Origin of the sequence: uncultured Brachyspira sp. (genome assembly GCF_934747485.1) — a bacterium.
GTDB lineage: Bacteria > Spirochaetota > Brachyspiria > Brachyspirales > Brachyspiraceae > Brachyspira.
Window position 1 is genome coordinate 1 of record NZ_CAKVGN010000014.1, and the last position, 49,144, is coordinate 49,144.

Annotated in this window: 40 protein-coding genes, 1 tRNA gene, 2 pseudogenes and 1 riboswitch; of the genes and pseudogenes, 22 read left to right on the plus strand and 21 right to left on the minus strand. The window is 29.1% G+C overall.

Features of this window, described 5'->3' with window-relative positions:
* The first annotated feature begins 195 nt into the window (after nucleotides 1-195).
* The 14 genes from Q0H31_RS03990 (at nucleotide 196) to pdxA (ending at nucleotide 15,638) form a co-directional block, all read left to right on the plus strand.
* The gene (locus Q0H31_RS03990; protein ID WP_295295942.1) at nucleotides 196-735 is read left to right on the plus strand and encodes a ferritin family protein; all 540 of its coding nucleotides are present in this window, start codon (nucleotides 196-198) and stop codon (nucleotides 733-735) included.
* Between the two features lie 6 nt (nucleotides 736-741).
* A riboswitch (TPP riboswitch) is annotated at nucleotides 742-846 on the plus strand.
* Between the two features lie 119 nt (nucleotides 847-965).
* Nucleotides 966-2,312, plus strand: coding sequence for a YjiH family protein (locus Q0H31_RS03995; RefSeq protein WP_295295943.1), 1,347 nt, complete (start codon nucleotides 966-968; stop codon nucleotides 2,310-2,312).
* Nucleotides 2,313-2,655: 343 nt separating this feature from the next.
* Nucleotides 2,656-3,450, plus strand: a complete 795-nt coding sequence (gene thiM, locus Q0H31_RS04000) for a hydroxyethylthiazole kinase (protein ID WP_295295944.1) — start codon at nucleotides 2,656-2,658, stop codon at nucleotides 3,448-3,450.
* A gap of 101 nt (nucleotides 3,451-3,551) precedes the next feature.
* Nucleotides 3,552-5,315, plus strand: a complete 1,764-nt coding sequence (locus Q0H31_RS04005) for a hypothetical protein (protein ID WP_295295945.1) — start codon at nucleotides 3,552-3,554, stop codon at nucleotides 5,313-5,315.
* A gap of 15 nt (nucleotides 5,316-5,330) precedes the next feature.
* The gene (locus tag Q0H31_RS04010; RefSeq protein ID WP_295295946.1) at nucleotides 5,331-6,590 is read left to right on the plus strand and encodes a hypothetical protein; all 1,260 of its coding nucleotides are present in this window, start codon (nucleotides 5,331-5,333) and stop codon (nucleotides 6,588-6,590) included.
* 17 nt (nucleotides 6,591-6,607) lie between these two features.
* Nucleotides 6,608-7,207 carry an OmpA family protein gene (locus Q0H31_RS04015; RefSeq protein WP_295295947.1) on the plus strand — a complete coding sequence of 200 codons (600 nt, stop codon included), beginning with the start codon at nucleotides 6,608-6,610 and terminating at the stop codon, nucleotides 7,205-7,207.
* A gap of 360 nt (nucleotides 7,208-7,567) precedes the next feature.
* Nucleotides 7,568-8,344, plus strand: a complete 777-nt coding sequence (locus Q0H31_RS04020) for a DeoR/GlpR family DNA-binding transcription regulator (protein WP_295295948.1) — start codon at nucleotides 7,568-7,570, stop codon at nucleotides 8,342-8,344.
* Complete coding sequence (locus Q0H31_RS04025; RefSeq protein WP_295295949.1) at nucleotides 8,334-9,467, plus strand: iron-containing alcohol dehydrogenase; 1,134 nt, start codon at nucleotides 8,334-8,336, stop codon at nucleotides 9,465-9,467. Before Q0H31_RS04020 ends, Q0H31_RS04025 begins: the two co-directional genes overlap by 11 nt.
* Before the next feature lie 15 nt (nucleotides 9,468-9,482).
* Complete coding sequence (locus tag Q0H31_RS04030) at nucleotides 9,483-10,376, plus strand: dihydrodipicolinate synthase family protein (RefSeq protein WP_295295950.1); 894 nt, start codon at nucleotides 9,483-9,485, stop codon at nucleotides 10,374-10,376.
* 15 nt (nucleotides 10,377-10,391) lie between these two features.
* Nucleotides 10,392-10,856, plus strand: a complete 465-nt coding sequence (locus Q0H31_RS04035) for a TRAP transporter small permease (RefSeq protein WP_295295951.1) — start codon at nucleotides 10,392-10,394, stop codon at nucleotides 10,854-10,856.
* A 31-nt stretch (nucleotides 10,857-10,887) separates the two neighbouring features.
* Nucleotides 10,888-12,168 (plus strand): TRAP transporter large permease subunit, encoded by a 1,281-nt coding sequence (locus Q0H31_RS04040; protein WP_295295953.1) that lies wholly within the window; start codon nucleotides 10,888-10,890, stop codon nucleotides 12,166-12,168.
* Nucleotides 12,169-12,185: 17 nt separating this feature from the next.
* On the plus strand, nucleotides 12,186-13,343 hold the full coding sequence (locus tag Q0H31_RS04045) for an exo-alpha-sialidase (protein ID WP_295295954.1): 1,158 nt from the start codon (nucleotides 12,186-12,188) through the stop codon (nucleotides 13,341-13,343).
* A gap of 23 nt (nucleotides 13,344-13,366) precedes the next feature.
* Nucleotides 13,367-14,611, plus strand: a complete 1,245-nt coding sequence (locus Q0H31_RS04050) for a four-carbon acid sugar kinase family protein (RefSeq protein ID WP_295295956.1) — start codon at nucleotides 13,367-13,369, stop codon at nucleotides 14,609-14,611.
* 28 nt (nucleotides 14,612-14,639) lie between these two features.
* On the plus strand, nucleotides 14,640-15,638 hold the full coding sequence (pdxA, locus tag Q0H31_RS04055; RefSeq protein ID WP_295295958.1) for a 4-hydroxythreonine-4-phosphate dehydrogenase PdxA: 999 nt from the start codon (nucleotides 14,640-14,642) through the stop codon (nucleotides 15,636-15,638).
* Nucleotides 15,639-15,708: 70 nt separating this feature from the next.
* Here pdxA and clpB read toward each other — a convergent pair whose 3' ends face one another.
* Nucleotides 15,709-18,288, minus strand: coding sequence for an ATP-dependent chaperone ClpB (gene clpB / locus Q0H31_RS04060; RefSeq protein ID WP_295295959.1), 2,580 nt, complete (start codon nucleotides 18,286-18,288; stop codon nucleotides 15,709-15,711).
* 374 nt (nucleotides 18,289-18,662) lie between these two features.
* Between clpB and Q0H31_RS04065 the strand changes: the two genes are divergently transcribed.
* A complete protein-coding gene (locus Q0H31_RS04065; RefSeq protein ID WP_295295961.1) occupies nucleotides 18,663-19,520 on the plus strand; it encodes an aldo/keto reductase in 858 nt (285 codons plus the stop codon).
* 33 nt (nucleotides 19,521-19,553) lie between these two features.
* On the opposite strand, the gene Q0H31_RS04070 is transcribed toward Q0H31_RS04065, so the two are convergent.
* From Q0H31_RS04070 to Q0H31_RS04085, 4 genes and pseudogenes are all read right to left on the minus strand, one after another.
* Nucleotides 19,554-20,243 (minus strand): flavodoxin family protein, encoded by a 690-nt coding sequence (locus Q0H31_RS04070; protein ID WP_295295962.1) that lies wholly within the window; start codon nucleotides 20,241-20,243, stop codon nucleotides 19,554-19,556.
* 122 nt (nucleotides 20,244-20,365) lie between these two features.
* Nucleotides 20,366-20,521, minus strand: a complete 156-nt coding sequence (locus Q0H31_RS04075; RefSeq protein WP_295295964.1) for a hypothetical protein — start codon at nucleotides 20,519-20,521, stop codon at nucleotides 20,366-20,368.
* An 18-nt stretch (nucleotides 20,522-20,539) separates the two neighbouring features.
* Nucleotides 20,540-20,803, minus strand: a pseudogene (locus Q0H31_RS13215) (MarR family winged helix-turn-helix transcriptional regulator); the annotation flags it as partial.
* Nucleotides 20,804-20,884: 81 nt separating this feature from the next.
* Complete coding sequence (locus Q0H31_RS04085; RefSeq protein WP_295295965.1) at nucleotides 20,885-21,715, minus strand: MBL fold metallo-hydrolase; 831 nt, start codon at nucleotides 21,713-21,715, stop codon at nucleotides 20,885-20,887.
* 303 nt (nucleotides 21,716-22,018) lie between these two features.
* On the opposite strand from Q0H31_RS04085, the pseudogene Q0H31_RS04090 reads away from it, so the two are divergent.
* The 6 genes and pseudogenes from Q0H31_RS04090 to Q0H31_RS04115 all read left to right on the plus strand — a co-directional run bounded on the left by Q0H31_RS04090 (nucleotide 22,019) and on the right by Q0H31_RS04115 (nucleotide 29,154).
* Nucleotides 22,019-23,874, plus strand: a pseudogene (locus tag Q0H31_RS04090) (ribonuclease J).
* The gene (gene sppA, locus Q0H31_RS04095; protein ID WP_295295969.1) at nucleotides 23,757-24,857 is read left to right on the plus strand and encodes a signal peptide peptidase SppA; all 1,101 of its coding nucleotides are present in this window, start codon (nucleotides 23,757-23,759) and stop codon (nucleotides 24,855-24,857) included. Before Q0H31_RS04090 ends, sppA begins: the two are co-directional and overlap by 118 nt.
* 1 nt (nucleotide 24,858) lies before the next feature.
* Complete coding sequence (locus Q0H31_RS04100) at nucleotides 24,859-25,422, plus strand: hypothetical protein (RefSeq protein WP_295295970.1); 564 nt, start codon at nucleotides 24,859-24,861, stop codon at nucleotides 25,420-25,422.
* A gap of 9 nt (nucleotides 25,423-25,431) precedes the next feature.
* Entirely contained in the window at nucleotides 25,432-26,727 is a 1,296-nt protein-coding gene (locus tag Q0H31_RS04105; RefSeq protein WP_295295972.1) for an LptF/LptG family permease, read from the plus strand.
* Nucleotides 26,728-27,217: 490 nt separating this feature from the next.
* The gene (locus tag Q0H31_RS04110) at nucleotides 27,218-27,919 is read left to right on the plus strand and encodes a type II restriction endonuclease (RefSeq protein WP_295295974.1); all 702 of its coding nucleotides are present in this window, start codon (nucleotides 27,218-27,220) and stop codon (nucleotides 27,917-27,919) included.
* Between the two features lie 17 nt (nucleotides 27,920-27,936).
* Nucleotides 27,937-29,154 carry an N-6 DNA methylase gene (locus Q0H31_RS04115; protein ID WP_295295976.1) on the plus strand — a complete coding sequence of 406 codons (1,218 nt, stop codon included), beginning with the start codon at nucleotides 27,937-27,939 and terminating at the stop codon, nucleotides 29,152-29,154.
* A 225-nt stretch (nucleotides 29,155-29,379) separates the two neighbouring features.
* Here Q0H31_RS04115 and Q0H31_RS04120 read toward each other — a convergent pair whose 3' ends face one another.
* From Q0H31_RS04120 to Q0H31_RS04175, 12 genes are all read right to left on the minus strand, one after another.
* Complete coding sequence (locus tag Q0H31_RS04120) at nucleotides 29,380-31,482, minus strand: 6-bladed beta-propeller (protein WP_295295977.1); 2,103 nt, start codon at nucleotides 31,480-31,482, stop codon at nucleotides 29,380-29,382.
* Nucleotides 31,483-31,569: 87 nt separating this feature from the next.
* Nucleotides 31,570-31,642: transfer RNA gene (locus tag Q0H31_RS04125), tRNA-Thr, on the minus strand.
* 58 nt (nucleotides 31,643-31,700) lie between these two features.
* A complete protein-coding gene (locus Q0H31_RS04130) occupies nucleotides 31,701-32,411 on the minus strand; it encodes a lytic transglycosylase domain-containing protein (RefSeq protein WP_295295979.1) in 711 nt (236 codons plus the stop codon).
* 20 nt (nucleotides 32,412-32,431) lie between these two features.
* On the minus strand, nucleotides 32,432-32,869 hold the full coding sequence (locus Q0H31_RS04135; RefSeq protein WP_295295980.1) for a flagellar export protein FliJ: 438 nt from the start codon (nucleotides 32,867-32,869) through the stop codon (nucleotides 32,432-32,434).
* A gap of 17 nt (nucleotides 32,870-32,886) precedes the next feature.
* Nucleotides 32,887-34,356: a FliI/YscN family ATPase gene (locus Q0H31_RS04140; RefSeq protein WP_295295982.1), complete on the minus strand. Its 1,470-nt coding sequence runs from the start codon at nucleotides 34,354-34,356 to the stop codon at nucleotides 32,887-32,889.
* 52 nt (nucleotides 34,357-34,408) lie between these two features.
* Nucleotides 34,409-35,308 carry a flagellar assembly protein FliH gene (fliH, locus tag Q0H31_RS04145; protein WP_295295984.1) on the minus strand — a complete coding sequence of 300 codons (900 nt, stop codon included), beginning with the start codon at nucleotides 35,306-35,308 and terminating at the stop codon, nucleotides 34,409-34,411.
* A gap of 38 nt (nucleotides 35,309-35,346) precedes the next feature.
* On the minus strand, nucleotides 35,347-36,381 hold the full coding sequence (gene fliG / locus Q0H31_RS04150; RefSeq protein WP_295295985.1) for a flagellar motor switch protein FliG: 1,035 nt from the start codon (nucleotides 36,379-36,381) through the stop codon (nucleotides 35,347-35,349).
* Between the two features lie 50 nt (nucleotides 36,382-36,431).
* Nucleotides 36,432-38,129 (minus strand): flagellar basal-body MS-ring/collar protein FliF, encoded by a 1,698-nt coding sequence (fliF, locus tag Q0H31_RS04155; RefSeq protein WP_295295986.1) that lies wholly within the window; start codon nucleotides 38,127-38,129, stop codon nucleotides 36,432-36,434.
* A 216-nt stretch (nucleotides 38,130-38,345) separates the two neighbouring features.
* Nucleotides 38,346-38,831, minus strand: a complete 486-nt coding sequence (locus Q0H31_RS04160; RefSeq protein ID WP_295295988.1) for a CinA family protein — start codon at nucleotides 38,829-38,831, stop codon at nucleotides 38,346-38,348.
* 9 nt (nucleotides 38,832-38,840) lie between these two features.
* Nucleotides 38,841-39,170, minus strand: coding sequence for a branched-chain amino acid transporter permease (locus Q0H31_RS04165; protein ID WP_295295989.1), 330 nt, complete (start codon nucleotides 39,168-39,170; stop codon nucleotides 38,841-38,843).
* Nucleotides 39,163-39,885, minus strand: a complete 723-nt coding sequence (locus Q0H31_RS04170) for an AzlC family ABC transporter permease (protein WP_295295991.1) — start codon at nucleotides 39,883-39,885, stop codon at nucleotides 39,163-39,165. The genes Q0H31_RS04165 and Q0H31_RS04170 overlap by 8 nt, the downstream gene beginning before the upstream one ends.
* 32 nt (nucleotides 39,886-39,917) lie before the next feature.
* Nucleotides 39,918-40,661: a copper homeostasis protein CutC gene (locus Q0H31_RS04175; protein ID WP_295295993.1), complete on the minus strand. Its 744-nt coding sequence runs from the start codon at nucleotides 40,659-40,661 to the stop codon at nucleotides 39,918-39,920.
* Between the two features lie 195 nt (nucleotides 40,662-40,856).
* Here Q0H31_RS04175 and Q0H31_RS04180 point away from each other — a divergent pair, with 195 nt between their 5' ends.
* Nucleotides 40,857-41,252 carry a hypothetical protein gene (locus tag Q0H31_RS04180; protein ID WP_295295995.1) on the plus strand — a complete coding sequence of 132 codons (396 nt, stop codon included), beginning with the start codon at nucleotides 40,857-40,859 and terminating at the stop codon, nucleotides 41,250-41,252.
* Between the two features lie 25 nt (nucleotides 41,253-41,277).
* Here the strand turns inward: Q0H31_RS04180 and carB are convergent, their stop codons facing one another.
* The 4 genes from carB to Q0H31_RS04200 form a co-directional block, all read right to left on the minus strand.
* Nucleotides 41,278-44,469 (minus strand): carbamoyl-phosphate synthase large subunit, encoded by a 3,192-nt coding sequence (gene carB / locus Q0H31_RS04185; protein WP_295295996.1) that lies wholly within the window; start codon nucleotides 44,467-44,469, stop codon nucleotides 41,278-41,280.
* A complete protein-coding gene (gene carA / locus Q0H31_RS04190) occupies nucleotides 44,462-45,547 on the minus strand; it encodes a glutamine-hydrolyzing carbamoyl-phosphate synthase small subunit (RefSeq protein ID WP_295295997.1) in 1,086 nt (361 codons plus the stop codon). The genes carB and carA overlap by 8 nt, the downstream gene beginning before the upstream one ends.
* A 264-nt stretch (nucleotides 45,548-45,811) precedes the next feature.
* Nucleotides 45,812-46,582 (minus strand): hypothetical protein, encoded by a 771-nt coding sequence (locus Q0H31_RS04195; protein ID WP_295295998.1) that lies wholly within the window; start codon nucleotides 46,580-46,582, stop codon nucleotides 45,812-45,814.
* 113 nt (nucleotides 46,583-46,695) lie between these two features.
* Entirely contained in the window at nucleotides 46,696-48,306 is a 1,611-nt protein-coding gene (locus tag Q0H31_RS04200; protein ID WP_295295999.1) for a gamma-glutamyltransferase family protein, read from the minus strand.
* Between the last annotated feature and the right edge of the window lie 838 nt (nucleotides 48,307-49,144).

The window sequence follows — 49,144 nt, forward strand, 5'->3', positions numbered from 1 at the left end:
ATTTAGCTATTTATATTATAAGGAATACCTACTTTATTTTAACTAAAAAACGTGCAATATCTATGGCTCCTAAACACTATTATAATTATAATCTACTTGATATTTTTTACTATTAAATGTAATATATCTATAAAGAAATATTTTTTTATGAACACATTAAAAAATATTAAATACTATTTTGAAGGAGTTATTTATATGGCTGTAAAATCTCTTGAAGAAGTTTTATTTTCTATTTTTCAAGGGGAATCTAATGCTGCTAATAAATATTCTCAATTTTCTAAGGCATCTAAAAATCCGGCTGTTCAAAAAGTATTTTCAACTACAGCATTAGCAGAAAGAATACATGCTGAAAAAATGAGAAAGTTAGCATTAAGAAGTTCCTTAGATATGACTAAGTTTGTTTCTCAATTACTTGATGTTGAAATTGCAGATGACAAAAGCAATTTAGAAGTAGCTATTAAAGGTGAAGTATATGAATCTACTATTTTATACCCGCAATTAGCTGAGGTTATGATAGAGCAGCAAAATAAATTAGTAAGCTCTACTGTTACTTCACTCGGTAAAGTTGAGGTAGAACATGCTAAATTATTCGAGTTAATTAAAGATAAATTCTTAAATACAAACACAGATATCTCTTTATATTTATGTCCTAACTGCGGAAATATCTATCTTGAGAAATTCCCAGAAACATGTGAAACTTGCGGAGGTTCATCTAAGATGTTCCAAAAATATTAATATAAAGATTATATTTAGGGGAGCTTGAAAAGGCTGAGAGTAAGTTTATATAACTTAGACCCTTATAACCTGTTGGATAATGCCAGTGTAGGGAAATAATTTTGTATGAAAAATGCGAGATCAATTTTCTTAAATTGGTCTCGTTTTTTTATTTTTATAATTTTTATGCACTCATTATTTTTCATTAAGGTTTCTATAAAAAATTATTAATTTATTTAAAGGAAATTTTTATGAATAATGTTTCAAAAACTATTTTACAAAACAATGATTTATCTAATGTTAAATACAAGAGAGCATCATATTTAAAATTTATTATTTTTAGTTCTATAGGTGTTTTTATGTTTTTTATAAGCATAAATATTAATGGTGTAAAATCAATACCTATAGACCATTTAGTTAGTTTTATAAGAAAGATTCCATTTGTTGAACCATATTACGGAATAATAATTACAATGCTTGGAGGAGTGTATCCATTTATAAGTAAGACTTGGAATAAAAATAAAACAGAAATAGTATTTTCATTTATTAAACTTTTAGCAATACCTTTTGTTATAATGGCTTATTTCAAATTAGGACCTGCTGATTTTCACAAACCAAATATGCTTCCTTTTTCTTATAGATTATTAACACAGGTTGCAATTCTTATACCAATAGGTGCTTTATGTTTATCATTTCTTATTGACTATGGGCTTATGGCTTTTGTAGGAATATTTATGCGTTATATAATGCGTCCTATTTGGAAAACTCCAGGTATGTCATCAATAGACGCTTTAGCTTCTTTTATAGGAAGTTATTCTGTTGGGCTTCTCATCACTAATAAAGTTTATAAAGAAGGATTTTATTCTACTAAAGAAGCATGCATAATAGCTACAGGATTTTCTACAGTATCAACTACATTTATGGTTGTTGTGGCGAAAACTCTGGGGGTTATAGATAAATGGAATATATATTTTTGGGGAACTTTAGCTATCACATTTATAGTTACAGCAATTACAGTGAGACTTTATCCTTTAAGAAATAAATCTAATAAAGGCTATTTAAATAGAGATGTAATTGAAGAACCAAAATTTACAGGAGGAAACATTTTTAAAAAGGCATTAGATGAAGGCGTAAAAGCAGCAGACAAACAAGATAATTTTTTAAACGGCATATTAAAAAATCTTAAAGAAGGTTTATTAATATCAATATCTGTAATGCCTAATTTTATGGCTATAACATTTATAGGTTTGCTAATAGTTAATTATACACCTTTATTTGATTTTATTAGTTATATATTTTTACCTTTTACAAAATTATTAGGATTAGGAGAAGAGGCTTATACGGTTGCTAAGGCTTGCTCTATAACAATAGTGGAGATGTTTTCTTCTTCAAGTATTATTATGGATTCAAGTCAATTAGCTAAAAGTGTAATAGCTATAGTATGTGTTTCAGAAATACTTTATTTTGCAGCACCAATTCCTTGTATGCTTGCTACTGACATTCCAATAAGGATAAGAGATATTATAATTATATGGATAGAGAGGATAATATTTTCTTTGATATTGGCAGTGCCTTTTGCATATTTATTTTTGATATAGCCGCGAGCTTAGTGAAAAATAATAAGAAAAATTTGTAGTATATACTAAAACAAATATATTTTGATATTTTTTTAGATGTATTATCAACTTTTTTGACGCACTCGCTGTGCGGACTTCGTCAAAAAGTTGCAAAAAACGCAAGTGCTATAATCTTGTATTATTTAATATGTATTACATGTGTGGTAATACATAAAATTTAGGTTAAAAATAAAGTCTTTTTGGTTCTTTGTGTCAACAAAAGAAATGGGGGTGAGGTGACTAGTGCCCTCAAATAATATAGATTTTTGTAAATTTAAAAAATTATTATTAAAAACATTTATTATAAAAATTAAGGAGTAATAAAATGAATACATTACAAAACGAAATAAGCAAAGCAATCACAGATATGAAAGCTAAATGCCCATTAGTGCATAACATTACTAATTATGTTGTTATGCAAATTACTGCTAATGCATTGCTTGCGGCGGGAGCTTCTCCTGTGATGACATTTGAAAAAGAAGAGTTTGAGGATATGCTTTCTATTGCTTCATCGCTTGTTATTAATATTGGAACTTTAACAAAAACTTCTATTGAGGCTATGCATAGTGCCTGCGAGATAGCTAATAAAAAAAATGTGCCTTTTGTACTTGACCCTGTGGGAACGGGTGCTACAAAATTAAGAACTAAAACTGCTATTGATTTGATTAAAAATTATAGTCCTAAAGTTGTACGTGGAAATGCTTCTGAAATAATGGTGCTTGCTGGAGAGAGTATAAAAACTAAAGGGGTTGACAGCAGTGCTAATGTTAATATGGCATTAGAATCTGGAAAATATTTAGCTAAAGAATATAACACTGTTGTAAGCATAAGCGGAGAGACTGATATTATTACAGACGGAGATAAAGTTTTGTATGTGAGAGGAGGTTCTAATTTGATGCCTTTAAATACTGGTATGGGATGCACTTCAACTGCTATCACTGGTGCTATGCTTGCGGTGTCTGAGCCTTTAATTGCAGCAGCTTCAGCTATGTGCATAATGGCTTCGGCTGGAGAAAAAGCTTCAAAAAAAGCTGATGCTCCTGCAAGTTTTGCGGTTGCTTTTATTGATGAGCTTTATAAACTTGATATAGATGATGCATCTAAAAGAGTGAGTTTATAATTTTTTAATACAATTATAATTTTATATTTAAATAAAAAATTGTTTGAAAATGATATTAATATAGTATAATATATTAGTATCATTTTTATTTTGGGGTGGATATGATAAAAAAAATAGCTTTTATATTTTTTGTTTTGATATTAACAGTATCTTGCAAAAAAATAAATTTGCTGCCACCGTCATATATACCGCCTCCGACAGCATTTCCAAATATTAGTGAAGAAGTGCCAGACTACCCAACACCTACCCCAATCCCACCCCCTCCAGAAATAACAGAAGATATTCACATTGAAATAAAACCTGAAATAGTTCAAAATGGAACAGTATTTGGAGGATATGGAAGAAGATTCAAATATAAAAACGAATGGTATGTTTTAGCTACTAATGAATATGAATACAAGCCTGAAACAAAAACTCTTAACCCTACAGGAAAAGGAGCTTTATTAAAAATAGGCAGTGATGGAACTACAATAACAAAAATACATAGCCTTTCGTTAGATGAAGATGTAGAAGAGTTTGAATATTGGACAAATTTAAATTCAAAAAAGTTGATAATAGAAGAAAATAAACTCAGCATACCATCAAAATCTAAACAAAGAGTAGAATGTTTTGACACTTATCCTCGCAGATTAGAGGTTGGTAATTTTTATTATAATAATCTTTTTATATTTGGCTGTTATCGTCAATTATTTATTTATACTCAAAACAGAGAATCTTCTGATTTAATAAATTGGTTAGACTCTGCAAATGAAATAGAAAAAACAGTTTATGATATTCCACTCCCTGATGATTTTGATTTATCTATACAAGGAGTATATGGTATGGATACTTTAGAATTTTCTGCTTTATTTTATATAAAAGGTAAGTTATTTATTGTGGGACAAAAGTCTTTCTCAGATGATAATATTAATGGCTATAGGGCTCCAGAAGCAGGCCCATATACTGATGATTCAAATGAATATTATGTAGTAGATATAACAAGAGATGTTTCTGATAATGATAATTGGGAAAAACATGAAATTCCTTTTCCTCAAAAAAGACAGCAATTTAAAATATTGTATGATAAAAATAAATTAGATAAAATATATGTATACGGCGGAATATCAGTAAATTATGAATATAAATATGGAGATGGACATAATTTCAAAGCTTGGCTATCTAGTACTAATGCTTTTTATAGTGAAAAAGATGGAATATGGTCTACAGAAGATGGAATAAATTGGAAAGAAGAAAAAAACATAGATATAAGCAAACTCGATAATTATTATTATAATAATAATAAAAATAAAATTGATATAGTTGGAAATTATGAATTTGAAGATGGTACACCTTTAGAGCCTTCTTATACTGAATTAAATGGAAAATATTACAGAACTTTTAACAGCACTTATCCTATTCCTCCGATTAAAGAAATTATGGAAACGGTTGACAGGTTTGAAACTAATTTCACCGTTACAGAAGAGCATATTAAAAAGTCTGGCTATTATCAATTACAAGTCTCTTCAGTGCCCCCTGATAAAGCAGAGGAATCCGACTGGGTTAATGTTGTGCCAAATAATGAAATAACTTATATTATAGGCTGGGAAAGCGGCGGAGCTGATTTATTTACTTTCAATGACAAAATAGTTCGCTTGGCTGATTATGACAGGAAATTTCAACTTGATACTCAATATGAAACGGCTTTGGCTCTTGCCGAGAAATATTATAATTTACTTTTAACATCACCAATATCAGAGTTTAAAAAATATAATTATTATTTTCTATATTATAAAGCTATGGCTGATATGATAAAAATGATTAAAGATAAAGGTAATGATTATTTCCGACCTGAAGAGGCTGTTACGCATTACACTTTTGAGCTTTAGATTATGGACTTATTAATGAAAAGATTATTATTTGTATTTTTATTAGCTGTTTTTAATTCGTTTAATTTATTCTCTCAAGTTTTCCCGCCAATAATACCTAATATTGATTATGGAACTTTTATTAATGCATATGTAGAATCAACTGGAAGATATAATAATATTCCTAAAGAAACTTTAAATGTTTTAATTGAAAGCAAACAGATGAATAAACTTTTTGATGACGGCATAAAAACATTTACATTCGGAGAACTTATGACAATAATCCAAAATCCAGAAAGAGTTCTTGACACTACCACAAATGAATCTGTAATATTATTAGTCGGCACTACAATAGGTTTTTTGGAATTAGCTAATATGCAGCAAGATACAGCAACTGCAGTTATTAATGCTTTAAAAAAGAAAACAGCTTTTAATGCAGCCTCTGGAAATAATACAGGGCTTCTAATCCCTATGCACACACCTATAGGAAGTTTTGGAATTAATTTATATAGTGATGTTCCTTTATCTTCTTCAGACAAAATAAAAAACTCTACAAAAAATGATTATGAATCATTATCCGACTCTTTAGAGCTTCTTCCAATTCCTCATATTAATGCCTATTTGCAAGTTAATCTTGGACCTGTACCTTTAGCTTTAACTATTAGGGGCGGGATTTCTTTAGGCTTTAAAGATGTTTACGGGGTAATTGTTAATGATGTTGAAATAGAATCTTTAGGGTATAATGTAGGAGCTTCTTTAAAGGCTTATCTTTTTAGAACTAAATATTTCTTTGGCGATTTAAGAATGGATTTTAATTATGATGAAGGTCATTTAAAAATGTCTACAGACAATAGAAATGTATATGTTCCTCTTTATTTGGGCTATAATGGCGGAACAGACACTGGAGTTGTATTTAATGGAAATGCATTTTTAGAAACCAAATGGAAAACTTTTGCTTTAAGCCCAAAAATAGTATTTGGTTTTAAGATGAGAGATAAGGTTCCTGTTATACAATATTTATATGCTTATTTTTCTGTTGGGGCTGATATTATATTTGGAAGCTTAAACTCAAGAGTGGGCGTTAATGGCATAGGAAGTTATGCTAATATTGTTGGACATGAAATAACGGTTAATGATTTATATATGCCTAATTCTGAAGATAAAATGTCTTATAAGCTTTATGACATGAGAGTAGGTTTTCATTTTGATATATTTTATCAAGCTTTTTCTATAGAGTATGGTATATTTACGAAACAGCTTGCTATTTCATTTATACCGCTTAATATAAGATTTTAAATATTTAAGGGGTTAATATGAGTTATAAAATATTTTTGTTTGTTTTAATTCCTTTTGTTTTAGTAGCCTGTTTCATACCAGAGAGAAGAATATATTTTCCTTGGGATAAACCTAAAAATATTGAAAGCGAATGCAATTATAATTTTGTTTTAAGCACAAATATGAGTATTATTCAAACTGAAAGAGGATATTTGCTTAACACAGATAGAGAAATATATTATAAAGTTGGAGCAAAAAAGGCATATAATATAAAAGATTATACATATGTAATGAATGAAATGATTAGCTTTATGAGCAACAATAAAAATGCTGTATTAATAGTAGAAGGTCATGCAGATGAAATAAGCAAAGAAAAATTAGATTTAAATATAAGGCTTTCTCTACAAAGGGCAAGCGTTATAAGAGATGTTATAGTTTCTTTTGGTATATCTCATGAAAGGGTAAAGATTTATCCGTATAGTTATTTTGCTCCTAAATACACTACTAATACTTCTAAAAATAGAAGAGTTGATTTTGTGGCATTAAAATGTGCAAATCAATTAAGCAATTATAATTATTATTACAGCAATTATTATAGTAATTATTATTATTTTAGTTCTGCAAATTATAAAAATTAAGTATATTATATTTTGAATCTTCAATATAATTTGAAATACTATTTAGTTTAAAATCAATAATTTTTATAGTATTGACCGTTATTAAATATTATTATAATTAATATAAAAAATTAATTTAAATTTTTATTATATATTTGATATATTTCAATAAAAAACATTTGTTGTTTCATTATAATCTTTATATATATTTTACATTGGTTTTAATATTGATAATATTATTTATAAACATAAAATATGTTGTTTTTTAAACAAAATTTAAATTTATTTTATTTTTTTGTTTAAAAAAACACAAAAAAATATAATTTTTATTGTATTTTAAACATTTTTATATATACTATATTTATATAGAAGAGAGGTCGTATGTCAAAGTCATTTAAAAAAGATGAAATTTTAAAGATGTTAGAAGTAAAAAATTATTTATCAGTAAAAGATATTGCAGCAACTTTTAACATAAGCGATATGACAGTTAGAAGATATCTTGCTAAAATGGATATGGAAAAGAAATTAATAAAAACTCATGGTGGAGCTATTAGAATAGAATTATATAAGGAAAGTCCATATTCTTTAAGAAAAGAGGTTAATTTAGAAAAAAAACTTTTAATAGCTGAAGAGGCAATAAAAGATGTACAAGATAATCAAACCTTAATAATAGATTCAGGAAGCACATGTTATGAATTTTCAAAACTTTTATTAAGCAAGAAAAATTTAAGAATAATAACAAATGATATAAAGATAGCAAATATGCTTTTTACTCATCATGAAGTTTATATATTGGGCGGTCTTATATCAAAAGAATATTGCAGTACATCTTTTAATTTACAAGATGAATTTATAAATTCCATAAATGTGGATCTTTTAATAATGGGTATATCAGCTGTTTCCAATGATGGCATGTTAAGTTCCCCTTATTTTGATAGAAGCAATATAAAAAGGAAATTTATATCTAGAGCACATCATAGAATACTTTTAGTAGACAGCAGTAAATTTATGAAAAGTGGCTTTGCTGAAATTTGTACTTTAAGAGAATTTGATTGTGTATATACAGATGAGGATATAGATAAGTCTTTGTATAAAAACCTTTTAAAACAAGGTATAAAAATAAAAATATGTAAAAAGGATAAAGAAAATGAATTTTAAAGTTAATTTACCAAATGTAGTTGAATATGGAGTTAATTCTATAGAAAAAGCAGTTAATTATGTAAAAGCTCAATCAAAAGTAGCATTAATTTCCACTTCAAATTTATCGTTATATATAGAAAAGTTACAAAGTATTTTAAATACATGTTCTTTTTATATAGTAAGTGATATTAAGGCGGAGCCTAGTGATAAAGATGTTTTGAAATGGCATAATGAGCTTATGTCATTTAATCCTGATATTATAATAGGACTTGGCGGCGGCAGTGTATTAGATTTAGCTAAAATATTATCTTTAACATTAGCAGATAATTCTATTATGAAAGATTTTTGGAATAATGCTCCTAAGGCTGTAAAAAAGATACCTAATATTTTAATACCAACATCAGCTGGTACTGGTGCAGAAGCTACACCAAATGCTATATTTGCTAATACAGAGAAAGAGATAAAAATAGGTATAGTTAATCCATTATTATTAGCAGATAAAGTTATATTAGATCCTGCAATAACATATAATTTACCTGCCAATATAACTGCAACAACAGGTATTGATGCTTTATGTCATGCTGTAGAATGTTTTATATCTAATAAAGCTAATCATTTGAGCGATGATTTATCTTTATGCAGTATCAAGATGATATTTGAATCTTTGCCTATTGTTTATAAAGAGCCTCATAATGAATATCATAGAAGCCAAATGTTGCTTGCTTCATTTTATGCTGGAATTTGTATAGCTGCTTCTGGTACTAATATTGTGCATGCTTTATCATATCCTTTGGGCGGAAAATATCATATAGCACATGGTTTAGCAAATGCAATAATACTAAATGAAGGCATGAAATATAATGAAGATGTTTGTGTAGAAAAATTTGCAGCAATAGCTAAATATACAAATATGGTTCTATCTAATGCATCTTCTAAGGAAGCATCTAAAGTATTTTTAAATAATTTATCCAAACTTTTAGAAGAAATAAACATTCCAAAAAGTTTATTAGATTTGAATATTCCAAAAGAAGATATAGATTCTCTTACAGAATCTGCTTTTGAGGTTCAGAGACTTTTGCAGAATAATCCAAAAACAGTTAGTAAAGAAGATATAAAAAATATATATAAAAAATTATTTTAATATAAGGAGCATTTTATGTCTATACAAACTTATGTAGCCAATATAACACCTTTTAATGAAGATGAATCATTAAATATTGAGGCGTATGAAAAACTTGTTATGAGGCAATTAAAATACGGAAACAGTATTTTTTGCAACGGCACCAATGGAGAATTTTTTTCTTTAACTAAAGAAGAAAAACTTAAAGTTGTATCTATAGCAGCTAAAGCAGTAAACAATTTTAATAACATTATTACTAATATAGGATGCATATCTACATACGAAACTATAGATTTAGGTATGGAAGTAAAGAAATTAGGTGTTGAAAAAGTTGCTGTAATTAGCCCTTGGTTAGTAAAATGTTCACAAGATGTAATATTTGAACATTATAAAAGAATAGCTAATGCTTTAGAAATGCCTGTGTATATATATAATATACCTAATTTAACTGGCAATAGCATAGAAATAGACACAATAGAAAAGCTTATAAATGAAACAAAATATATAGTTGGTATGAAAGATAGCAGCGGAGATAATAACTTTTTCTCTTCATGTGTAAAACTAGCTAATAAATATAATCATTTTACAGTTTATGCGGGTACGGATTCATTTATTTATGAAGGACTTAATTCTGGTGCTAAGGGATGTGTATCTGGTCTTTGCAATTTAGTTCCTAATTTAGTAAAAGAAGTAAGAGAAAATTTTGTTAATAATAATTTAGAAAAAGCAAGCGAGGCTCAAAATAAAATAATAGCTTTGAGAAATGATATAGTAGCAGCTGGAAATTTACCTAATATAGTAAAAACTTTAATGTTTATTATGAATCCTAAAATAGGAAAATTAAGATTGCCTAAAACTTTGGAAGGCGAAGAGATTTATAGTAAATTAAAATCTATAATAGATAAACATAATTTAGAATTAAAAATTTAAATAAAGGGTGCAACAATGAAAAATAATTTTTTTTCTAAGATAGAAGAATATTTAATAGCCATTGGAATTATAATAATGGTTGTAATGGAAAGTCTTAATGTTGTTTTTAACAAAATCTTTCCAGCCAATACAGGTCTACTAGAAGAAGTAGCTATATTTTCATATATATGGGTTTGTTTTTTATGTGCAAGTTTTTGTACAAAAAAATGTGCAAATATAATCGTAGATGTTTTTACTTCAAAATATAATAAAAACATAAGGTATTCATTAAATATATTGGAATATTTGTCAGATGCTTTGTTGAGTATTATGTTTATTTATGGGAGTGTATTATTCATAATGCAAACAAAAATAAGCGGTAAAACTGGTATGACAGGTGTTCCTCTTTGGATAATATATTTGGCTCCACTTATTGGATTTTCATTAAATTTAGTAAGAGATATTCAGCAATTAATTTCTGTGTTAAAAAATAAAAAATAAAGAATAAAAAAAGAATAATGGAGATATATTTATGATAGGTTTTATATTTATTGTGTTTTTTATAATTTTATTAGGTTTTGGCTTTTCAATGGTATTAACTTACCAATTTGCTTTTGTATTGCCAATGATATTTAATAATGGAGCTTATAATATTTCAGATATAGTTAGTTGGCTTGTTAATGCAGCGGGTAAGACTACTTATGTTGCCATAGCATTATTTGTTGTATCTGGAAATATGATGTCAAAAGGTAAACTTACAGATAAGATTTTTGAATTTTTTCAATATTTTTTGGGAGGGTTTAAATCCTGTATACCTGTAGTTGCTGTGCTTACAGCTATATTTTACGGAATGATATCTGGATCTGGTGTGGCAGTTGTTGCTGCTGTTGGTTCTATGGTATTTCCTGTATTAGTAGAGTATAAATATGACAGGGCTTTTTTTGCTGCTATGCTAGCGGCTGCTGGATCATTAGGTCAATTAATTCCGCCTAGTTCTGCTATTTTACAATATTGTGCTATGGCAAATACTAGCGAAACAGATATGTTTAAAGTTGGAGCTGTTATAGGTTTTTCATGTGCGTTAGCATTAATAATAATAACACTTGTACATTGTAAAAAAGATGTAGGGGATCAGGAAAAAATTAAGTGCGGATATAAAGAGTTGAAAAGAAAGGGTTTTATAAAAGTATTTAAAGATAGTATATGGGGCTTATTGTCTCCTGTGATTATATTAGGTGGAATTTTTACTGAGTATTTATCTGTAGTTGAAGCTGCTGCGGTATCTGTTGTATATGCAGTATTTGTATCATTATTTATATATAAAAGTTTAGATTTGAAAGGTATATTTATGACTTTTATTGATTCTGTAAAAAATGTTGCTTCAATAGCCATGATGTTAGCATTTGCAGTTGCATTTACAAGCCTTATGGATGTATTTAATGGAGGTGAAATAATCAGCAGTCAAATAAAAAAAGTTGTTACTTATCCTAGTGTTTTTATTATAGGAAGTATTATCATAATGTCTATAGGTATGATGTTTATGAATCCTATAGGAATAATAGTTCCTATTGTAGCACCTATTGCATTATCTTTTGGAATAGATCCTATAGTTTACGGAGCAGGTATGGCAGGAATAGTTGCTATAGGATCATTGACACCTCCTTTTGGAGTAAGTTTGTATATTATGGCACCAATATCAAATGTTGAACCTATAAAGATAGCAAAAACAGTATTTCCTTTGTGGTTATTGATGACTATAATTATAAGTTTATATATGTTTTTACCAGGGCTTTCTCAATGGGCTTATAAATAAAATTAAAGGAGTATAATATGGAATTAAAAACTATATCATCACTTACATTAGATGGACAATTATATTTTAATAATGATATGCAAGTTATAGAGGGTATTATAAACCCTTTACAATATAAAACTTCACATGCTCCAGCATTAGTTGAACTAGAAAATGGAGATATGTTATGTGCTTGGTTTGCTGGATCTTTTGAAGGCAATTCAGATATTAGTATAATAATGTCTAGACTTAAGAAAGATTCTAGTACTTGGGAGGCACCTGTAAAAATATCTAATGATAATAAAAGAAGTGAACAAAATCCTTCATTTTTTAAACCTAGGGATGGAGAATTATGGTTAATATATACTTCTCAGCTTGAAAGAATGGAAGGAAAAGATAATATGCAATTTACTTCTATTATAAAGTATCAAAAGAGTTTTGATAATGGAATGACTTGGAGCGATCCAGAAGTTCTTTTTGATAAAGAAGGAAGTTTTTGCAGGCAACCTATACAAATATTGAGTAATGGAAGATGGATATTTGGAAATTGGATGTGTACAGATTCTAATACTGGACTTTTATCAGATCCTACTGTACTTCAAATTTCTGATGATAAAGGAAATACATGGAAAGCAGTTAATATGCCTGATAGTAGTGGTAGGGTTCATGCTAATATAATTGAAGTAGATAATGGAAAATTAATAGCTTTTATGAGAAGCAGATATGCTGATAATATATATATAAGTAGATCTGATAATTTTGGGGATACTTGGAGTGTTCCAGAACCTACATTGCTTCCTAATAATAATTCTAGTATAAGTGCATTGAAATTGCAAAGCGGAAGTATAGCTATAGCATATAATCCTACAGCATCTTTAATGGCAGAAAAAGGTAAGATATCATGGCCAGGATTAAGATGTCCTGTTGCGGTGGCTTTGTCAGAAGATGAAGGAAAAACATTTCCAATTATTAGGTATATGGAAAGAGGGGAAGGATTTTATGGAGAAGAAAATAGGATTAATAATAAACAATACGAATATCCGTACCTAATGCAAAGTAAAGATGGTAATTTGCATTTAGCTTTTGCATATAAAAATAGAGTGAGTATAAAATATATGAGATTTACTGAAGAAGATATAATTGGGAAAAAAAGAAAAAAAGAAGATGTTTATAATCCTACTTCTGCAAATATATAAAATTATATTAAGGTTTAAAATTTATGGGAAACAATAAAATAGTTGTAATAGCAGATGATTTCACTGGGGCAAATGATACTGGAGTTCAATTTGCTAAAGCGGGATATAGTACATCTGTTACAAGTAATTTGGAAATAAAACATATTAATACAAATATTATTGTAATAAATACAGAAACTAGATTAATAGATAAAAATAAAGCACAAGAATATATAAATATTCTTTCTCATAATTTAAATATTAAGCCAAAGTTTGTATATAAAAAAATAGATTCCACATTTAGAGGAAATATAGGTATAGAAATAGAAACGCTATTAAATAACTTAAATTATAATATCTGTGTTATTGCGAATGCTTTTCCAAATATGAATAGAACTATAATAAATGGTATTAGTTATGTTAATGGAGTTGAGCTTGATAAAACAGATTTCGCCAAAGACCCAATAAATCCTATAAAAACACCTCATATAGAGAAGATACTAAAAGAACAAACAAATTATAATACAAAATTAGTTAGCATTAGTGATATATCTAATGGGGTGTTTGAAAAGGATATTATTAATAGTATAAATAATAATGAAAAGATAATATATATATGTGATAGTGAAAAGAATGAAGATTTACTTGCAATATCAAATATATTAAAAGATTATTTAGATAAAATAATAATAACTGGATGTGCAGGTTTGGCAAATGCTTTGTTAAGCAGCATTAGTAACTTTGTACCTATGTGTTTTGTATCTGGCTCTCTTTCTAAAATATCTATAAAACAATTAAATAAAATTAGAGAGAAGAATGCTGAATTATTAAATATAGATAAAGAGTTATTTTTCTCTAATAATTTAGAAGCGTTAAAAAATGATTTAAAAATACAGATTGATAAACTTGTAAAATCAAAAAAACATATTATAGTTTCTATTACTACAACAGATAAAGACAGAGAAGAAAATGATTTTTATGCAGAAAAAAATTCAATAAAAAATGATCATATTACAGAATATATATCATCATTGACAGCTAAAATAATAAAGTTTATATTTGAATATATTAAAATAAAAGCATTATTTATAAGCGGAGGAAATACAGCTATTCATATAATAAAAGAATTTGAAGCAAATAATGTATATTTATTTGGAGAAATAGATGAAGGTATACCATACGGAGTTATTAGTGATGGTTTATATCCGTTTACACAAATAGCCACTAAAGCTGGTGCTTTTGGTGATGAAAATTTATATTTAAAAGTGATTGAGTTTTATAATAAATAGATAATTACGAAAAAGGAGAAAAATCAGTATGAATGATTCTATTATAGTAATCACAATGGGAGATCCGGCTGGAGTTGGTCCTGAAATTATAATAAAATCTTTTTTAGATACTAAAGTAAAGAATATGAAGCTATTAGTATCAGGAAGCAAAAAGATTTTACAATATACAGCTAAGGATATGAAACTAGAAGATAAAATAAAGATAAAGGAATTAAAAACTATTGATGAATATTCTTATGAGGATAATACAATTCCTATTATAGATTCTTATAGTCAATTACCGGATATAGAATTAGGAAAAGTACAGAAAGAATGCGGTATGGCATCTTTTAAATATCTTGAATTTGCTATAAAATTGGCGTTAGATAAAAAGATAAAAAGTATAGTTACCGCTCCTCTTAATAAAGAGGCTTTAGCATTAGCTGATATTAAATTCCCAGGACATACAGAAATTTTAGCACATATGTCTAATATTTCTAAATATGCAATGGTTTTATGCAGCCCTACTTTGAAAGTTATACATGTAACTACTCATACAAGTCTATTGAATATGATACAAAATTTATCTAAAGATAGAATTAGAGATGTTGTTCATATAGCAAATGATTTTCTAAAACTTCTTGGTATAAACAATCCAAAGATAGCTGTTGCTGGCCTTAATCCTCATGCTGGTGAAAATGGACTTTTTGGACGGGAGGAAATTGAAATCATAATACCAGTTTTAAATGAACTTAGAGACGAAGGCATTAATGTTATAGGTCCAGAACCGCCAGATACTGTGTTTTTAAGAGCTAGTAAAGGAGAATTTGATATTGTAGTTGCTATGTATCATGATCAAGGTCATATTGCTATAAAAATGCTTGGGTTAGAAAGCGGGGTTAATGTTACAGCGGGACTTCCATTTATTAGAACTTCTGTTGATCATGGAACAGCTTTTAATATTGTTAAAAAACGTATAGCAGATCATACTAGTATGATAAATGCTATAGAAATGGCTAATATTTTACAAAATAGTAATAAGCAATAACTGAAAAAATAAAATCCAATAAAAAAGGACTACTAAAATATTAGTAGTCCTTTTTTATTAAATATCAAAATTATTTTTCAAAAACCAAACCGTCACCCTCTTTTACAACTTTTATAGTATCTCCTTCTAAATATTTTCCTGCTAACATTTCTTTAGCTAATGGATTTTCTATATAATTCTGTATAGCTCTTTTTAATGGTCTTGCTCCAAACTGAGGATCATAACCAATATCAGCAATATAGTCTATAGCCTCATTGCTTACATCTAAAGTTATTCTTCTGTCTTTAAGTCTGTTAGCAACTCTTGCTATTTGATTTCTTACTATCTCAGCAATATATTTTTTGTCAAGTCTTGTAAATGTTATTATCTCATCTATTCTGTTTAAGAACTCTGGTCTAAATGACATCTTTAATAGCTCTTGAATCTTTTCTTTGATATCATTAGTATCATTAGCTTCAAGAATTAAATCAGAGCCTAAATTACTTGTCATTATGATAATAGCATTTTTGAAATCTACTATTCTACCTTGTCCGTCAGTAAGCCTTCCGTCATCTAATACCTGAAGTAAAACATTAAATACATCAGGGTGAGCTTTTTCTATCTCGTCAAATAATATAACAGAATAAGGTCTTCTTCTCACTGCTTCAGTTAATTGTCCGCCTTCATCATAACCCACATATCCCGGAGGAGCTCCTATAAGTCTACTAACAGAAAACTTCTCCATATACTCACTCATATCTATTCTTGTTAAAGCTTTTTCATCGCTAAACAAGAAATCGGCAAGTGTCTTAGCAAGCTCTGTTTTACCAACTCCAGTAGGTCCTATAAATAAGAAACTTCCAAGCGGTTTGTTTTCATCAGAAAGTCCTGCTCTGTTTCTTCTTATGGCATCAGCAACTGAAGTAATAGCCTCATCTTGTCCTACAACTCTTTTATGCAGAACTTCTTCAAGCTGTAAATATTTTTGTTTTTCGCTTGTAAGCATTTTACTTACAGGTATTCCAGTCCACACAGATATTACTCTTGCTATATCATCTTCAGAAATCTCTTCTCTTAAAAGTCTTTTCTTATCAGAGTTTTTAGCTTCTTCCATAGCTTTAGTTGCTTCTTCTAATTTTTTCTGTAATTCTGGTATTTTACCATATTTTATTTCAGCAGCTTTTGCTAAATTACCTTCTCTTGTATATTGAGTCTCTTTTATATTTAAAGCTTCAAGTTCTTCTTTTAATTTTCTGCTCTCTTCAATTCTTCCTTTTTCATTATCCCATTGAAGTTTCATAGTGTTGCGTTCTTCAGAAAGTTCGGATAATTCTTTTTCAAGTTTTTCTAATCTCTCTTTGGAAGCGGCATCATTTTCTTTTGAAAGAGCTTGTTTTTCTATATTAAGCTGTAAAATCTTTCTTTCAATTTTATCAAGTTCAGTAGGCTGACTGTCTATCTCTATTTTTAATTGGCTTGCAGCTTCATCTACCAAATCAATAGCTTTATCCGGCAAAAATCTATTAGTTATATATCTGTTAGATAAAACAGCAGCAGCAACTAATGCATCGTCTTTTATTCTCACACCATGATGAACTTCGTATTTATCTTTTAAACCTCTTAATATTGAAATAGTATCTTCAACACTAGGCTCTTTACAATAAACCTGTTGGAATCTTCTCTCAAGTGCTTTGTCTTTTTCAATATATTTTCTGTATTCATCTAAAGTAGTTGCACCTATTGCTCTTAATTCTCCTCTTGCTAATGCAGGTTTTAAAAGGTTAGAAGCGTCCATTGCTCCTTCTGTAGCACCGGCTCCTACAAGTGTATGAAGCTCATCTATAAATAATATAATGTTGCCTTCAGATTTTTCTATCTCTGTAATAACAGCTTTTAATCTCTCTTCAAACTCTCCTCTGAATTTTGCACCAGCTACTAATGCTCCTAAATCCAAAGCTAATAGCCTTTTATCTTTAAGCCCCTCAGGTACATCTTGAGAAACTATTCTTCTTGCAAGTCCTTCAACAATAGCTGTCTTACCAACTCCCGGCTCACCTATAAGCACAGGGTTGTTTTTTGTTCTTCTTGATAAAACTTGCATAACACGTCTTATTTCTTCATCACGTCCTATAACAGGGTCAATTTTTTCTGCTTCTGCTAATGCTGTTAAATCACGGCAATATTTATCAAGTGCCTGCATTTTTGCTTCTGGGTCTTGGCTATTAACGCTTTGTCCGTTTCTTAATGCTTTTAATGCAGTTAAAACTTCTTTTTTGCTTATTCCGCTTTTTCTAAGCATGTCGCCTGCTTTATTGTCAGCTTCTACAAGTGCTAAGAATATATGCTCTGTAGATACATATTGGTCTTTCAAAGCACTCGCTTCTTTTTCTGCTTTTGCTAAAACTTTACCAGCATTAGTAGAGAGATGTAACTGCACATTTTCACCTGTAACCTTTACATTTTCATCAACTAATCTTTGAGTTTTATCTATTAATGTGTTTATAGGAACGCCTATTCTTTCAACTAATGGCTGAATAAGTCCGTCCTCTTGTTTTAATAATGCAAGAAGTAAATGCTCGCTTTTTATTTCGTTATGGTCTTCACCATTAGCTATATTAGCAGCTTCATTTACTGCCTCTTGAGCTTTTATTGTATATTTATTATAATCCATATTCTAATTAATTGACGGCTCTTAAACCGCCTAACTCCTTTATAAATTAATTATTTTAATTAAATAATTTTGTTTCAGCATTTAATTGCTGTACGCTTATATATATGCAAGAAACGTGCCATATATATGCAGCTTATACCTTAATTTACTATATTAAAATATCATATTTAACTGTTTTTCTTAACTCAATTTCTAAATTATGTGTAATTATATACATCTTATAAAGCCTATATGTATTAATATTATACTAATAATAGACAGAATGTATTATAATTATACAAACTATTATATAAAAATATATGCTTCTTGACTTTCATATTATATTTTATATAATAAAACAATTAAATAACTAAATAATTAAAAGGTGTATTATAATGAACAATTTCTCTTCTTTAAACGATTCTTTTGTGTTAAGCAATGGTTATAAAATTCCTTGTATAGGTTTTGGTACTTGGCAGACACCAGACGGAGATACTGCTGTAAACTCTGTAAAAGAGGCTATAAAGTTAGGCTATAAACATATTGATACAGCTGCTATCTATAAAAATGAAAAAAGTGTAGGAAAGGCTATAAAAGAAAGCGGTATAGAGAGAAAAGAATTATTTATTACAAGCAAAGTTTGGAATAAAGAGAGAGGATATAATACAACATTAAAAGCATTTGAAAAAACTCTTAATGATTTGGAACTTGATTATCTTGACCTTTATTTAATACATTGGCCTGCATCAGAAAATCAATTTAAAGATTGGGACAATATTAATTTAGAGACTTGGAAAGCCATGACTGAGCTTTATAAAAAAGGAAAAATAAAATCAATAGGCGTTTCTAATTTCATGCCTCATCATTTAAAATCTTTAATGCAAACAGAAATTAAACCTATGGTAAATCAAATAGAGTTTCATGTTGGTTTTATGCAAGAAGAAACAGTTAAATATTGCCGAGATAATAATATACTAATTGAAGCTTGGAGTCCGCTTGGCACTGGTAAAATGCTTGATAATGCTTTATTAAAAGAAATTGCTGGTAAATATAAAAAATCTGTTGCAGAGCTTTGCATAAGATGGTGTTTACAAAATAATGCACTTCCACTTCCAAAATCAATTACTCCATCAAGAATAAAAGAAAATGCTGAAGTTTTTGATTTTAATATAAGCGATGAAGATGTGAATACTATAAACAATATAGAATATTTTGGAGGTTCAGGACTTCACCCAGACAAGATAGATTTTTAAGTTTTTAGTATTTACAAAATTTATTTTACCATTTTACCATGGGCGTTTATCTTTAAGCCAGCCTTTTTCTTTCCAATAGTTATAATCATTTTCTGTGATTTTCTTTTTTTGATGCAGTTTTCTCATCAAATAAAAAAGCATTTTGTTTTTTATAGAAAGCTTTATATTGCCATAATCTTTTTTTATTTTATTAGCTAAAGAATATATTTGTTTTCTAATTTTTTCTTTTATATCTTCGTTTACATCATTCCAAGTTACTTCTCTCACAGCAAAACCAATTTTATATGTTTTAGCAACTCCCCAAAAAAATGTGCTGTCGGCTATGTCTTTAGTTGTCTCTTTCATTCCGCCTCCTGCTGCAGTAGAAATACACACAACTTGTTTTCTAAACATACTTTCTTCTGGTCTATGTATCATCCATCTATAACCATAATGGTCTAATAATGTCTTCATAGCAGCTGTTACATGATATACATACACTGGGCTTGCAAATATTATTATATCAGCATTATCAATAGCTGAAGTGATAGGGCTTAATGCTTCATAATGCGGGCATAGTTTCTCTGACTTTTTAAAACAATTATTACACCCTACACAAAAAGAATTAAAATCTCTTGGAAGAAAAAACTCTGTAACATCAGCATCTAATTTATCATAAAGCATTTTAGCAGCATTGTAAGTAGAACCTTTATGATTTTGACCATGTATAACTGTTATTTTCATTTGTTATATCTCTTAATAAATAATTGCTTTTTTAATATTATAATCAATAGAAATTAAATTGTAAAGCATTTTTATTTTGATTAAACTATTTTATCTTTTTTAAAATCTTCTAAATAAGAATTTTATATTTCTGATATATTCTTTCTAATAAGCTCTAATATTTTTACAAACTTATCAGCATCTTTTGAATCAATATTTTTTATTATATTATTTAAAACTTCATTTTCATAGTTTTCCATTATAGGAAGTTCTTTTTTTGCTTTATCTGTAAGAAACAATGAAAAAGCTCTTTTATCGGTTTTGTTTTCTTGTCTTTTTATTAAAGATTTTTTTTCTAATTTATCTATTATAGCTTTAACTGTATTTTGATCTTTATCAAGTTTTACCGAAAGTTCTTTTTGAGATATGCCTTCTTTTTTAGATAGCTCTTTGATTACTATTAATTGTTCTGGGGTGATATCAAAATCATTTATTTGTCTGCCTATGTATTGATATATTTTTCTTGCAGTATAGCAAACATCATATCCTATATTATTAATAATAATAGTCTCCTTAAATATAAAAAAACGCTACCATAATAGTTTACATTATGATAGCATATATTTTGATTTTTGTTAAGGTATTTTGAGAATTCTCTAATTTTATTTGGCTCTTTCTATCAATGAATTAAGATATTTTTCCATATTTTCTTTATTCATAATAAAAGGATTTTGCTCCCCTTCTTTAAGATTTGCCACTTTTTCTAAATTAGCATAACCGTTATCAGCAAAAAGATGAGCAGTTAATGAAACAGCAGCGTTTCTTGCAAGAGCTTCTTTTTTGAAGTATTCTGCTGACTGTTTATATTTTTTCACCAATTCTTTATCTTTAGGAAGTCCTGTTCCGCCCCATAACACAGCAGTATATTCTTTACCTTTATACTTTACAGGAAATATATAAGAGCTGCATCCTGCAGTATGCCCCGGTGTTTCTAATATAGTTACACTTACATCACCAAGCTTTATTACATCTTTATTTTTAGCATAAATATCTACTTTAGTTTTAGGAGAGCGAGGAGAATTAGCACCTGTATTTAAATTGTACATTAAATCTGTATCTGTTTTTGTAAGTACAGTTTTAGCTCCATATTTGTTTCTTAAATAATTAGCTCCGCCGTAATGATCCCCATGACCATGACTAATCAATATATATTTTAAGTTTTTAGGGTCTAATCCAAATCCTTTTATCCCATCTTCTATAAGTTTAGCATCTCTCTCGTCCCACATAGAATCTATTAAAATAAGCCCGTCAGAAGTATTAATTACCCAAGCAACAACACTCACTGTTCCTATGCAGTATACATTATCAAATACTTTTGTAGGTTTTAAAGGAGTATTGTCGTTTAGATAATCCATTGGTGTTTTTTCAGCACCAAATACTAAATAAACAGAAATAAAAAAAATGAAAAAGACTTTATTAAACGAATCAAGCACTTTTACCTCCTTAAAATAAGCTAATTAATATTACTACGTATACGTATTATTGTCAATATAAATTATTATTTTTTTAATAGTTTTTATACAAAAAAATCAGCATTATTAAAAAAATATATTACTTTGAAAACAATCTATTAAAAATAATTTTTGCAATTTATAGTTATAAACAAACAAAATAATTACTTTTTTAAAAAATACATATTCTTTTACTAAATAAATAATAATTTGTAATCTTGACTTAATATTTCTTTACAGTTAAAATAAAAAAATTAAAAATAATATACTAAAAGTAGTAAATAGATGAACAATAATGATAAGATAAGAATCATACCTTTAGGCGGCGTACAAGAAATAGGTATGAATATGACAGTTATAGAATATGGAGATGAAGTATTAATTATTGATTGCGGATTTATGTTTCCTAAATATCATATGCTTGGCATAGATTACGTTATACCTGACACTTCATATTTGGAAGATAAAAACATAGTTGGATTAGTATTAACTCATGGACATGAAGACCATATAGGGGCTATACCTCATTTCTTAAGAAAATTTCCAAATATACAAATTTATGGTTCAAGATTAACAGCTGCTTTTTTAAGAGCAAAATTGAATGATTACAAAAATGAATATAAAGACGTAAAGATTTATGAATTAGAGCCAAGAAATAAAATTGAAATAGGAAGAAACTTTGATATAGAGTTTATAAGAGTTAATCATAGCATACCTGATGGGGTTGGTGTTGCCATCACTACTCCTCTTGGTGTCATAATACATACTGGAGATTTTAAAATTGATTTGAATCCTACTACTGATAAATTTATAGACCTTTATAAGTTTGCAGAATATGGAGAAAAGGGGGTATTGCTTCTCTTAGCAGATTCTACGAACTGTCATAAGAATGGTTTTTCTATGAGTGAAAGCTTAGTGCAAAACACTATGACTCCCCTATTTGCTTATGAGGACGGTATGATAATTGTTGCTGTTTTTGCAAGCAGTATAGAGAGAATACAAGATTTGGTAACTGCTGCTAAGATTAACAATAAATATGTGGCTTTCTCTGGAAGAAGTTTACTTAAATATACAAAAATAGCACAAGAGATGGGATATTTAAATCTATATGATATAGTGATACCTATAGACAGATTAAACAGATATCCAAGAGAAAAAATTGTATGCATAACTACAGGCACGCAAGGAGAACCTTATTCTTCTCTTTCACTAATAGCCGCTGAAGCTCATAAGCATATAAAAGTAGAAGACGGAGATATGGTAATATTTTCTTCAAGTGTTATACCGGGAAATGAGATGTCTGTTACAAGAATGATTAATAATCTTTACGACCTTGGGGCTAAAATGGTGGGAGAAGATAAAAAACTTCTTCATGTATCGGGACATGCTTCGAGTGAAGATTTAAAGCTCATGTATAGATTAGTAAAACCAAAATATTTTATACCTATACATGGTGAGAAGAGACATTTAATCAGCCATATAAAATTAGTAGAAGAGCTTAATGGACTTAATTCTAAGGGGTTTTTACTTTATAACGGCGATGTACTTGAAATAGATAGCTCTTTAGAGGCAAAGACTGCTGAGCCTATAGAGATAAGAAATATTTATGTTGATGGTAAGGGTGTTGGAGATTTAGAAGATAGTATATTCTTTGACAGAGAGCAATTATCATTAAACGGAGTTGTGGTTGCTAATGTAGTTGCTAAAAAAAATAAAACAGGAAACTATGATATAAATATAGACATAGAAAGCAAAGGTTTTACATACAATGGAGCAGAAAAATCTTCTATAATAAGCAAAAATGAAGAGCTTATTAAAGAAGGTAAGAATGCTGCAACAGAAGCTGTAAGAAAATTATTAAACAGAAATAAAAGAACACCTTCAACCATAAAATATGAAGTGCGTGAGGCGTTAAGAAAAAAGTTTATACAGATAATAGGAAGAGAGCCTGTTATATTTGTATCGCTTTATATAGACAATATTTATGTAGAGTTAGAAGAAAATATACAAATACGGAGGAAACATGTACGAACAAAACAACCAAGAGCAAGAAAACACTGCACAAGAAGAAACTAAGGAATATACAAACAGTCTCAAAAAAACTGAAATCAAAGAAAATAAAGAAAACAAAAGATTTATAATATTTTCTCTGTTAATAATTGTTTCTATAGTTATAGGTATTGTTTCTATATTTACTAAACCTAAAAATACAATCTCTTCTGTTATCATAAAAGGAACAACAACAAATATTAATTCTATACAAAATAAAGAAGGTATTGCAATTATAGATTTAGTAGGAGTAATATCGCACGTAGCAAGAAAGAACTCGCTTGGAATAGAAGAAAAATCTGTAACAGAAAAATTAATCGATGACTTTGAATATTATATGAAAGATGATAATGTAAAAGCAATAGTATTACAAATAGACAGCCCGGGAGGAGCTTTAACTTCTTGCGAGGAGGCTTTAAAATATTTGCAAGACTTAAAGAAAAAATATCCAAAACCAATAGTAGCTTCATTTAGAAGTATGGCAGCAAGCGGTGGATATTATATTGCTATGATAGCTGATAAAATATATGCCAACGAATCAACACTCACTGGAAGTATAGGAGTAATATCTCAGTTTGTTAATGTATCTAATTTAATAGATAAATATGGAATAAAAATGTATACAATAAAGAGCGGAAGAAATAAAGATTCATTATCTCCGTTTAGAGAACCAAGAGAAGATGAGCTTGCTTATTGGCAGGATATGACTTATGAGTTTGTTGCTCAATTTACTAATGTGGTAGAAACTGCAAGAGGAGATAAAATTAAAGGCAACAGAGAAGATTTGTTTGACGGAAAAGTATTCAGCGGTAAGAGAGCTTTAGAAGTAGGCCTAATAGACAATATCGGCACACTTCAAGATGCTATAAAAGATGCTGCTGAAATGGCTGATATAACAGATGAAGAGCCTTATATTATACAAAAACCAGAAAACAAAAACTTTATAAATCTAATATTATCGAGTATGCCTTTTGTTTATAAACCTCAAGCTTTAATACCTTATGAGGAATTAATAAATACTAAATATATAGGGGTTCCTATGTATATTTATATTCCTAATTATATTGGAGAGTGAAATGAAAATATATGAAGCTATATATTATTACATGTTATCTCCTAAAGAGGCTATAAAAAAAGAAGTAAAGTTTGAATATGCTTTAATAATATTTTTAATGGCGGCTATTAGCATATCAATATCAGTTCTAATAGCTATTGGAAGCAGAGGCTCTATATTTAAATTATTAATACTTGTTTTTGGAATATCAGCATACATTGCAATATCCAACATAATAAAAATAGCTGTTATTAATTTAACTACTAACCTATTAGATGTATATAATAAAGACTATATTAAAAAATTTATAAAAAATTATTTTGCAATATATGGCATATTTATTTTTATTTTGCCAATAAGTTTAATTTTTATAAAAAACGGTGCCTTATTTTTTATACAGGCTATTAGTTTTATAATATTTCAAATATATTATTTTTTCCTATCATATCATAATATAAAGACCTCTTTTAATATAAATAGCTCCTCAAAAGCTTTTATGATTTTACTTTCTCCCATTATAATAGATTATTTAACATATATATCTTTGATTATATTAATATTTGGAGTTTTTATAAATAGTTTATAATTTATTGTTATGAAAAAAATAAAGAAATATATTATATTAGAGGCTATAGGTCCTTTTATAGCAGGCGTACTTTTTTTTACGTTTATATTTGTAATACAGCTTTTGCCGGAATTATTTAAACTTATATTAAATAATGGTGCTCCTATATCTACTTCTTTAGAAATATTTGTTTATATGCTTCCATTCAACGTAGCAATTACTATACCAATGTCAATACTAATGGCTGGAATCATGGGATATGGAAGGCTTTCTTCTGATAATGAAATCATAGTAATGCGTGCTTTAGGATTTTCTCATATGAGAATATATGCCCCTATTATAATACTTGGATTTTTCACTTTCTTATTTTCTTTGTTTTTCAACAATGTTGTTATGACTGAATCAAATTATAGATATAGGGCTTTATTTTCTTATATAATTAATATAAGACCTTCTATTGCAGTTGGAAAATTGGAGTTTGCTTACATATCTGATATTAATCTATCAATTGGGGCATATTATAGCGATAATAATGGTATGTCTAATGTTGTCATTTATGATGGTAACTCTCAAGCCAGAAGAATTATTACTGCTAAAAACGGTAAATGGAAAAATAATGAGGCTAATTCTAAAGTTATAACTTTAACTTTATATGATGGAATAGTTCAAGAGATGCCTGTATATGGTTTTGTAAGCAACGATTTTACTGCATTTGATGCTATGGATATTAATATAGTTAGAAATGTAAGTAAATTGAATGACCATGAAAGAGGCCTTAGAGAAATTCCTGCTTGGCAAATAAGAAAAAAAATAAATGATACAATGTCCAATTCACTTCAAACAGTAACCAATCAAATAAGCAACATGATAATTATGGCATATTCTAATTCATTTATAACCAATATAGACGGCACAACAAATATAATACTAACAAATAATAATGTATCTTTTTCATCTTTTTCAAATACATATGTTACAACGAACTCAGCAGAATTAAATAAATTAATAGAAACAACCAAAAAAGAAGCTGTACCATATTTTTATTATGTAGAGTTTCATAAATTCATATCAATACCGGCTGCATGTTTGTTTATGGTTTTTATTGGAGCTCCTTTGGGTATAGTAGGCAAAAGAAGCGGAAGAGGATTTGGATTTGGGCTTTCTGTAATAGTTGTAGTAATATATTATATTCTCATCACTGTAGCAGAAATTATAGCAGGAAATAGAAAAGTACCGGGCTTTGTTGCTATGTGGTTCCCTAATATAGTGTTAGCTGCTATAGGGGCTTTTCTTATGATACGTTCATTCTTTAGTAAAGGAAAATAAAATTATTATAGTTATAGCAAAATCAAATTAATAAATATTTATATTGTTTTAATTTTACTGATTATAAATATATATTAAATAATGATATATGTTTGTATCTATATTACATAAAAATGCAGTTCTTCGCGAAGCGTATCCGAAGGATATAAGGTTCTTTTATACCAATACCGCAGGCACTTCCTTCGGTCGTAAAAGAACTGGGGTGCGGGGCAAAGCCCTGCAAATATATTAATTTAAACAAATAATTTCTTTACATTAACATATTTATTTTATTCAACTTTTTCCCGTGGCAAAAAGTTGCAAAAAACACAAGTATTTAAATTTTATATCTAAGAAATTATATAAAATAATACTAATTATATTTTACATACCAAATATTAAATTAAAAACAACATAAATATTTATTTATACTTATCTTAGAGATAATCTTATTAAATGCTTTTGAAATAACTCTATTGACAATATTATTTTTTTAAAATATATTATTACAATGCTTAAGGATATATTTATAGATATAATAAATAATAAAAAAGAATGGCTTAAAAGTAAAAAAGGAAATGAATTTGAAGACAGATTTGAAACTTCATTAAAACGTTATGGCTTTAATAGAAGAGCGAAAGAAGATATTGACAATATACTCTCTTCTATTAAGAAAAATATTTTAGATAAAAAAAGTGATTCATTGATTGATAATACTTATGCATTGGAAGATAGAAGTATGGAACACTGTTTTGTATGCCAGCCTTATGGAAGTCAGGAGTTTCCAGATTTTTTAATATTTGCAAGTAAAAAAATTATACCTATAGAGATAAAATACAGCAGCGGTAAATCTTCAAAACCTATGTGGAACAGTAATTTACCAAAGGCTAATGCTATTTATATATTTGGTTCTTATAAACTTTCTGATGTTACATTTTTTTTAGGAAGAGATGTACTTAGCATGGAAGAGAGAATAGAGCTTATAGGTTTTTTTGAAAGTAATGCTAAAAGATTGGAAGAAGAGTTTAGAAAAGAAATGAGAAATAAATTAAATAATACGAATTATAAATTCGATAGAGGATTTGATGTTTATATTAGAATTGCTTATGAACAAAATAAAAATATAAATAAAGAAGCTAATATAGATTATTTTTCTCATAAAGATAGAATAAAATGCGAAGAAAATGTTATAGAGTTTTGTGAGAGTTTATAAGAGAGATATAAAGTATAATGCAAAAAGAGTATACAAAAGAAAGCATAGATTATTTAAAAAATACTGATATAGAAAAAAGAAAAAATTTAGGTCAATATTTTACGCCTAAAAGCATAAGAGATTTACTTTTAAAAAAATTAATAGATATATCATCAAAAAAAGATAATGTAAAAATATTAGACCCAGCCTGCGGAAGCGGAGAGTTTCTTTTATCTTGCAATGAATACTTTAATAATCCAAAACTCTATGGATTTGATATTGATGCTGAGTTAATCAATATATCTAAGAAAGTTATAAAAAATGCTGATATAAAATGTGTTGATACTTTAAAATTAAATATTGAGGATTCTATTAAATATGATTATGTTATAGGAAATCCTCCATATTTTGAGTTTAAGTTAGATAAAGAGCAAAAAACAAGATTTAAAGATATTATAAATGGCAGAGTTAATATATTTTCATTATTTATCAAAATAGGATTAGAACTTCTTAGCGAGGGAGGATATTTAGCTTATGTTATTCCCCCTTCAATGAATAATGGAGCATTCTTTTCTAAGCTGAGAGAATATATAATAAACAATAGCAGCATAGAATATTTGCATATAATAGAAGGCTCTGATAAGTTTTATATGGCAAATCAGAAAGTAATGCTTTTGATATTAAAAAAAACTGACACAAAAAAAAACAAAAAATATATATTTGAAAAAAACGGCATTACAATATTTACAGAAGATAAATTATTTTTAAATAAAGCATATAAAGATACTATTAGTTTAAGAGAAATAGGATACTGTGTAAAAACAGGAAGCATAGCATGGAATTTCAATAAAGACAAGCTAACCAATGATAAAAATAATGCCATACCTTTAATATATTCATCTAACATAGTAGACGGAAAAATTATCATACCAAATAAAAGAGAGTTTCAATATATAAAAAATATTTCAGAGGATTTAATAATAAGAAAAAAAGTTATAGCAGTTAATAGAATAACAGGCTCTAATAAAAGTATTAATATAAAATCAGCAATAGTAAAAGAAAAAGAGTTTGTATGCGAGAATCATGTTAATGTTATATATCCATTAAAAAATTATGATAAAAACTACACATTAGAATATATTTATGATGCTTTAAATGATGAAAACAATATAAAAGCATTAAGTCTTATAACAGGAAATACTCAAATCTCTAAAACAGAATTAGAGAGACTCCTTCCTATAAAAGTTAAAAAGTAATTTTATTAAATATTTATATTGTTTTTAGTTTAATATTTAGTATGTAAAATATAATTAGTATTACTTTCTTAACTTGCGTTTTTTGCAACTTTTTTAAGCGACAAAAAAGTTGACAATATATTTATAAAAATAACAAGATACGGTTGTTTAGCCACACTAAAAATTTAGCTTTAAATTTTAGTATATACCAATATTATATTTTAATAATATTTCTACAATAATTTTTTAAGGCAATATAAATCCAGATTCCTCTTCTCCAGACATATCTCTATAATTAACTCTAATTTTCAATGATCTATACTGACCTTTTTCTAAATTATTCTTAAAACTATTGAAATAAATAAAATATCTTCCAAAGTTAATATTTTTTATATTCATAAGCTCATTCGCATAATTAATAGAATTATCAGCATTTATAGTATAACCATAAGTAGACTTAGTCATTAAATCATAGAAATAGTTTGTTTTATTAACTCCAATATAAACCTGATTCAATGAAACAGCATTATTTTTTGCATAATTATAAAGGTCTGTAAAATCCATCATAGAAAATACAGTATCATCAGGGTCGCTTACTGAGAAGTTAATAATAGCAGTCTTCTTAAAACTATTTGCAGAAAGTCTTATAGCCTCATAGTAAGCATTATCTAAAGCTGATATTCCTCCTTCAAATCTAAAATTATTAGCATTTTCTAATATTCTTAAATTGGCAGCAGAATATCCATCAGATTTATAAACTTCATCATTATAATGTATAACCATTACTTCATCATTATTAGTTAAACTCAAAGTAAAATTGCTAATCTCTTCTTTTATTCTATTTTCATAAGGTTTAGCAGCAGCACTATCTTCAATTAAAAATATAAATCTATACTCATGAAGTTCAGGAGCATCATACATTCCAACTTTTTTATATAAATTATCATTCTCTATAACCTCAAAGTTCTCAGCAGTAAGACCAATAATAGGATTAGTAAGTCTGTCACGCACAGTTACAGAAGTTACAACAACAGGATATTTATTTAAATACTGTCTATCAACAAATACATCTAAATTAGCATAATATTCTTCTTTTCTTGTATAAACATCTATTTTTCCAGATAAAAAATCTGTAAGATAAATTGTCTTATTGGCATCCTCTGTTACAGAAGTAGGAGTAGCAGTATATCTCTCAGAATTATTAAACAAAGTAAAAATATTATTATTTATATCATAATAATAAACCTTGCTTCCATCAGCTATAAATAAATTTCCGTCAGAAGCAAATGAGAGTCCCCTAGGCTCATTAAATAATTCATGCTTAATAGTAGAAATATAATTGCCATTTAAATCAAATCTTTGAACTCTCTTATTACCCATATCAGCCACATAAATATAATTATTATCAACCACTATACCTGCAGGCGAAAAGAACTCTCCCTCATTCTCCCCCATCTTTCCAAAACTATCTAAATAATTACCATTAACATCAAACACCACAATTCTATTATTTCCCGTATCAGATACATATATCCTTCCTCCATTATCAGCATATAAAGATGAAGGACCAAGAAGCTGACCATTGCTTATACCAGTGTTTCCTATATTTGTAATATAATTTCCATTATTGTCATATTTAAATATTTTATCTCTTTTAGTGTTTGCTATGTATATATATCCGTCATTATCAATAGTAAAACCTCTTGGATTTTCTAATTTCTCATAAGGATAAACTCTTGTTACAAACTGTATAGCCTTTCTCCACCAACTGTTTTGCTGCTCTTCTAATCTTTTACCGTTTGATATTTTTTTTATTAAATTCCCGTTTACATCAAATTGCTTTAATGAAGAATCACTATAATCTAATACATACAAAGTACCATCTTCAAGCATTTCTATCTGAATAGGCTGATTAATGTTTTTTAAGAAATTAGCATTTGTAGAAAAGCTTTTAAGATAAATAAAATTGCTTAAAGTATCTTTAGTCTCTTCAGCAACATTTGCAGTATAATATTTATTGATTTTAGAGAGTATTATAGGGTCTTGATATCCCATTCTTGTAATATTCATCCATTCATTAATAGCAAGATTCATATATCCAGCCTTATACAAAGCCCTGCTATACCAATATCTAATAAACTTATCCATTGGATTTGTATTAAGAGAGGTTCTAAAGCTTGCTATTGCTGCGTCATAACGTTCTTGATTATAGTAGTGTACACCTCTAATTAGTTCTCTATAGGAGTCATAGCTATCTGTGTTTACATAATATGGGGTTTTGTCTAAGGGGTATGAAAGCGATACAGTTACAAAAAAAATAACCATAAACGCTAGAAGTTTTACTCTCATAAATCCTCTTTTTTAGTTTATTTTATGGTTTTAAATTTAATTAAAAATAATTCAAAATAAAAATATATATAATAATAATGATAACAAAGCCCACTATCGGGATTGAACCGATGACCCTCACCTTACCATGGTGATGCTCTACCTGCTGAGCTAAGTGGGCAATTTTTCATTTTTATTATAAAATTACAGACTAAAAAAGTCAAGCAAAAATAATATGTTTACTTTATATAGCCTATAATATTTTTAACATAATTTTTAGTTTCATCTATATTAGGTATTCTTTGTAACTTATCTACCAAAGAAGGCCCAGCATTATACGCAGATAAAGATAAATCTAATCTGCCGTCATATCTATTTAGCATCTGTGATAAATACTTAGTACCAGCCATTATATTAGTATAAGGGTCTTTAAGCATCTCTTTATCGGTTACACCAAGACCAACTCCTGTAGAAGGCATTATCTGCATTAAACCAATAGCACCCTTGTGGCTAACAGCATTAGGCATATAATTTGATTCTTGTTTTATAACCGCTTTGATTAAATCTTCAGGCACAGAATATTTATTAGCAGCTTCCTTAATTATATCATCATAAGTTGATGGGAAAGATGCTTTTTTGTAAGCATTTAAAGCTTTAGCAAAATTGTTAGTAGCATCATCATACACGCCAAAAGAAATTTTACCGTTAAATGCTTCACTATTATTAATTTTTTTATTGCTTGTTTCTGCTGCAGCAACAACATCATCAGTTTTATTTAATTTATCTAATTGACTATTATTTTTTACAGAGTTTTCTGCCATAGCTTCATTTAAATGTTCAGAAAAAGGCTTTGTAGGAGGAGTTGTATTAAGCGGAGCAAAACCTAATTGATTAAATCTCTCTTGAATCTCCCCTATTCTAACATGTATTCTTTGTACTGACTCTATCATAAAAAAATCCTTAAATTATTTTAATTGACATAATAGTCATTTTTCCATTCATCTAATTTAGACTGCTCTTCCTTATTCATTAACTTTTTATATTCCAACATTTTTTTCTCTTTCAATATTTCAACAGCCCTTCTTTGTTTAGTAGCCTCTTGTAAAATATCCTGCCTTCTTCTAAGCTCAATTCCTATTTCAGACATTTTTCTATCATGTATTGCTATTTGAGAGTTTAGAGCAAGCATATATTCCCCAAAATAAATACTCATATTAATCATCTCGCTGCTGTCTTCAATAGAATCTACTATTTTTATTCCATCATTTATTTTTAAAATGCAATTATCTTTACCCTCTCTCTCTTTATTGTATAACGCAGAAACTTCCGCAACTTCAGCCTGTTTTTTTTTTTCTATATTTTTTCTAAGCTTATATAAAGGCTCAAGTTTAAAATCAAATCTCTTCATAATCTTCTAACACTCAATTATAATATTACAACACTCTCTTCCTGTTTAACATTATCGGAAATTTCTTTATAGTCATTTGCACTTTTTACATCGCCATTATTAAGCAAATCCTCTTCTATTTCATTTTTAGAATAGAACATAGAAAGCAGATTTTCTTTACTGTCTGCAAAAGTAGAAAGCTCATACATATCCTGCTGTAAATATCTATCCATCATAGGCTTATATTCTATAGCCTTATCAACTTCAGGCATACTTCCCTTAGCATAACCGCCTATCATAATAAGCTCTTTAACTTCATTATAATCAGCACTCATTTTTAGAAACTCTCTAGCAGCTTTTTTATGCATATTAGAAACTACTTCATTCATAATTCTCGATATGCTTTTGTTTATATCAATAGCAGGAAAATGCCCTCTATTAGCTAAATCTCTCGATAAAACAATGTGCCCGTCTAATATACCTCTCACAGCATCAGTAATAGGCTCATCCAAATCATCACCTTCAACCAATACATTGTAAAAAGCTGTAATTGTGCCTTTTGAAGAAGTACCGGTTCTCTCTAATAATTGTGCCAATTCTGAAAAAACACTCGGAGTATATCCTCTTGTAGTAGGAGGCTCACCTCTTGAAAGACCTATCTCTCTTTGAGCCAAGGCAAAACGAGTTACAGAGTCCACCATAAACATAACATCTTTGCCTTTATCTCTAAAATATTCGGCTATTGTGGTAGCAGTATATGCAGCACGCACCCTCAAAAGCGGAGCATCATCACTTGTAGCAACAACAACTACGCTTCTTTTTAAGCCCTCTTCTCCAAGGTCTCTCTCTATAAAATCTAATACCTCTCTTCTTCTCTCACCAATTAATGCAATAACATTAACATCAGCATTAGTGTTTCTTGCTATCATAGATAAAAGTGTAGACTTACCAACACCCGTACCGCTCATTATAGCCATACGCTGCCCCTTACCAACCGTAAGAAGCCCATCTATTGCACGCACGCCTGTTTGTATATTCTTTTTAATTCTTGGTCTATTTAATGGATTTACAGAAGTATGATTTATAGGTATAGGAGTTTCATAAAACTTATGACCGCCCCCGCTTAAAGGCTTACCCATACCGTTTAATACAGTACCTAAAATTTTATCAGAACAAATTATAGATAAAGGCTTATCAGAAGAATAAACCATATTTCCAAAAGTAATACCATTTACACTTCCGTAAGTAGAAAGCAAAACATCTTGATTTCTAAACCCTATCACTTCAGCATCTATATACGTATCATCATTTTTATATATACGGCAAATATCCCCAAGCTTTGCAAAAGGTCCTTCACTCACAACAAGCGAACCTATAACCTCTTTTACCTTGCCGCAAAACTTGAGCATTGCAACATCATCAACAACCTTTCTATATTTATCAAAAGAGTCATGTATTTCTCTAAAAGAATGCTCTCTATCAGTTTCAAATCTGCCGCCTTCAAACATAAATAAACCTTTTTATTTTTTTATTATATAGTAGTTTTTTAATAGTTTTTAATTAAAATCCTTTTATAGGCTCTACTTCTTTTATAGCAGTCTCTATTTCATTTAATTGAGTGTTAATTCTTGCATCAATGTCGCCAAAGTCTGTTTCTATCATACAGCCGCCCACATCAACATTAGGGTCTTCTAATACTGTAACCCCCTCAATCTTGTCAAGCATCTGATAAAACTCATCTTTGTGCCTTGCAGAAATCTCTAAATCATCAATATTTACTCTTATAGTGATTTTAGTTCTTCCTTTAATTCTTCTTAATGCCTCTTGAATATTTCTTATAACTATACCCTTATCTTTTTCTGTAAGCATTTTTACTACTCTCTTAGCAATGAGTATAGCAACCTCTATAAGCTGAGCTTCTGCTGTATCTATTATTTCATTTCTTTTATTAATAGTTTCAGCTAATATCTTTTTTAATTTTTCATTGAGCTTAATTAAATCATTATTGCCGTCAGCAAAAGATTTTTCAAACCCCTCATCATAGCCTTTAGCATATCCTTCTTTGTATGCAGCATCTTTTATAGATTCAGACTCGCTTTGTATTCTCTCTTTTTCAGCATTAGCATCTTGTATGATTCTTGAAGCATCTACTTTAGCCTGTTCAGACATAATATGCACTTCATTTTGCTTAGCTTTAAAAATTTCAAAAGCCTGATTTTTAGCATCTTCTATAATTCTCTGAGCCTCATCAGCAGCCTTTCTTCTCATATCTTTTAAATCTTCTTCCCACTGAGCTCTAAGTCCAGCAATCTCTGCCTCAATCTCTTCTATAGAAGGACCATGATATTCTTCCTGCTCTTCAAAATCTATCTCCTCCTGAAGCTTATGATGCGGTACAGCTATATTAACTTTTTGAGTAAGTTCAACAATACTTTTAGCCTTAAAAACCTTTTCTGGCATAATTTAAACTCCTAATTAATAATCAAAATAAATACACATCAAACAACCATTTCATCTTCACCAGCACGAGCAACAACGATATCACCTTGCTCTTCAAGCTTACGAATGATATTAACAATTTTCTGCTGAGCTTCTTCAACATCTTTAAGACGAACAGGTCCCATAAAGTCCATATCCTCTTTAAGCAATGCAGCAGCACGTTTAGACATATTTCTATAAACCTTATCTTGAGCATCAGAATCAACACTCTTAAGTGCCTTAGCCAAATCACTAGAATCAACTTCACGCAAAACTTTCTGTATAGCTCTGTCATCAAGTAAAACAATATCCTCGAATACAAACATACGTTTCTTGATTTCTTCTGCAAGTTCTGGGTCGTCTTCTTCCAAACTCTCGATAATACTTTTCTCTGTAGACCTATCAACACTGTTAATAATTTCAACTATAGAATCTATACCGCCCGCAGAAGTAAAGTCTTCACTAGCAAGTGTAGAAAGTTTTCTCTCAAGTACCCTTTCAACCTCTCTTAAAACCTCTGGGGAAGTTCTGTCCATTGTAGCAATTCTCTTAGCAACATCAGGCTGTATTTCTGAAGGCAATGCTCCTAATATGCTTGCTGCCTTTGGAGCTTCCAAATATGCCAAAATAAGTGCTATAGTTTGAGGGTGTTCACCTTGTATAAAGTTAAGCAAGTGAGCTGGGTCTGTACGGCGTATAAAATCAAAAGGTCTAACCTGTAATGAAGATGTTAACCTATTGATTATATCGCTTGCCTTCTGGCTTCCAACAGATCTTTCAAGCAAGTCTCTTGCATAATCTATACCGCCTTGAGTTATAAAGTCTTGAGCTATCATCATCTCTTGGAATTCTCTAAATACAGCATCTTTATCGGCAGATTCAATATTCTCAAGTCTCGCAATATCAAATGTGATTTGCTCTATTTCCTCTTCGCGTAAATGCTTGAATATCTCACTAGAAGCTTCCATTCCCAAAGAAACTAAAAATATAGCAACTTTCTGACGTCCGCTTAATACGCGTTGTTTTTTTTCTTTTTCATTATTAGCCGCAGCCATACTTAAACTCCTATTAAAATTTATAACTCAATATTTTTTTATTAACTTATTTATTTATCGTCTGCCATCCAAGTACGTAGCAACTGAGCAACATCCTCAGGTCTCTCATGGCTTACTCTTATAACCTCTTCCATAAGCTTCTTACGAGCCGCATCCTCTAAATTAATCTCACTCATAGGCTCTTCATTGGCATTCATCATAGCCTGTCTGCGCATTTCCATTTGTTTGCGTTCAAGCTCTTCTTCTCTAAGTCTACGTCTTCTTGCAAGCTCTTTCTGTATAGATCTGATTATAAGCACTAATATAAACAATGCTAATAATCCTATCATAGAAATTATAAGAACTCTCTTTATAAAATTGTTTCTTAATAATTTAGCATCTTCTGCATTAAATCTATCCCAATGGTCAAACTGAATATGTGTTACGCTAACTTGGTCTCCTCTCTTTAAATCATATCCTATAGCTGCCTGTACTAATGATGTAACATTTTTTATCTCATCAGCAGTTACTGGGTGATACTCTCTTAAATAACTAGTGCCGTTAGTAATAATAGCATTACCATTAGCATCATAAACCTTTGTCCATCTTCCGTCTAAAGCAACAGCTGCAGATATTTTACCTATCTGATAGCTTCCTTTCTTTATAGCCTCATATCTTTTGCTTAACTCATAGTTATCCTGACTATCTGTTTTTGTATATGTCTGCCATCTGTCTGTTTTATCTTTATATCCAGGAGGAACATTCTCCTCTGCACCAGCTGCACCTTGAGGTATAAATTGCTGACCTTTCCAATCTTCTGTTACTGTACGAGTTGATACTTGAACTTTGTTTGTAAATTGACTGTCATCATAAGGTGTTGTTGGGTCGTCTTCTTTAAGTATTATAGGAAGCACTAAATTATTTGTTATACTAATGTCGTCCCATATAAGCTCTAATGCTATTGTAGTTTCTACTCTGTTTGTATATATTCTTCCTAATGTTTGTCTTATTTTATTTTCTATCTTTTTTCTCTCTCTGTCAACTATCTTTAACTCTTCTTGAGCTACTTTTAATTTTAAATTTGCTGCCTCATCTGTAAAATCAGTTAATACATAACCTGTACTGTCTGTAATTGTTACAAACTCTGGTTTTAGTTTATCAACACCCATAGCTATTAATTGCTGCAAGCCTCTAACTGTTTTTGGGTCTCTTAAAACCTCTTCTTTAAAAGGCTGTGCTTTGATTACTACTGATGCTGTAACAGGTGAATCTACATCTGTTAAATATTCTTTCTTAGGAAATGCTAAATCAACTGTAGCTTCTTGTACAAAATCTAATTTAGTTAATAACTGTGTTATTGCTTTTGTTAGTGACCTTCTTTTATTAATATCCAATTCTGCATCTGTTATACCAATACGAGGAGCATCAAATAATTCCCAGCCGTCTACTCCCATTGGCATTCTACCTTCTTTTACTAATTCTAATTCTGCTTTGGCTTTATCAGCTTCATTGTTTAATGTAATAAATCCATTTCTATATTGATATTTTATATTATTTGCATCCAAAACAGCTATAACGTTTCTTGCATCTTCTTGTGTTAGTGCATTTTGAAATAATAATGTGCCTGCTCTTCTCGAAGTAAAAAATACTGTAGCTACTATTGCTCCCAAAGCAACTACTAATACCCCTATGAATATAGCTTTCTGTAGTTTTGTAGTTTTTGCGAAAATATTTTTTACTTGCCCAATTAATTTATTCACAAAATCCATTAGAATACCACCTTAAAAAGTTCTCTTTATATTGTATCGGTTATAGTTATGTTTACTTTATAAAAAAATTATGTTTATTTCCAAATTTTTTATATCTTTTATATATTAGTTTACATAATTATTTTTGTCAATAAGTAAACATAATATTTTTAACCCTTTATATTACTTTTTTCGCTTTTTAAAGGTTTTAGTATCACTTTTTATAATTTTTATAAATTAAAGATTTTGTATATAATTTTCAACCAAATCTAAAGCAAATAGTACGCTTAACTCTCTAATATTGTCTCTATCGCCGTAGAATATATTTTTATAAGCTTTTATATAGTTTTCTGCTGATATACACACAAATACTAATCCGACAGGCTTCTCTTCACTGCCTCCATTTGGACCTGCTATGCCGCTTATTGCTATTGATATATCACTATCCATCATTTTTCTGCTGTTTTCTGCCATTTCTAATACGCACTCTTCGCTAACAGCACCATATTTTGACAAAGTTTCTTCTTTTACACCTGTAATTTTATTTTTTATTCTATTAGAGTACGTTACAAAAGAGCCTTCAAAGCACTCCGATGAACCGCTTACAGATGTTATAGATGAAGCAAATAGCCCGCCTGTACAAGATTCACAAGAGGTAATTTTTAATTTCTTTTCAATAAGAAGATTAACTACATTTTTAGATTTTTCTTTTAATCTATTCATAATATTATCCTAAACAAAAATAACTTGCACCAAAAACATATATATAACAGTGCCTAAACCTATACTAATAAGCACATTTCTCTTAAAAATTTGAAAAATAGCTATTAAAACAATAGATATTATTTCAGGCAAACCATATGGGAATTTTATTATATTTATGTCTTTTATGCAATATATTACAAGCAATGCTATCATAGCATAAGGCATTGCATCTCCCAAATATTTTATATACCTTCTCTCAGCAATAGACTTTCTTATTATTATAAACGGCAAAGACCTTAAAATAATAGTACCCAAAACAACCATTAATGCAGTTATAAAAATTTCTCTATCACTCACTGAGTTTCCTCTCTTTATATTTATCAAGATTATAACTAATGCTTATAACTATAAATATCAAAACCATAGAAAATATTATAAATATATTAGTTTTAAATATTAAAATAGGTATAGAACATATAAGCCCTATAATAGCCCCCTTATGATTATTATCACTATCAAGCCACTGCTCTACAAATATAACCACAAACAAAGCAGTTAAAACAAAATCAAGTCCCTTAGTATTAAACCTAACAAAATTACCTATCAAACATCCAAGCAAAGTACCCAAAGCCCAATAAATATAATTTAAAAAAGAAACAAAAAATAAAAATGCCTTTCTGTTTACATTTTCAGGCACATTACCGCTGCAAAGTATAGAAAAAGTCTCATCACTCAAAGAAAATATTAAAAAAGGCTTCAATAAACCGCTGCCCTTGTATTTACTCACCATCGATATGCCATAAAAAGACATTCTTGAGTTTACTGTTAATGTTAATATAAAAGCATATAAAGGGTTAAAAGGAGCTAAAAACAAATAATTTATAGCAACATACTGCATACTTCCGCAGTAGGCTGCCATACTCATAAACATAGCAAGAAAAGTGCTAAACCCCTTCGCCTTCATCAATATACCATAAGCCATACCCAAAAATAAATATCCAATAAGAACAGGTATAGTCTTAGGCAAAGCATATTTTAACGATTCAATTAATTCTTCTTTTTTTATACTCATATATATTAATTTTATTAGATAGTTTAACAATATTATATTTTTGATTTTATATTCTTCACTTTGTTTTCATCTGTATACTTCACACCAAACTCAGGCGGTCTTAAAGCAGCACCCATAAATACATTTTCGTTTCTATATTGCATCGCACTTTCAACTGTTTTATTCGCTGTCATATGATATTCATTAGCTTTAAGAGTATCTTTTATATATTCAATATTTCTTTCATTTATTCCGCTTCCGGGCATTATTATTATTTTATCATTATATTTTTCAACTAATTCTTTTAGTTTTATTATACCGCTCATAACATTAGCTTCCCCGCCTGAAGTGAGTATTCTCTCAAATCCAAGCGATATAATATCCTCACAAGCCTCATTTAAATTACAGCTTACATCTATTGCCCTATGAAAAGTAGCTTTATTAGTTCCCCATAAGTCTAATAACTCTCTGCATCTAACTTTATCAACTTTTCCATCTTTTGTAAGTATTCCAAACACTATGCCGTCAATTTTTAATTCCTTCATGAGTTTTATTTCTTTTTTCATTACTTCAAACTCAATATCATCATAACAAAAATCTCCACCCCTAGGACGCACCATTGCATATATAGGTGTATTTAATTTTTCTCTCGCCAACTCTAAAACACCATAACTTGGAGTAGTTCCGCCCTCAAACATATTGCCGCAAAGTTCAACCCTATCTGCTTTGCCTTTTTCAGCATTAATGCAAGACTGTACACTGTCCACGCATATTTCTATTTTTATATTTTTATTCATATTATTTATACCTAATCAATTTATATTTAAAAACATATAAATTATACTAAAAAAATATTAATTGTCAAAAATTAATATTAATAATATATGTAATTATATTCAAAAAAAAATTAGAAATAATTTATATAATTAAATTCATTGATATTTATTTTTATGGGGTTATAATATATTAAAGTAATTAAAAAGGCGGTTTATATGGAAATAGGTGCTTATAGAAATTCAAATAACATTGCAAATATTTCAGCTGTTTCAGCAAATAAAAACACTCCAATAAGCGAAGTAGGTGTATGTAAAACTTGTGCCAATAGAACATATCAAGATGGTTCTAATGATATAGGAGTATCTTTTAAAACCCCAACACATATAAGCCCATCTAATGCACCATCAGCTGTAGCCTCTCATGAACAAGAGCATGTTGCAAACAATGAAAGAAATGCTCAAAAGTCTGGAGGTGAAGTTTTATTTCAAAATGTTACATTAAATACTTCAATATGCCCAGAATGTAAAAGAGTTTATGTTTCTGGAGGCGTAACAAAATCAGCAATATCAGCACCAAAAGACAAGGGCAATAATGTTGATACTTATGCTTAATAATTAGCAAAATATTTAAATATAATTAAGCAATAGGCATTATGCTAAAGTTCATAGATTCTATTACTCTAAGCAAAGCGTATGCTGTGTCTAATGAAGTAATACATGATATATTATTTTCAGCAGAAGCACGTCTCAATTCTAAACTATCAGAATGAGTTTTGCTGTCGGTTGCTATTGTATTAATAACATAATCAACTTTGCCAAGTCTTATAGTATCTATTATGTCTTCAAATCCGCTTTCATAAATCTTTGAAACTTCTTTTATATAAAGCCCTTCTTTTCTTAGGAAATTAGCAGTTCCTTTTGTAGCATATATTCCGTAGCCTATATTAGAGAATCTTTTTGCCATATCTACAATTTCAGGCTTATCATCATCTGCTATTGTAAAAAGAACATTTCCTTGAAGAGGTATTTTTATTCCGCTTGCAATTAGTGCTTTATATAATGCTTTTTCAAAATTAATATCAAAACCCAATGCCTCGCCTGTACTTTTCATTTCCGGACCAAGCACAGTGTCTACTCTTCTTAATTTGGCAAAAGAAAATACAGGAGCTTTAACAAATACTTTATCAGATTCTTTTTTATATAAATCATTATACCCTTGCTCTTTTAATGATTTGCCAAGTATGCACATTGTAGCAATATTAGCCATAGGTACATTAGTTATCTTGCTTAAAAAAGGAACTGTTCTGCTGCTTCTCGGATTAACTTCAAGAACATATACATTATCATCTCTATCAACTATAAATTGTATGTTGTAAAGCCCTATAAAATTAAATCCTTCTCCTATTCTTTTTGTATAATCAATAATACTGTCTTTTACTTTTTTTGAAATAGTTTGAGCAGGATATACGCTTATAGAATCTCCAGAGTGAATACCAGCTCTCTCTATATGCTCCATTATGCCGGGTATGAATACATTATGCTCACTATCAGCAATAGCATCAGTTTCTATTTCTTTTCCTACAATATATTTATCAATTAATATAGGAGCTTTATTGCTAACTTCTTTTACAGCAGTCTCCATATATATTTTTAAAGCACCATCATTATAAACTATCTCCATAGCACGTCCGCCTAATACATAACTAGGACGCACCAAAACAGGATATCCTATTTTATTTGCTATTACTAAAGCCTCATCAACTGTTATAGCAGTTTCACCTTTAGGCTGAGGTATATTAAGAGTTTTTAACATTTCTTCAAACTCATGTCTGTCTTCAGCTCTGTTAATATTTTCTAAAGAAGTGCCAAGTATATTAACCCCATGCATAACAAGTTTTTCAGCAAGATTTATTGCAGTTTGACCTCCAAATTGAACAATAACTCCTTTAGGTTTTTCAAGCTCCACTATATGCATAACATCTTCTATAGTGAGAGGTTCAAAATAAAGTTTATCAGATATTGAAAAGTCTGTTGATACTGTTTCAGGGTTATTGTTTATTACTATAGCCTCGTATCCTGCTTCTCTTATAGTCATAACTGAATGCACAGTAGAATAATCAAACTCCACCCCCTGACCAATTCTTATAGGTCCAGAACCTAAAACAATAATGCTTTCTTTACCGCTTTTAATAGATTCATTTTCTTTCTCATAAGTAGAATAAAAATAAGGCGTCTCACTTTCAAACTCTCCCGCACAAGTATCAACCATTTTGTATACAGGAACTATACCATTTTCATGTCTTAATTTGTATATATCAATTTCTTCCATTGCCCAAACTTTAGCTATATAACTATCCGAAAAACCTCTTTCTTTACATTCCCTTAAAACTTCTATATCCATTTTGTTTTTAGATAATTTATTTTCTAACTCTATTATATTTTTTATTTTATCCAAAAAAAATTTATCAATATGGGTAATATCAATTATGTCTTTTATATCTTCTTTTCGTCTTAAAAGTTCAGCTATAATAAATATTCTCAAATCATCTCTTAATTCTATACGCTCCCACAATTTTTTTGTTGTATATTCAGAAACATCTTTATGAATTATATGATCACATTTTATTTCAAGAGAGCGAACAGCTTTTAGAAAAGATTCTTCAAAATTACGCCCTATGCTCATTACTTCACCTGTAGCTTTCATCTGTGTGCCTAATTGTCTGTCGGCGTTAGGGAATTTATCAAATGGTAGTCTTGGGAACTTTGTAACTATATAATCAATAGAAGGCTCAAAGCAAGCAAAACTTTTTTTAGTGATAGGGTTAAGTATTTCATCTAAAGTCATACCCACAGCTATTTTTGCACTTATTTTAGCAATAGGGTATCCTGTAGCCTTACTTGCCAAAGCACTTGAACGAGATACCCTAGGATTAACCTCTATTATATAATACTTAAAACTATTTGGGTCTAATGCAAGCTGCACATTACAGCCGCCGCATATTTTTAAAGCTCTTATTATTTTAAGGCTCACATTTCTAAGCATTTGATTTTCTCTATCGCTTAATGTTTGACAAGGAGCAACAACTATACTATCTCCCGTATGTATTCCAACAGGGTCAACATTTTCCATATTACATACCACTATAGCATTGTCATTATTATCACGCATAACCTCATATTCTATTTCTTTGTACCCCGCAATGCTCTTTTCAACCAAACATTCATGAACAGGGCTTATTTTTAATCCAGTCTCACATATCTCAATTAATTCTTTTTCATTGCGTGCAAATCCGCCCCCAGTTCCTCCAAGTGTATATGCAGGACGCACCACCAAATGATAGCCTATTTTATTTGCAAACTCTATTGCCTCTTCAACACTATGTACAATCACACTTTCTGGCACAGGCTCATTTATATCATTCATAAGCTTCTTAAAAAGCTCTCTGTCTTCAGCAGTATTTATGGCATTCAAATCTGTTCCTAATATTTCAACATTATATTCATCTAATATACCGCTTTCAGCAAGCTCAACAACTAAGTTTAAACCAGTCTGCCCGCCCAAAGAACCTAATATTGCATCAGGTCTCTCTTTATAAATTATTCTCTTAGCAAAATCCAAATTAATAGGCTCTATATAAACTTTATCTGCTATAGCGGCATCGGTCATTATTGTAGCAGGATTTGAATTGATAAGCACAACTTCGTATCCTTCTTCTTTTAAAGACTGACAAGCCTGAGTACCCGCATAATCAAACTCTACAGCCTGTCCTATAATTATTGGACCTGAACCTATTACCAATATTTTTTTTATATCTGTTCTTTTAGGCATTTTTCTCTCCGTAATTATTATTCATCATATCAATAAACTTATCAAATAAATACTTGCTGTCCTCTGGTCCGGGGTTAGATTCTGGGTGATATTGAACAGAAAATACCGGAAATTTTTTATGTTTTAACCCTTCGCAGCTTTCATCATTTAGAGATATATGAGTTAAAATTAAGTCTGTATTTACTAAACTCTCTTTTTCAACAGCATAACTATGATTTTGACTTGTGATGCTTACTTTGTTAGTTTCCAAATCTTTAACAGGGTGATTGCCTCCTCTGTGTCCGAACTTTAATTTAATAGTGTTAGCACCGCATGCCAAGCTTATAAGCTGATGCCCTAAGCATATTCCAAATATTGGCACTTTTCCTATAAGCTCTTTTATTGTTTTTATAGACTCTTTTACATCTTTTGGGTCACCCGGTCCGTTTGAAAGCATTACTCCGTCTGGATTTAAGGCCATTATGGTTTTAGAATCTGTATCATAAGGTACTACTATTAAATCGCAATCTCTTTTGCTTAACTCTCTTATTATTCCAAGCTTTGCACCAAAATCTATTAACACAACTTTTTTTCCTCTATTTGGTATAGGGAAAGCATTTTTTGTAGAAACTCTTTTTACATGGTCATTCATATATGGTGTTTCTTTTAACATTTCTACTATATCATCTTTATTTTCTATAGTATCGCTCATTATAGCTTTTAATGTTCCTACTTCTCTAATCTTTTTCGTTATCGCTCTGGTATCAATATTTTCTATGGCAGGAATATTTTTTAGTTTCAAAAACTCATCTATATTTTCTGCATTCCTAAAATTATTAGGGCTTTTACAAGCCTCTTTTACTATAAGACCAAATATTGCAGGATTAAGACTTTCAAAATCATCTCTGTTTATGCCGTAATTTCCTATTAAAGGATAAGTCATAACAGTTATTTGCCCGCAGTATGATAAATCAGATAACACTTCCTGATAACCTGTCATAGATGTATTAAAAACTAATTCACCTATCTTAAAATTATCAGCACCAAAACCAATGCCTTCATAATAACTTCCGTCTTCAAGTATTAAATAACGTTTCAAATTTGCACCTTCCTATATTCTAAATTTTTTTTAGGTTTTTAGTTAAAATAAAAAAAAGATTGGAAATCAACTGAAAGTCAATCTCCAATCTTTTTCTAAGATTATTATAAAACTGCCTAACTCGCAGAATTTTTTTTGTTTGAAAATGTTTAAAAATCATAACTTTATTTTGTTTTTTTATTTTAAATAACTATAACATATATAATTAATATTACAATCATTTTTTATAAAAAGCAAAATAAAAGTTTATATGCTTATTTTTAACTATTTTGTGCTAGGTCCAAATTTAAATCCTACTTGCAAACCTATATCAAAACTAGAATAAGTAACATCTTCAACTGCCAAGTAATTACCAAACTGAGGATAATTATTAATAAAATTATTGTTTATAGAATATACTGTAGGCTCTAAACCAAAATCATATCCTAAATATAAACCAACATTAATAGCTAAATTTTGAGCAAAGAATATAGAATAATCAAAAGTTAATTTTATATAAGGTATAACTTTAGTAATAAAATTACTAGAAATATAATTATAATCAATTTTTGTACTGCCTTTAGCACTTCCTATTTTATAATAATATTTACCACCTAAAGGCACTTTAACTCCAGCACCAATTCCTATAGCAAAATTATAAATATTAAACTTTGGAAGTATTCCAACTTGAAGGCTTTCAAAAGTATAAGTATCAGAAATATTTTTATCAAGTTTGCTTATATAAGAATAACTATCATGACTATAACCCAATTCTCCAAGCACACTTACCCCCATATTAGTATTAATGGCAAACATATATCCAAGCTGAACAGAAACACCAGCATCTAGGCCAATACCATTATTTTTACCAATAGCATTTCTAACTTCACCATTATGAAGATTATTATAATACTCACCCCAATCAGTTAAATCATAATCATAAACACCAAAACTCATACCAACAGGCACATTTAAAATAAACTCAAAGCCACTAGCAGCAAAACTTGTAGCTGTTATAAAAATAAAAACAAAAATAGAAAATATAATTTTTTTCATAAATTGCACCGCCAATTTTTATAATATCTTATATATAATATTATAGCTTTTTCATAATTTTTTTCCATAATTTTATATATTTTTATTTATAAATATAAAAAAATAAATATTTTCTAATATCCAATAATAGCAGAATCAGTTCTATAGTCGCACCCGCCATATAATACATTATTCTCATTTCTAAACACTATCTGCCCTCTTCCAAAATAACCAAAATTATTCAACTTATCTTTTTTTATTATATTATGCCCCTTACTCTGAAGCTCTGATGCTAAATTATTATCAAAATTATGTTCTAACTCTATATTTTTTTCACCCACCCATTGCCATCTTGGCTTATCTAATGCACTTTGCGGATTGAGATTATCGTCTATCATATTTCTTAAAACCTGCAAATGACCCTGAGGCTGCATAAAAGCTCCCATTACTCCAAATGCACCAATAGGTTTATTGTCTTTACATAAAAAACCAGGTATTATAGTGTGATACGGTTTTTTTCTTGGTGCTATAAAATTGGCTGATGATTTATATAATGAAAAATTAGCTCCTCTATTATGCAAGGCAATCCCTGTCTCTGGTATAACTATTCCGGAACCAAAGCCCATATAATTACTCTCTATAAAAGAAACAATATTTCCATAAGAATCAGCAGCTGCTAAATAAACCGTATCTCCGCTATTAAATATATAATTTGAAGGTTCTAATGCCTTATTTTTAGTTATAAGTTTTGCTCTTTCTTTGGCGTAGTCTTTTGAAAGCATCTCCTCAACTCTTACTTTCATGTGCTTTTCATCTGCTATATATTTTTTGGTGTCTGTAAATGCAAGTTTTAATGCTTCTATATCATAATGCGTATTTAACTCATCAAAATTACTGAGTATATTTAATGCCATTAGCACTGTTATTCCATGTCCATTTGGAGGTATCTCATAAACATCATAGCCCCTATAGTTTGTAGTTATAGGCTCTACCCAAGTCGGATAATAATCATTTAAATCTTCTTTAGATAAATAGCCTCCATATTTTTTCATAAAGCTATCTATCTTCTCAGCAATCTCTCCCCTATAAAAACTCTCTGCATAAGTATTTCCTATTTCAAATAAAGTTTTCGCATGATGCGGAAGTTTTACAATGCTGCCAAGTTCTGGAGCTTTGCCGTTAAAACTAAAAGTATCAAACCAGTATTTAAACTCTTCTCTCTTGTTATTATCAGAAACTTTCAAATAATTGTTAAAAGCAATATTCCAATCGAAAGCTACTTGCGGCTGTAATGCATATCCTTCTTCTGCATATCTAATAGCAGGCTCCAAAACTTCTAACAGTTTTAACTTACCGAATTTTTTACTTAAAGCAGCCCATGTAGCAGGAATACCTCCAACAGTGATAGGTATAAGTCCATAATGAGGAACACTATCCAAATTAAGCGACAATATTTTATCAACATCTAAATTCTTTGGCGAAAAACCGCTTCCATTTATAGCATGCAATTTATTATCAAAATAAACTATAGCAAAAGCATCTCCTCCAAGACCGTTTGAAGTAGGCTCTACCACAGTTAAAGCAGCAGCAGTTGCAATGGCACTATCTATTGCATTTCCGCCTTTTTTTAATATCTCTATACCAGCCTCTGTTGCTAATACATTACTGCTTGCAACCATACCCTTACTTCCAAATACAACATTTCGAGCAGAATTATATTCATTATTATAAAAATTAAATCTCATTAGAAATACCTTAAAATATTTATTATTAAATTATACATCATAAAAAAAATATCACCATTTAATTATAAAAAATTTATTTAATACTATAGTTAAAAAATACCTCACTGCTCCCGCCCTTTATTCTTTTTTGTAAAACTTAAAAAATATAAATTTATTTTTCTTATACTGCCTAATCAGAAATTCTAACCCCCACCCTAAATTTTGTAAGATTTACAATCTCCCAACCGCACGCTAAACTAAATAAAAATATATAAATTAGACTTGTTTCAAAACTAAATTAATAAATAATTACACTGTTTATTTTTTAGTATTTTATCTTTATAATTGGGGCTTTGCCCCAAACCCCACTTCTTTTGCGACCGTAGGAAGTGCCTTCGGTATTGGCACAAAGAAGCAAAAAGACTGCAATTATATACATTAAAATTTATTATTATACAACATGTAAAACATTGTCTTGTAAGTAAAATTATTTTTATTTTTTTCAACTAATTTTGTCAAGTACTTTTGAAACAAGTCTATTGATTACAAATACAATTTAAACTTATATTGATAGTTTATTTAACGTGCGGTAAAATAGGCTTATATACTAATCAACGCTTGGGCGGGTATGCTTTTTTAGTTTGGCATTATAAAATATAAAAGCAATAATTTTAAATAATACAGAAAGCTAATAAGGGCGGGGTATTAAAATATAGTTAAAAATTATTATACTGCCTATTTTAAAATATTTACAGCCAAACACTAAACAGATTTTTTTATGCTGTGCACAGGAGCCAGACATATTGCAGTTAGGAATTCCTTAATTTCTTAAAGTATAGCATAGGTGTATCATAATTTA

Coding starts and splice junctions, on each gene's coding strand:
- Q0H31_RS04020 (WP_295295948.1), top strand. CDS start 7,568: ATGTCAAAGTCATTTAAAAAAGATGAAATTTTAAAGATGTTAGAAGTA.
- Q0H31_RS03995 (WP_295295943.1), top strand. CDS start 966: ATGAATAATGTTTCAAAAACTATTTTACAAAACAATGATTTATCTAAT.
- Q0H31_RS04045 (WP_295295954.1), top strand. CDS start 12,186: ATGGAATTAAAAACTATATCATCACTTACATTAGATGGACAATTATAT.
- Q0H31_RS04035 (WP_295295951.1), top strand. CDS start 10,392: ATGAAAAATAATTTTTTTTCTAAGATAGAAGAATATTTAATAGCCATT.
- Q0H31_RS04170 (WP_295295991.1), bottom strand. CDS start 39,885: ATGAGTATAAAAAAAGAAGAATTAATTGAATCGTTAAAATATGCTTTG.
- Q0H31_RS04160 (WP_295295988.1), bottom strand. CDS start 38,831: ATGAATAGATTAAAAGAAAAATCTAAAAATGTAGTTAATCTTCTTATT.
- Q0H31_RS04115 (WP_295295976.1), top strand. CDS start 27,937: ATGCAAAAAGAGTATACAAAAGAAAGCATAGATTATTTAAAAAATACT.
- Q0H31_RS04120 (WP_295295977.1), bottom strand. CDS start 31,482: ATGAGAGTAAAACTTCTAGCGTTTATGGTTATTTTTTTTGTAACTGTA.
- Q0H31_RS04130 (WP_295295979.1), bottom strand. CDS start 32,411: ATGATAGAGTCAGTACAAAGAATACATGTTAGAATAGGGGAGATTCAA.
- Q0H31_RS04040 (WP_295295953.1), top strand. CDS start 10,888: ATGATAGGTTTTATATTTATTGTGTTTTTTATAATTTTATTAGGTTTT.
- carB (WP_295295996.1), bottom strand. CDS start 44,469: ATGCCTAAAAGAACAGATATAAAAAAAATATTGGTAATAGGTTCAGGT.
- fliG (WP_295295985.1), bottom strand. CDS start 36,381: ATGGCTGCGGCTAATAATGAAAAAGAAAAAAAACAACGCGTATTAAGC.
- Q0H31_RS04070 (WP_295295962.1), bottom strand. CDS start 20,243: ATGAAAATAACAGTTATACATGGTCAAAATCATAAAGGTTCTACTTAC.
- Q0H31_RS03990 (WP_295295942.1), top strand. CDS start 196: ATGGCTGTAAAATCTCTTGAAGAAGTTTTATTTTCTATTTTTCAAGGG.
- Q0H31_RS04005 (WP_295295945.1), top strand. CDS start 3,552: ATGATAAAAAAAATAGCTTTTATATTTTTTGTTTTGATATTAACAGTA.
- Q0H31_RS04180 (WP_295295995.1), top strand. CDS start 40,857: ATGGAAATAGGTGCTTATAGAAATTCAAATAACATTGCAAATATTTCA.
- Q0H31_RS04015 (WP_295295947.1), top strand. CDS start 6,608: ATGAGTTATAAAATATTTTTGTTTGTTTTAATTCCTTTTGTTTTAGTA.
- Q0H31_RS04050 (WP_295295956.1), top strand. CDS start 13,367: ATGGGAAACAATAAAATAGTTGTAATAGCAGATGATTTCACTGGGGCA.
- Q0H31_RS04025 (WP_295295949.1), top strand. CDS start 8,334: ATGAATTTTAAAGTTAATTTACCAAATGTAGTTGAATATGGAGTTAAT.
- Q0H31_RS04100 (WP_295295970.1), top strand. CDS start 24,859: ATGAAAATATATGAAGCTATATATTATTACATGTTATCTCCTAAAGAG.
- Q0H31_RS04135 (WP_295295980.1), bottom strand. CDS start 32,869: ATGAAGAGATTTGATTTTAAACTTGAGCCTTTATATAAGCTTAGAAAA.
- fliF (WP_295295986.1), bottom strand. CDS start 38,129: ATGGATTTTGTGAATAAATTAATTGGGCAAGTAAAAAATATTTTCGCA.
- Q0H31_RS04105 (WP_295295972.1), top strand. CDS start 25,432: ATGAAAAAAATAAAGAAATATATTATATTAGAGGCTATAGGTCCTTTT.
- pdxA (WP_295295958.1), top strand. CDS start 14,640: ATGAATGATTCTATTATAGTAATCACAATGGGAGATCCGGCTGGAGTT.
- fliH (WP_295295984.1), bottom strand. CDS start 35,308: ATGCCAGAAAAGGTTTTTAAGGCTAAAAGTATTGTTGAACTTACTCAA.
- Q0H31_RS04065 (WP_295295961.1), top strand. CDS start 18,663: ATGAACAATTTCTCTTCTTTAAACGATTCTTTTGTGTTAAGCAATGGT.
- Q0H31_RS04140 (WP_295295982.1), bottom strand. CDS start 34,356: ATGTTTGAAGGCGGCAGATTTGAAACTGATAGAGAGCATTCTTTTAGA.
- Q0H31_RS04010 (WP_295295946.1), top strand. CDS start 5,331: ATGAAAAGATTATTATTTGTATTTTTATTAGCTGTTTTTAATTCGTTT.
- Q0H31_RS04200 (WP_295295999.1), bottom strand. CDS start 48,306: ATGAGATTTAATTTTTATAATAATGAATATAATTCTGCTCGAAATGTT.
- clpB (WP_295295959.1), bottom strand. CDS start 18,288: ATGGATTATAATAAATATACAATAAAAGCTCAAGAGGCAGTAAATGAA.
- Q0H31_RS04175 (WP_295295993.1), bottom strand. CDS start 40,661: ATGAATAAAAATATAAAAATAGAAATATGCGTGGACAGTGTACAGTCT.
- Q0H31_RS04195 (WP_295295998.1), bottom strand. CDS start 46,582: ATGAAAAAAATTATATTTTCTATTTTTGTTTTTATTTTTATAACAGCT.
- thiM (WP_295295944.1), top strand. CDS start 2,656: ATGAATACATTACAAAACGAAATAAGCAAAGCAATCACAGATATGAAA.
- Q0H31_RS04110 (WP_295295974.1), top strand. CDS start 27,218: ATGCTTAAGGATATATTTATAGATATAATAAATAATAAAAAAGAATGG.
- sppA (WP_295295969.1), top strand. CDS start 23,757: ATGTACGAACAAAACAACCAAGAGCAAGAAAACACTGCACAAGAAGAA.
- Q0H31_RS04030 (WP_295295950.1), top strand. CDS start 9,483: ATGTCTATACAAACTTATGTAGCCAATATAACACCTTTTAATGAAGAT.